The 57,078-nt window shown below is 71.4% G+C and carries 48 protein-coding genes and 4 pseudogenes (1 of these 52 only partly in view); 25 read left to right on the top strand and 27 right to left on the bottom strand.

Going from position 1 to position 57,078, the window contains the following annotated elements:
- Positions 1-33, bottom strand: partial view of an AMP-binding protein gene (locus tag ADK57_RS33725; RefSeq protein WP_053753449.1) — the beginning only. It extends 1,638 nt beyond the left edge of the window; 33 of the gene's 1,671 nt are visible here — the first part of the coding sequence; it begins with the start codon at positions 31-33; its stop codon lies off the left edge, out of view.
- A gap of 115 nt (positions 34-148) precedes the next feature.
- Between ADK57_RS33725 and ADK57_RS33720 the strand changes: the two genes are divergently transcribed.
- From ADK57_RS33720 to ADK57_RS33705, 4 genes are all read left to right on the top strand, one after another.
- Complete coding sequence (locus tag ADK57_RS33720; protein ID WP_053753448.1) at positions 149-982, top strand: response regulator transcription factor; 834 nt, start codon at positions 149-151, stop codon at positions 980-982.
- Positions 983-1,122: 140 nt separating this feature from the next.
- Positions 1,123-3,933 (top strand): ATP-binding protein, encoded by a 2,811-nt coding sequence (locus tag ADK57_RS33715; protein WP_053753447.1) that lies wholly within the window; start codon positions 1,123-1,125, stop codon positions 3,931-3,933.
- A 245-nt stretch (positions 3,934-4,178) separates the two neighbouring features.
- The gene (locus ADK57_RS33710) at positions 4,179-4,967 is read left to right on the top strand and encodes a S1 family peptidase (RefSeq protein WP_053753446.1); all 789 of its coding nucleotides are present in this window, start codon (positions 4,179-4,181) and stop codon (positions 4,965-4,967) included.
- A 150-nt stretch (positions 4,968-5,117) separates the two neighbouring features.
- On the top strand, positions 5,118-5,765 hold the full coding sequence (locus ADK57_RS33705; RefSeq protein WP_053753445.1) for a LysE family translocator: 648 nt from the start codon (positions 5,118-5,120) through the stop codon (positions 5,763-5,765).
- A 28-nt stretch (positions 5,766-5,793) separates the two neighbouring features.
- On the opposite strand, the gene ADK57_RS33700 is transcribed toward ADK57_RS33705, so the two are convergent.
- Positions 5,794-6,903, bottom strand: coding sequence for a winged helix DNA-binding domain-containing protein (locus ADK57_RS33700; RefSeq protein ID WP_053753444.1), 1,110 nt, complete (start codon positions 6,901-6,903; stop codon positions 5,794-5,796).
- A 117-nt stretch (positions 6,904-7,020) separates the two neighbouring features.
- Between ADK57_RS33700 and ADK57_RS33695 the strand changes: the two genes are divergently transcribed.
- Positions 7,021-8,232: a magnesium and cobalt transport protein CorA gene (locus tag ADK57_RS33695; RefSeq protein WP_053753443.1), complete on the top strand. Its 1,212-nt coding sequence runs from the start codon at positions 7,021-7,023 to the stop codon at positions 8,230-8,232.
- Between the two features lie 163 nt (positions 8,233-8,395).
- On the opposite strand, the pseudogene ADK57_RS51600 reads toward ADK57_RS33695, so the two are convergent.
- Positions 8,396-8,644, bottom strand: a pseudogene (locus ADK57_RS51600) (aldehyde dehydrogenase family protein); the annotation flags it as partial.
- Positions 8,645-8,670: 26 nt separating this feature from the next.
- Complete coding sequence (locus ADK57_RS33685) at positions 8,671-9,306, bottom strand: TetR/AcrR family transcriptional regulator (protein WP_053753441.1); 636 nt, start codon at positions 9,304-9,306, stop codon at positions 8,671-8,673.
- A 135-nt stretch (positions 9,307-9,441) separates the two neighbouring features.
- On the opposite strand from ADK57_RS33685, the gene ADK57_RS33680 reads away from it, so the two are divergent.
- The 5 genes from ADK57_RS33680 (at position 9,442) to ADK57_RS33660 (ending at position 15,811) form a co-directional block, all read left to right on the top strand.
- Positions 9,442-10,560, top strand: coding sequence for a VOC family protein (locus ADK57_RS33680; protein WP_053753440.1), 1,119 nt, complete (start codon positions 9,442-9,444; stop codon positions 10,558-10,560).
- 30 nt (positions 10,561-10,590) lie between these two features.
- The gene (locus ADK57_RS33675; protein WP_053753439.1) at positions 10,591-11,529 is read left to right on the top strand and encodes a fumarylacetoacetate hydrolase family protein; all 939 of its coding nucleotides are present in this window, start codon (positions 10,591-10,593) and stop codon (positions 11,527-11,529) included.
- Positions 11,530-11,562: 33 nt separating this feature from the next.
- Positions 11,563-13,215, top strand: a complete 1,653-nt coding sequence (locus tag ADK57_RS33670) for a bifunctional 3-(3-hydroxy-phenyl)propionate/3-hydroxycinnamic acid hydroxylase (RefSeq protein WP_078973487.1) — start codon at positions 11,563-11,565, stop codon at positions 13,213-13,215.
- Positions 13,212-15,281: an acetoacetate--CoA ligase gene (locus ADK57_RS33665; protein WP_078973486.1), complete on the top strand. Its 2,070-nt coding sequence runs from the start codon at positions 13,212-13,214 to the stop codon at positions 15,279-15,281. Before ADK57_RS33670 ends, ADK57_RS33665 begins: the two co-directional genes overlap by 4 nt.
- A 116-nt stretch (positions 15,282-15,397) precedes the next feature.
- The gene (locus ADK57_RS33660) at positions 15,398-15,811 is read left to right on the top strand and encodes a VOC family protein (RefSeq protein WP_053753438.1); all 414 of its coding nucleotides are present in this window, start codon (positions 15,398-15,400) and stop codon (positions 15,809-15,811) included.
- 124 nt (positions 15,812-15,935) lie between these two features.
- Here ADK57_RS33660 and ADK57_RS33655 read toward each other — a convergent pair.
- The 3 pseudogenes from ADK57_RS33655 to ADK57_RS33650 all read right to left on the bottom strand — a co-directional run bounded on the left by ADK57_RS33655 (position 15,936) and on the right by ADK57_RS33650 (position 19,201).
- Positions 15,936-17,350: pseudogene (locus ADK57_RS33655) on the bottom strand (NAD-dependent succinate-semialdehyde dehydrogenase).
- A gap of 93 nt (positions 17,351-17,443) precedes the next feature.
- Positions 17,444-17,881: pseudogene (locus ADK57_RS48120) on the bottom strand (FAD-binding oxidoreductase); the annotation flags it as partial.
- Positions 17,882-18,000: 119 nt separating this feature from the next.
- Positions 18,001-19,201 (bottom strand): annotated as a pseudogene (locus ADK57_RS33650) (aspartate aminotransferase family protein).
- Between the two features lie 225 nt (positions 19,202-19,426).
- Here ADK57_RS33650 and ADK57_RS33645 point away from each other — a divergent pair.
- Positions 19,427-21,103, top strand: a complete 1,677-nt coding sequence (locus ADK57_RS33645) for a PucR family transcriptional regulator (RefSeq protein WP_053753437.1) — start codon at positions 19,427-19,429, stop codon at positions 21,101-21,103.
- 116 nt (positions 21,104-21,219) lie between these two features.
- Here the strand turns inward: ADK57_RS33645 and ADK57_RS33640 are convergent, their stop codons facing one another.
- From ADK57_RS33640 to ADK57_RS33610, 7 genes are all read right to left on the bottom strand, one after another.
- Positions 21,220-21,498, bottom strand: a complete 279-nt coding sequence (locus ADK57_RS33640) for a hypothetical protein (RefSeq protein WP_053753436.1) — start codon at positions 21,496-21,498, stop codon at positions 21,220-21,222.
- A gap of 29 nt (positions 21,499-21,527) precedes the next feature.
- Positions 21,528-22,445 (bottom strand): SDR family NAD(P)-dependent oxidoreductase, encoded by a 918-nt coding sequence (locus ADK57_RS33635; protein WP_053753435.1) that lies wholly within the window; start codon positions 22,443-22,445, stop codon positions 21,528-21,530.
- Positions 22,446-22,480: 35 nt separating this feature from the next.
- The gene (locus tag ADK57_RS33630; RefSeq protein ID WP_053753434.1) at positions 22,481-23,719 is read right to left on the bottom strand and encodes a cytochrome P450; all 1,239 of its coding nucleotides are present in this window, start codon (positions 23,717-23,719) and stop codon (positions 22,481-22,483) included.
- A 53-nt stretch (positions 23,720-23,772) separates the two neighbouring features.
- The gene (locus ADK57_RS33625) at positions 23,773-23,967 is read right to left on the bottom strand and encodes a ferredoxin (protein ID WP_053753433.1); all 195 of its coding nucleotides are present in this window, start codon (positions 23,965-23,967) and stop codon (positions 23,773-23,775) included.
- A 17-nt stretch (positions 23,968-23,984) separates the two neighbouring features.
- Positions 23,985-25,208, bottom strand: a complete 1,224-nt coding sequence (locus ADK57_RS33620; RefSeq protein ID WP_053753432.1) for an NAD(P)/FAD-dependent oxidoreductase — start codon at positions 25,206-25,208, stop codon at positions 23,985-23,987.
- 161 nt (positions 25,209-25,369) lie between these two features.
- On the bottom strand, positions 25,370-26,122 hold the full coding sequence (locus ADK57_RS33615; protein WP_053753431.1) for an SDR family NAD(P)-dependent oxidoreductase: 753 nt from the start codon (positions 26,120-26,122) through the stop codon (positions 25,370-25,372).
- A gap of 64 nt (positions 26,123-26,186) precedes the next feature.
- The gene (locus tag ADK57_RS33610; protein ID WP_053753430.1) at positions 26,187-26,579 is read right to left on the bottom strand and encodes a carboxymuconolactone decarboxylase family protein; all 393 of its coding nucleotides are present in this window, start codon (positions 26,577-26,579) and stop codon (positions 26,187-26,189) included.
- 218 nt (positions 26,580-26,797) lie between these two features.
- Between ADK57_RS33610 and ADK57_RS33605 the strand changes: the two genes are divergently transcribed.
- Entirely contained in the window at positions 26,798-28,450 is a 1,653-nt protein-coding gene (locus ADK57_RS33605; RefSeq protein ID WP_053753429.1) for a flavin-containing monooxygenase, read from the top strand.
- Positions 28,451-28,512: 62 nt separating this feature from the next.
- On the opposite strand, the gene ADK57_RS33600 is transcribed toward ADK57_RS33605, so the two are convergent.
- A complete protein-coding gene (locus ADK57_RS33600) occupies positions 28,513-28,920 on the bottom strand; it encodes a nuclear transport factor 2 family protein (RefSeq protein WP_053753428.1) in 408 nt (135 codons plus the stop codon).
- Positions 28,921-28,985: 65 nt separating this feature from the next.
- Entirely contained in the window at positions 28,986-29,384 is a 399-nt protein-coding gene (locus tag ADK57_RS33595; RefSeq protein WP_053753427.1) for a nuclear transport factor 2 family protein, read from the bottom strand.
- A gap of 190 nt (positions 29,385-29,574) precedes the next feature.
- Here ADK57_RS33595 and ADK57_RS33590 point away from each other — a divergent pair, with 190 nt between their 5' ends.
- Positions 29,575-30,633: a cyclase family protein gene (locus ADK57_RS33590; protein ID WP_053753426.1), complete on the top strand. Its 1,059-nt coding sequence runs from the start codon at positions 29,575-29,577 to the stop codon at positions 30,631-30,633.
- 73 nt (positions 30,634-30,706) lie between these two features.
- On the opposite strand, the gene ADK57_RS33585 is transcribed toward ADK57_RS33590, so the two are convergent.
- A complete protein-coding gene (locus tag ADK57_RS33585) occupies positions 30,707-32,704 on the bottom strand; it encodes an alpha-ketoacid dehydrogenase subunit alpha/beta (RefSeq protein ID WP_053753425.1) in 1,998 nt (665 codons plus the stop codon).
- 103 nt (positions 32,705-32,807) lie between these two features.
- Here ADK57_RS33585 and ADK57_RS33580 point away from each other — a divergent pair, with 103 nt between their 5' ends.
- Positions 32,808-33,515, top strand: coding sequence for a TetR/AcrR family transcriptional regulator (locus tag ADK57_RS33580; protein WP_053753424.1), 708 nt, complete (start codon positions 32,808-32,810; stop codon positions 33,513-33,515).
- Positions 33,516-33,555: 40 nt separating this feature from the next.
- Here ADK57_RS33580 and ADK57_RS33575 read toward each other — a convergent pair whose 3' ends face one another.
- From ADK57_RS33575 to ADK57_RS33565, 3 genes are all read right to left on the bottom strand, one after another.
- The gene (locus ADK57_RS33575; protein ID WP_053753423.1) at positions 33,556-34,710 is read right to left on the bottom strand and encodes an acyl-CoA dehydrogenase family protein; all 1,155 of its coding nucleotides are present in this window, start codon (positions 34,708-34,710) and stop codon (positions 33,556-33,558) included.
- Between the two features lies 1 nt (position 34,711).
- On the bottom strand, positions 34,712-35,770 hold the full coding sequence (locus ADK57_RS33570) for a 2,3-butanediol dehydrogenase (protein ID WP_053753502.1): 1,059 nt from the start codon (positions 35,768-35,770) through the stop codon (positions 34,712-34,714).
- Between the two features lie 72 nt (positions 35,771-35,842).
- A complete protein-coding gene (locus ADK57_RS33565; RefSeq protein ID WP_078973485.1) occupies positions 35,843-36,619 on the bottom strand; it encodes an enoyl-CoA hydratase/isomerase family protein in 777 nt (258 codons plus the stop codon).
- A gap of 169 nt (positions 36,620-36,788) precedes the next feature.
- On the opposite strand from ADK57_RS33565, the gene ADK57_RS33560 reads away from it, so the two are divergent.
- A complete protein-coding gene (locus ADK57_RS33560) occupies positions 36,789-38,321 on the top strand; it encodes an acyl-CoA synthetase (RefSeq protein WP_053753422.1) in 1,533 nt (510 codons plus the stop codon).
- 3 nt (positions 38,322-38,324) lie between these two features.
- A complete protein-coding gene (locus ADK57_RS33555; protein ID WP_053753421.1) occupies positions 38,325-39,083 on the top strand; it encodes an SDR family NAD(P)-dependent oxidoreductase in 759 nt (252 codons plus the stop codon).
- Positions 39,084-39,099: 16 nt separating this feature from the next.
- On the opposite strand, the gene ADK57_RS33550 is transcribed toward ADK57_RS33555, so the two are convergent.
- Positions 39,100-39,954, bottom strand: a complete 855-nt coding sequence (locus ADK57_RS33550; RefSeq protein WP_053753420.1) for a LysR family transcriptional regulator — start codon at positions 39,952-39,954, stop codon at positions 39,100-39,102.
- Positions 39,955-40,022: 68 nt separating this feature from the next.
- Here ADK57_RS33550 and ADK57_RS33545 point away from each other — a divergent pair, with 68 nt between their 5' ends.
- The 3 genes from ADK57_RS33545 to ADK57_RS33535 all read left to right on the top strand — a co-directional run bounded on the left by ADK57_RS33545 (position 40,023) and on the right by ADK57_RS33535 (position 44,006).
- Complete coding sequence (locus ADK57_RS33545) at positions 40,023-40,916, top strand: EamA family transporter (RefSeq protein WP_053753419.1); 894 nt, start codon at positions 40,023-40,025, stop codon at positions 40,914-40,916.
- A gap of 166 nt (positions 40,917-41,082) precedes the next feature.
- A complete protein-coding gene (locus ADK57_RS33540; RefSeq protein WP_420711937.1) occupies positions 41,083-42,513 on the top strand; it encodes a family 43 glycosylhydrolase in 1,431 nt (476 codons plus the stop codon).
- Between the two features lie 41 nt (positions 42,514-42,554).
- Positions 42,555-44,006: a family 43 glycosylhydrolase gene (locus tag ADK57_RS33535; protein ID WP_234390491.1), complete on the top strand. Its 1,452-nt coding sequence runs from the start codon at positions 42,555-42,557 to the stop codon at positions 44,004-44,006.
- Positions 44,007-44,031: 25 nt separating this feature from the next.
- On the opposite strand, the gene ADK57_RS33530 is transcribed toward ADK57_RS33535, so the two are convergent.
- Positions 44,032-44,628 carry a D-glycero-alpha-D-manno-heptose-1,7-bisphosphate 7-phosphatase gene (locus tag ADK57_RS33530; RefSeq protein WP_053753418.1) on the bottom strand — a complete coding sequence of 199 codons (597 nt, stop codon included), beginning with the start codon at positions 44,626-44,628 and terminating at the stop codon, positions 44,032-44,034.
- Between the two features lie 133 nt (positions 44,629-44,761).
- On the opposite strand from ADK57_RS33530, the gene ADK57_RS33525 reads away from it, so the two are divergent.
- From ADK57_RS33525 to ADK57_RS33515, 4 genes are read left to right on the top strand one after another with little or no spacing between them, the layout of a single operon-like run.
- On the top strand, positions 44,762-45,202 hold the full coding sequence (locus ADK57_RS33525) for a hypothetical protein (protein WP_053753417.1): 441 nt from the start codon (positions 44,762-44,764) through the stop codon (positions 45,200-45,202).
- Positions 45,199-45,459 carry a methyltransferase domain-containing protein gene (locus ADK57_RS51595; protein ID WP_063786053.1) on the top strand — a complete coding sequence of 87 codons (261 nt, stop codon included), beginning with the start codon at positions 45,199-45,201 and terminating at the stop codon, positions 45,457-45,459. Before ADK57_RS33525 ends, ADK57_RS51595 begins: the two co-directional genes overlap by 4 nt.
- A gap of 35 nt (positions 45,460-45,494) precedes the next feature.
- Positions 45,495-45,776 (top strand): hypothetical protein, encoded by a 282-nt coding sequence (locus tag ADK57_RS51590; RefSeq protein WP_063786052.1) that lies wholly within the window; start codon positions 45,495-45,497, stop codon positions 45,774-45,776.
- 48 nt (positions 45,777-45,824) lie between these two features.
- Positions 45,825-47,141 (top strand): lanthionine synthetase LanC family protein, encoded by a 1,317-nt coding sequence (locus ADK57_RS33515; RefSeq protein ID WP_053753416.1) that lies wholly within the window; start codon positions 45,825-45,827, stop codon positions 47,139-47,141.
- Here ADK57_RS33515 and ADK57_RS33510 read toward each other — a convergent pair.
- The 5 genes from ADK57_RS33510 to ADK57_RS33490 all read right to left on the bottom strand — a co-directional run bounded on the left by ADK57_RS33510 (position 47,093) and on the right by ADK57_RS33490 (position 53,841).
- The gene (locus ADK57_RS33510; RefSeq protein WP_053753415.1) at positions 47,093-48,244 is read right to left on the bottom strand and encodes an XdhC family protein; all 1,152 of its coding nucleotides are present in this window, start codon (positions 48,242-48,244) and stop codon (positions 47,093-47,095) included. The two genes, ADK57_RS33515 and ADK57_RS33510, sit on opposite strands and share 49 nt — an antisense overlap.
- Positions 48,245-48,294: 50 nt before the next feature.
- Complete coding sequence (locus tag ADK57_RS33505; RefSeq protein ID WP_053753414.1) at positions 48,295-49,752, bottom strand: NCS2 family permease; 1,458 nt, start codon at positions 49,750-49,752, stop codon at positions 48,295-48,297.
- 218 nt (positions 49,753-49,970) lie between these two features.
- Complete coding sequence (locus tag ADK57_RS33500; protein WP_053753413.1) at positions 49,971-52,367, bottom strand: xanthine dehydrogenase family protein molybdopterin-binding subunit; 2,397 nt, start codon at positions 52,365-52,367, stop codon at positions 49,971-49,973.
- A gap of 2 nt (positions 52,368-52,369) precedes the next feature.
- Entirely contained in the window at positions 52,370-52,954 is a 585-nt protein-coding gene (locus tag ADK57_RS33495) for a (2Fe-2S)-binding protein (RefSeq protein WP_053753412.1), read from the bottom strand.
- Positions 52,954-53,841: an FAD binding domain-containing protein gene (locus ADK57_RS33490; RefSeq protein WP_053753411.1), complete on the bottom strand. Its 888-nt coding sequence runs from the start codon at positions 53,839-53,841 to the stop codon at positions 52,954-52,956. Before ADK57_RS33490 ends, ADK57_RS33495 begins: the two co-directional genes overlap by 1 nt.
- Before the next feature lie 375 nt (positions 53,842-54,216).
- On the opposite strand from ADK57_RS33490, the gene ADK57_RS33485 reads away from it, so the two are divergent.
- Positions 54,217-55,896, top strand: coding sequence for a PucR family transcriptional regulator (locus ADK57_RS33485; RefSeq protein ID WP_053753410.1), 1,680 nt, complete (start codon positions 54,217-54,219; stop codon positions 55,894-55,896).
- Positions 55,897-56,023: 127 nt separating this feature from the next.
- Positions 56,024-56,803, top strand: a complete 780-nt coding sequence (locus tag ADK57_RS33480; RefSeq protein WP_053753498.1) for a hypothetical protein — start codon at positions 56,024-56,026, stop codon at positions 56,801-56,803.
- Positions 56,804-57,078: the final 275 nt, after the last annotated feature.

The following is a 57,078-nucleotide window of genomic DNA, read 5'->3' as shown; positions in this document are numbered from 1 at the left end:
CGCACTGCGGAAGAGCTCCGTCGCCGTCGTCATCTGTCCTCCTCGATACCGGCACCATTGCCGGGCCGCTCTCTGCCATCGTGTAATCCGTGATGCAGGTCTCACTACCCCCGAACGGGGGTGTGTGCCGCAGCGAAGGGACAAGTTCGTGGCAGATGGGTCGGCGTCGGTGGAGATCCGGCGCGCACTGATACGGCTGCGGCGCACGACCGGGCTCCCGGTCGCCTTCGGCGGCCTGGTGGAGTCGGGCAGACGGCAGATGCGCATCAGTGAACTGAACGGCACCGCCACGCCCGCCCTGAGCGCCCTCGCGGTGACCTCCGGCAACGGCCTCGGCGGCAAGGCGGTCGCCCTCGCCCGCCCGTGCGCCGTCACGGACTACTCCTCGTCGCGGCAGATCAGCCACGAGTACGACACGGCGGTCGCCGCGGAGGGCCTGCGCTCGGTGGTGGCCGTGCCGGTCGTCGTACGGCGCCGGGTGCGCGGTGTCCTGTACGGCGCCCTGCGCGACGCCCGGCCGTTGGGTGACATCACGCTGACGGCGGCGGTCGCGGCCGCGCGGGACGTGGAACAGGCACTGGTGCTGCGGGAGGAGGCGCGGGACCTGATGGCGGCGGTGCGGGCGGAGCCGGGCCGGGCCCCGGCGGACGGCTCGGCGTGGGAGCAGGTGCGGGAGGCGCACGCGGCGTTGCGGGCGCTCGCGCCGAGGATCGCCGACGAGGCGCTGCGGGCCGAACTGCTGGCCGCGTGCGGGCTGCTGACCTCGGGTGTCCCACGGTCGGACGGGGTGAGTCTCGCGCCGCGCGAGGTGGATGTGCTGGCGTGCGTGGCCGCGGGCGCAACGAACGCGGTGGCCGCCGAGCGGCTCGGGGTGACCGCCGAGACGGTCAAGGGGTACCTCCGTTCGGCCATGCGGAAGCTCGGGTCCCGGACCCGTGGAGAGGCGGTCGTGGCGGCGCGTCGGGCGGGGCTGCTGCCCTGATTCCGTCGGCGCCCGATTCATACGCCGACCCTATGAATTTCTCTATGCCGGCCGCTGTTATGTCCCTCACCATGTCGCCCGTCCGAATTTCAAAGTCCGATGCCTAATATTGGCCAGGACACGACACACGGAGGGGAGCGGTGACCGTGCGACGGGACTTCGAGGAGCCTGCCAGATGCCGCCCCGACCTGGTGATCGGCAGGGAGGAGCTGCTCGCGGGAGCGCGTGAGCAGTTGGCCGGCGGCGGCAGCGTGCTGCTCCACGGCCCGGCCGGAATAGGAAAGTCGACCGTGCTGCGGGCATTGGCCGCGGATAACGCCGGGGCGCCCCGGACCGTGTTGCGCTGCTCGGCGACGGAGTCGGAATCCCATCTCCCGTTCCTGGCACTCGCCGACCTGCTCGGTCTGGTCGTGGACGAGGTCTCCGACCGGCTGCCCGCGGCCCAGCGCACCGCCCTGGAGTCGGCGCTCACCGGACGCGGCGAGTCCACCCTCCAGCGCGACGGGCTGGCGCTGCGCCTGGCCGTCCTGTCGGTGCTGCGCGCGCTGGCCGCCGAGCGCCCGGTCCTGGTCGTCGCGGACGACCTGCAGTGGCTGGACCCGGCGAGCGCGGAGCTCCTCGGCTTCGCCGCCCGCCGCCTCGGCGACACCCCCGTCCAACTGCTGTGCGCGGCGCGGACCGAGGGACAGGAGTACGACCGCCATCTACGCGCGTTGCCGCCCGACAGTCTCGCCGTCCGCCTCAACCCGCTCTCGCGCACCCAGGTCTCCGCGCTCCTGGACCACCGCGGCTACACCGGTCTGCCCCGCTCCACGGTCCGGGACATCCACCGCACCAGCGCCGGCAACCCGCTCTTCGCCCTGGAACTGGGCCGCGCGCTGGCCGAGGACCCCACCCCGCCCCGGCCCGGCGAGCCGCTGCACGTGCCCACCTCGCTGCGGGCCCTGGTGCTGAACCGCCTGGACATGCTCTCGGACGAGGCCCGCCGCACCCTGCTCGTGGCCAGCGCCGGCGCGCGCCCCACACTGGCCCTGCTGCACGCGGCCGGCCGGGACAACGCCGAGTCCGAGACCGCCCAGGCGGCCGCCCTCGGACTGCTCGCGACGGAGCCCGAGGGTCCCGCCGTACGGTTCGCGCATCCGCTGATCTCGGCCGCGCTGTACGCGGAGGCGCCCGCACAGGAGCGGCGGACCGCGCACGCCGCGCTGTCCACGGCGGCCTCCGACCCCATCGAGCGGGCCCGGCACCTGGCGCTCGCGACCTCCGGCACCGATCCGGAGGTGGCGGCCACGCTGGCCGAGGCGGCGGCCCAGGCCCGGGACCGCGGGGCGCCCTCGATGGCCGCCTCCCTCGGACTGCTCGCGGCCCGGCACACCCCGGCCGACAGCGTGCCGGGCCCGGACGAGCGGCGGTTGCAGGCCGCCGAGGACGCGATCACCGCCGGCGAGGTGGACCTCGCGCGGGACATCGCCCGCGAGGCGCTGACCCGGGCCACCGTGCCCGCGGACCGGGTCCGGGCCTGGATGGTGGTGATCGAGTCGGCCGGGCAGGCACTCGGCGACGTCGACGCCGCCTTCCCGCAGGCGCTGGCCGACGCGGGCGACGACCCGCGGCTGCTCGCCCTGGTCCACTACCAGCTGGCCTGGCGGGGCCTCGTCGTACAGGGCGACTTCGCGCAGGGCCGGGAGGAGGCCGCGCACGCGGCACAGCTGGCCGCCCGGGCCGGCGACCGGCGCACCGAACTCCTCGCGCTCGCCTTCCAGGCCCAGACCGAGACCCTGATGGGCCACCCGGACGCCCCCGCGACCATCAAACGGGCGTTGAAGGAACCCCAGGACCCGCAGGTGGCCTGCCACCACAACGGCCCGGGCCTGGCCCGGTTCCGCTGGCTGCTGATGAGCGACCAGCTGACCGAGGCCCGCACCACCGTCACCGCGCTGCTGCGCGAGGTGCGGCGGCGCGGCATGGTCGAGAGCGAGGTGCACTTCCTGCGCCTGCTCGCCGAGACCGAACTGCGCTCCGGGCACTGCGGCCGGGCCCTCGACCTGGCCCGCGAGAGCCTGCGGATGGCCCGGGACACCGGCATCGGCAGGGTGGCCTCCGCCCTGCTCACCTCGTTCGCGGAGGCCTCGGGCGGCGACGTGGACCGCGCCCTGGCGCTGGCTCGGGAAGCGCTGGAGCACGCCGAGGAGGACGGCGACCAGATGTACGTCTCCCGCGCACTGGCAGCCCTCGGCCACGCCCAGCTGGTGGCCGGGGACGCCCCGGGCACCGTCCGTTCGCTGCGCCGGGTACGGGAGCTGGAGCAGGGGCTCGGCATCACCGACCCGGCGCGCGGTCGCTGGCACGGCGACCTCGCCGAGGCCCTCGTGCGCACCGGCGAGCTGGCCGAGGCGCAGGACGTCATCGACGTGACGCGCGAACAGGCGCTGCGGCTGGGCCGCGAGAGTGTGCTCGCCGTGGTCGACCGGGCGCAGGCGCTGGTGCGGGCCAGGCGCGGCGAACACGAGGCCGCCCTGGGCCAGTTGACGTCGGTGCAGGACCGGCTCGGCAAGCTGGGCTACGGCCTGGAGGAGGCCCGCGCCGCCTTCGCGCTGGCCTCGCTGCGCACCCGCCGACCGGGACCGACGTCGTACGACGAGGCGGCGCGGCTGTTCCGGCGCTGCCGCGCGCTGCCCTGGCTGCGCCAGGCGGAGGCGGCCGCCATGACCACGCCGCCCGAGCCGGTCGCCGCCCCCGCCCCGACGCTGGACGCGCTGGACGGGCTCGCCTCGATGGAACGTCAGGTCGCCGCGCTCGTCATGGAGGGCGCGACCAACCGGGAGATAGCCGCCCGGCTGTTCATCAGCGTCAAGACGGTCGAGGCGACCCTGACCCGGGTCTACCGCAAGCTGGGGATCCGATCGCGGGTCGACATCGTCAGACTCGCGGCGGGCCGTCGTACGAAGTGAGAACCGCGCGGATTCGAGTGAGCGCCGCGCAGGTCCGACGGACGAGTGGGTTTACCGAGGGCCGACCGAGGGTTTTCCCTGCCCAACTCCCCTAGGGGGTTCCCTCATTGGGAAGGGGTCCTTCCGGGTTCTAGCGTAAGGGGCGTGCCGCTCGCCCGGGCACACGGGGGTCGGTCCCGCGACCCCCGTGCACCACCCCCCACACCCGCGCGACCCCCCACCGGCAACACCCAATGAGGAGACTCATGTTCGGGCTCAACCGCGCCAAGAAGACCGCTGCCGCCCTCGCGGCCACCGCCGCCGCCGCGACCGCTCTGCTCGGCGCCCCCGCCGCCGTCGCCGCCCCCCAGCCCATCGTCGGCGGTACGACGACCACGACGACCGCGTACCCGTTCATGATGCAGATCACGGACGCCTCGCAGAACCAGTTCTGCGGCGGCACCCTGGTCTCGGCCACCAAGGTCGTCACCGCGGCCCACTGTATGGTCGGCGAGACCACCAGCAGCGTCAGAGTCGTCGGCGGCCGCACCTACCTCAACGGCACCAACGGCACGGTCGCGCGGGTCAGCAAGATCTGGATCAACCCGGACTACACGGACGCCACCAACGGCGACGACGTGGCCGTCCTGACCCTGTCGACGTCGATGCCGTACACGACGGCGAAGTACGTCGCCTCCACGGACACCTCCGTGTACGCGGCCGGCACCACGGCCCGCATCGTCGGCTGGGGCACCACCTCCGCGGGCGGCAGCTCCTCCAACCAGCTGCGCACCGCGACCGTGCCGACCGTGTCCAACTCCAGCTGCAGCAGCTCCTACGGCTCCGACTACATCGCGAGCGACATGGTTTGCGCCGGATACACCTCCGGCGGCGTCGACACCTGCCAGGGCGACAGCGGCGGTCCCCTGCTCATCGGGGGCGTCCTGGCAGGGATCACTTCCTGGGGCGAGGGCTGTGCGGAGGCCGGTTACCCGGGTGTCTACACCCGGCTGACCACCTTCTCCAGCCTGGTGACCACACAGGTCAACTCGTAACCCGGAAAGACTCCTGAGCACCCCTCAGGTGAAATACCAGGGGGCGTTGCGGGCCTCCACGAGCGGCCCGCAGCGCCCCCTCTCCATGTCCGTCCCTGGCCCGGTGTACGGCCTTCCTGTTTGAATGGCCGCCGGAAGCGGGTGAGGGACATGGTGTCCACAGAGCGTCTGCCGGCCTTCGCGGCGATGTCGGTCCTGGTGGTGATGATCCCGGGGCCCAGTGTGCTGTTCGTGATCGGACGGGCGCTGGCACACGGTCGCCGGACCGCCGTGGCGACCGCGATCGGCAACGTCTTCGGCTCGTACCTGCTGGTCGTGGCGGTCGCCGTCGGGATCGGCTCGCTGGTCGAGCGGTCGGTGGCGGTGTACCTGACGGTGAAACTGGCGGGCGCGGCCTACCTCGTGTTCCTCGGGGTGCAGGCGTTCCGGCACCGGCGCGAGCTGAAGGCGGCGGCGATCGGCACCAGGTCGGCAGGACCGGCCCGCAGCGACCTGCGGACCGTCCTCGACGGCGCCCTGGTCGGCGTCACCAATCCGAAGGGCGTGGTCTTCTTCGCCGCCGTCCTCCCGCAGTTCGTGGACCACTCGGCCGGCCATGTGGTCCTGCAGATGCTGCTGCTCGGCCTGGTACCGATCACGATCGGCCTGGTCACGGACACCCTGTGGGGCCTGACGGCCTCGGCCGCCCGCACCTGGTTCGCCGGCTCGGACCGACGGCTGTCGCTGATCGGCGGGGCGGGCGGATTCACGATGATCGGGCTGGGGGTCACGGTGGCGGTGACGGGGCGGGCGGACTAGGACCAGGCCGGTCCTTCGCCGCTGCCCCTCACTGCCGTACGACGGTCCCGAACCGGATGTCGTACGACGACTCGGGGTGCATCAGCGTCAGCATCCGCTCCCCCTCCGTGCGCACCTCGTCCCGCTGGGCCTTGGTGAGCCTGCCGAACGGCTCGACGACGAGGGCGTCGGCCGCCAGCTTCCACAGCCCCGCCAGGAAGCCGTCGACGAGGAGCGTGCAGTGGGCCTGGTTGCCCTGCCAGGTTCGGCCCCAGTACTCGGGCGGCACGACCCGGGTGCGGTCGGCGTGGGAGAGCAGGAGGTTGTCGAACTCGGGCAGGAAGCGCGGCGGGGCGGGGGTGTCCGCGTCGGGGCGGGGCGCGTCCGGGAGGTCGAAGAGTTCGACGCCGTTCTCGTCGCGGAAGGTGACGAGGCTCGGGCGGAGCCGTTCGAAGGCGTCGCGCAGTCTGGTCAGGCCGGCCCAGGTCTGCATGTCCTTGACGGAGGCGGGGCCGAAGGCCGCGAGATAGCGCAGCACGGTGGCGTCGGGGGCGGGAGCGGGCTCGGCGGGCCGGCCCAGCCAGTGCTCGGCGGTGGTGAGGGCGACCTGGCCGCTTCTGCCCCACAGTCCGCGCGGGGTGACCTGGACCAGCGGGAGTTTGCAGCGGGCGGCGATCGCGAGGGCCTGGGGGTCGGCGTCCGGCCACTCGACGAGAAGGGCCTCGCGCAACTGCTTCATGGTCCGTGGCTCGGTCTCCACGAGCTCGCGGGCGAGGGCGGCCAGGCGGTCGAGGTCGACGCCCTGAAGTCCCTTGCGGAAGGCGGTGAGTTCGCGGTCCCTGGCGGGCTGTACCAGCGGCCGCAGGGTGAGGCAGTCGTCGGCGGTGTGGGTGTGGATGGTCGAGCGCATGCTGACGATTCGGACGACCTCGCGCTCGGCCATCAGCCCGGACAGCTCCCCGGGGGTGAATCCGTCGAGGCGGGCGGCGAGCGCGTAGTACGGCGGCTTGACGTTCTGCGCCTGGAGGCCGAGGAGGTGCGCGACGGCCGCCTCGGCGGACAACGACGCGGGGCGCAGGAGCAGCTGCCGGTCCAGGGTGGCGCGGTTGAGGGCGCGGTTGCCGAGCACGGGGGCCGTCGCGGTCGTCGTCTTCGTCATGCTTCGTACGCTAGCGGGGCTTGCGGACACCTTCTGTCCGCGAGGCCGATGCCCTATGCCCCGTATATCCTGCTCCGTGATCACGCAGACGTTGGCTCGACCCGAGAGGCAGCCGCGATGCCCGAGCGACGCGACCGTCCGGCCTCCAAGAACTCCAAGAACTCCAAGAACTCCAGGAATCCCAAGAACCCCGGAGACCCCGGAGACCCCAGGAAGTCCGCCTGGCGACGCGCCCCGACCCCGCCGCCCGCCCCGTCGGACAAACGGCCGGCGTCCCCCGCCGGTTCACCCGACCCGGAACCGGAACCGGCGAGCATCGTCCAGGCGGCCCTGTACCGGGACGGCGTGCGCGTCTCCTCCCCCGCCACCCTCGCCGACACCTTCCGCGAACTGCGCGAACAGCCGTCCGGCATGGCGTGGATCGGTCTCGCCCGCCCCACCGAGAGTGAACTCCTCACCCTGGCCGCGGAGTTCGACCTGCATCCCCTCGCGGTCGAGGACGCGATGGAGGCCCATCAACGCCCGAAGCTGGAGCGCTACGGCGACACACTCTTCGTCGTCCTGCGCGCCGCCCGCTACCTCGACGCCCCCGAGGAGGTCGACTTCGGCGAACTGCACGTCTTCCTGGGCCGGGACTTCGTGATCACGGTCCGGCACGGCGCCGCCCCCGACCTGTCGGCCGTCCGCCACCGCATGGAGGAGTCCCCGGAGCTGCTGGGGCTGGGCCCCGAGGCCGTCCTCTACGCCATCCTCGACGCGGTCGTCGACGGTTATCTGCCCGTGGTCGCCGGTGTCCAGATCGACATCGACGAGATCGAGACCGAGGTCTTCCGCGGCGACCCCGAGGTCTCCCGCCGTATCTACGAACTCTCCCGTGAAATGGTCGAGTTCCAGCGCGCCACCCGCCCCCTCGTCGGCATGCTGCACAGCCTCATGGCCGGCTTCACCAAGTACGGCACCGACGAGGAACTCCAGCGCTATCTCCGCGACGTCGCCGACCACGTCACCCACACCAGCGAACGCGTGGACGGCTTCCGCCAGGCCCTCGCCGACATCCTCACCGTCAACGCCACCCTCGTGACCCAGCAGCAGAACGCGGAGATGCGGGCGTTGGCGGAAGCGGGGTTCGAGCAGAACGAGGAGATCAAGAAGATCTCGTCGTGGGCCGCCATTCTCTTCGCTCCCACACTCGTAGGAACCATTTACGGCATGAACTTCGAGCACATGCCCGAGCTTGGCTGGAACCTCGGATACCCCTTCGCGATCGGCTTGATGGGGGTTGTCTGCGTCAGCTTGTACGTGATTTTCAAGCGGCGGGACTGGCTCTAGCCTCGATCCTTCGTGACGGCTCGTCGGTTCATCTGGCGGGCCGTTCGGCATCGAGCATGTCGTCGGCCCGGCGTACGACCTCGTCCTCGTCCTCGTCCTCGTCCTCGTCCTCGTCCTCGTCCTCGTCATCGTCATCGTCATCGTCATCGTCATCGTCATCGTCATCGTCATCGTCATCGAAGGCGAGGATCGCCGCCACCGGCCCGAAGGCCTCCGTCGCCATCAGCCGGCCGCCCTGGTCCGCCCCGGCCGGCACCGTCGGCGGGCAGAAGCGGCCCGGGCCGTCCGGCGTGGCATCGCCGACCGGCACCCGGGCACCCCGTTCCACGGCGTCGGCCACCGACTCCTCCACCTTGGCCCGGCCCGCTTCGCCGATCAGCGGATCCACGTCCACGCCGTCCCGTCTTCCCGGGCTTCGGCGCGGTGGGCCGCCCCTCTTCAGTCAAGGTCGGGCAGCGCGCGACGGGCGACTTCGCGGGCGTCGTCCGCAGGGACGCCCAGCATGCGCAACAGCATCTCGGCGAGGTTGGACGCGGCCTCGTCCCCGTCGAGTTCCGGCCGGGCGAAGCGCAGCTCCACCAGTGCCAGCAGGGAGCCACCCAGGGCGCTCAGCGCGACGGTCGGTTCGGCGACGGTGAAACGGCCGGAGGCGACGCCGACCTCCAGGTCGCGCAGAGCACGCGGGGCCAGACCCGAGTCGGCGTGGATGTGACCGAGTCCGCGGTGGCGCAGCACCTGCATCAGCTCGGGCCGGGAGTCGGCCAGGCGCGCGCTGAGCCGGAAGCCCGCCGCGACGAGTTCTGCGGGGTCGTCGATGCCCTCCAGGTGCTCGTCGAAGGCCTGACCGAGCTCTTCGAGCGCGTCCCTCACCGCCGCGTCGAACAGCTCCGCCTTGGAGTCGAAGTGGTTGTAGAAGGAGCCGAAGCCGACATCCGCGCGCTCGGCGATCGCCTGGATGCTGGCGCTGGTGTCCCCGGTCTCGGCGAGGATCTGCCGGGCGGCGCGGACGAGCGCCTGACGGGTCTCGGCGCGACGCCGTTCGAATCGGTTGCGGGGCGGGGCTGACGTCGGCATACGCGCGAGTCTAACAACGGGAACCCAGTGCCACAGTTCTGATGAGTTCATCATCTCACTGGGCTCCAGATATTGACGATCGAAAACTCAAAGCTGATGATTTCCTCATCGTGGCAACGTTGCTTGGAGGACGTCATGTCCAAGACGGCTCATCAGGGCCTGCACAGCGAGCGGGGCGCCCTGCGGGGCGAGCACCCCGGGCGCGCTCGCAATCCGGTGATCAAGGTCGCCGACCTGGCGTGGCTGGAGTTCGAGAAGCCCGACCTGGACCGGGCCGAGGTCTTCGCACGTGACTTCGGGTTCGGCATCGCCGCCCGGACCGAGCGGGAGCTGTGGCTGCGGGGCTCCTTCGCCGGCTCGCCGTGCATGGTGATCCGGCGGGGGCGCACCTCACGGTTCATCGGCCCGGCGTTCCGTGCCGCCGTGCGGGCCGACCTGGACCGGCTCGCACGGGCGACGGGGACGGACGTACGGGACGCGGACGTCCCGGGCGGCGGCAGGGTCGTGAACCTGCTCGACCCGTCCGGCTTCCCCGTGCGCGTGGTGCACTGCGGCGAGAAACTGCCGGCGCTGCCCGAGCAGCAGCCGCTGCTGCTCAACTTCGGCACGGACCGCCGTCGTACGAATGTCACGCAGCGCCCGCCGCGGGAACCGTCCCGGATCCAGCGGCTGGGCCATGTCGTCCTGGAGACACGGGTGTTCGCCCGCGCCCTGGACTGGTACCTGGACACCCTCGGCATGATCGTGTCCGACTTCCTGTTCCTGGACGGCCGGCGCGAGCGCGGTCCGACCATGGCGTTCATCCGCTGCGACCAGGGCAGCCTGGCGGTCGACCACCACACCCTGGCCATGCACCTGGGCCCCGGCAACGGCTACGTGCACTCCGCCTACCAGGTGACCGACCTCGACTCGCTCGCCGCCGGCGGCGAGTACCTGAACGAGCGTGGCTACCAGCGCAGCTGGGGCATCGGCCGGCACATCCAGGGCAGCCAGCTCTTCGACTACTGGCGCGACCCCGACCGCTTCATGCTGGAGCACTTCGCCGACGGCGACCTCTTCTCCTGCGACCTCGAACCCGGCTGGGCGCCCATGTCGACCAGCGGCCTCGCCCAGTGGGGTCCCCCGGCCACCCGCGACTTCCTCGGCGCCGGCCCCTCCCCGCAACGGATCCGCGATGTCGTCCAAGCCCTGCGCGGCGACAACGAGATGGACCCATCGCGCCTGCTCGGCCTGCTGAAGGCCGCGCACTCCTGACGCCCCCAACCCTCTGATGAAGGCACTGACATGAGCACCAACATCCTGCGTACAGCCGACGGCTGGTGGGTGGTGCGCGAGGCGCGCGCCGTCCGCATCGACACCAAGGCCGTCACCACCGCCGAGCTCCTGGCCGACGGCGACGCCGTCCGGGAAGCCGCCACGAGCGGCGAGAGCGGCACCCCTGTCGCCGACCTGGTGGCACTCTCCCCGGTCACCACTCCCTGTCGTGTGGTGGCCCAGATGGTCAACTACCGCAGCCACGCCCGCGATTCGGGCTTCACCGGCGACATCCCACCCGCCTTCTTCCGCAAGGCGTCCGGCTCGGTCAGCGGCCCGCACGCCGCCGTCGTCCGGCCTTCCCATGTGCGGTTCCTGGACTACGAGATCGAGCTCGGCCTGGTCATGGGCGCGCCCCTGCCGGTCGGCACCGTCGTCGAGGAGCGGGACCTGCCGTCGTACGTCGCCGGGCTCGTGATCACCAACGACGTCAGCGCCCGGGACGTGCAGCTGACGAAGACGCAGTTCTACGAGAGCAAGTCGTACCCCACCTTCACGCCCACCGGGCCCTACCTGGCTCTGCTGGAGCCGGAGGACTTCGCTCATCTCCTCGACCTGCGGCTGAAGTTGTCGGTCAACGGCGACCTGCGTCAGGACCGCACCCTCGCCGACATGATCGTCCGCCCGGCGCAGGCGCTCACGCTGCTCGCCCGCTTCCAGACCCTCGACCCCGGCGACCTGCTGCTGACCGGCACCCCCGGCGGCACCGCTCTCAAGGCCCCGCCCAAGGCAGTCGAGAAGATCGGCTCGCTGCTGCCGCCCGCCGCGAAGTGGAAGGCGTTCTTCAAGAGCCAGGCCCGCAACCCGCACTACCTGCACGAGGGCGACCTCGTGACCGCCACCATCGCCACACCGGACGGGCGCATCCACCTCGGCGAGCAGCGCACCCCCGTGACCGACGCGACATGACCGACGGGAACCGAGACCGGAAGTGAGCCGCACATGACCGTCGACCAGACCGTCGACCAGACCGCCGCGCCACGGGAGACCGTGCCCGGGCCGGGACACGTACCCGTGGTGATAGTCGGAGCCGGGCCCGTGGGCGTGACCGCCGCCCTCCTGCTCGCCCGGCGTGGTGTGAGGACCGTCGTCCTCGAACGCCACCACGACGCCTACCCCCTTCCGCGCGCCGTCGCCACCGACGACGAGGTCCGCCGCATCCTCCAGGCGGCGGGAGTCCAGGAGGAGTTCGCCGCGATCGCCCGCCCGGCACGGGGGCTGCGGCTGCTGGACGCCCGGCACCGCGTGATGGCGGAGTTCCCGCGTGCCGCGCAGGGGGCGCACGGCTTCCCGCAGACCAGCATGTTCGACCAACCCGAGCTGGAGCGGGTGCTGCGCGACGCTCTGGCCCGCACCGCGGAGTGCGAGCTGCGCGGCGGCGTCGAAGTCGTCGGCGTCGTCGGCGTCGAGCAGGACGGTGACGGCCCGGTCCGGGTGACCTACCGCGACGACGAGGGCGAACACCTGCTGCGGGCGGAGGCCGTCCTCGGCTGCGACGGCGCGGGCAGCCTCACCCGCGACGCCATCGGCGCCGCATGGGAGGACCTGCGTTTCGAGGAACGCTGGACGGTCATCGACGTGCGCACCAGCCTCCCGGTCCGCTGCTGGGAAGGCGTCGAACAGATCTGTGATCCTCAGCGGCCGGCGACGTTCATGCGCGTCGGCGAGGATCGCTACCGCTGGGAGTTTCGCCTCCGGGACGACTCGGAACTGACTGACGAGCGACTGAGGGAGCTGGTCGCGCCCTGGGTGGATCTCGCGCACGGCGCCGACTTCGAGGTCGTGCGCCAGGCGCAGTACACGTTCCGGGCCCGCGTCGCCGACCGCTGGAGCCGGGGTCGCGTCTTCCTGCTCGGCGACGCGGCCCATCTCACCCCGCCGTTCATCGGGCAGGGGCTGTGCGCGGGGTTGCGCGATGCCTACAACCTGACCTGGAAGCTGGCGCGTGTCCTCCAACAGGGTGCGGACGAGCGCCTGTTGGAGACGTATCAGAGCGAACGCAAGCCCCACGCCCGCCATGTGATCCGGCTCGCGGTCGCCATGGGCTGGGCCATGACCGGCGGTCAGGACGGCGCCGCCGCCATCCGCCGCGGCGCCCTGAGCGCGGCCGTCCGCATCCCCGGCCTGCCCAGGGCGGCCGTCCGCGACCTCAGCCCGGCGCTGACCGCGGGGCCGCTCGTACGACGCCGTCTCCGCCCGGGCGGACGCGGTCTCGTGGGCGGCTTCTGTCCGCAGCCGTGGGTGAGCGCCGACGGGCGGCGCGCCCGCCTCGACGAACTGCTCGGCGACTCCTTCGCCGTACTGACCGTCGTACCGCTCTCGCCCTCCCTGAAGGCGGTCGCCGACGGTCTCGGTGCCCGGATCCTCTCCGTGTCCGGCCTCGGCGACGACGGCCGTCTCGCCGAGTGGCTGCGCCAGGGGCGGGCGGACGCCGTGCTGCTGCGCCCGGACCGCGTCGTGATGGACGTCGTGCCGTCCGGTGGTCCCGACTTCACGGGTACGGCCGGCTGGGCATCCCTGCTGCACACCACACGAAGCCCCGTCCCTTCCCGACGGACCGTTGAGAAAAGCCTGTTGAGGAGCACCTCGCGATGAACACGCCGTACCCGGCCCCGTTCTTCACGCCCGATCCGCAGGCGGCGGCCGCCAGCCGCATCGTGGACTTCGCCCGCTGGGCGTCCCTGCACCGTGGTGTGGAGGCCGGCGCCGACTACGCCGCCCTGCATCACTGGTCGGTCTCCGACCTGGAGGGCTTCTGGGGCGCGGTGTGGGAGTACTTCGACGTCGACGCGGAGACGCGGTACGAGCAGGTGCTGGCCGAGGAGAGGATGCCCGGCGCCCGCTGGTTCCCCGGCGCCACCCTCAACTACACCCACCACGCCCTGCGCAACCTCGCGGACGACGACGTGGCGATCGTCGCCCTCGACGAGACCGGTTCCGGCTACGAGGTGACCGGGAAGCGGCTGCGCGCCCAGGTGGCTTCCGTCGCCGCCACCCTGCGCGACCTGGGGGTGGGCCAGGGCGACCGGGTCGTCGGCTACCTGCCCAACATCCCGCACGCGATCGTCGCCTTCCTCGCCGCCGCGAGTCTGGGCGCCGTGTGGTCGGTGTGCGGGCCGGACTACGCCCCCAAGGCGGCCGCCGACCGGTTCGCCCAGCTCGAACCCACCGTCCTGATCGCCGCCGACGGCTACCTCTTCAACGGCACCACCCACGACCGTCGCGACGCCGCCCTCGAACTGGCCCGCGCGCTGCCGACGTTGAAGGCGACGCTGCTGGTGGACCACGTGGGCCTGCCGGGGCCGTCGAGAACGTACCCATCGCCGGTCGTCCCGTGGGAGGACGCCTCCACCCGCTCGGAAGAACTCGCCTGTGCCGCCGTGCCGTTCGACCATCCGCTGTGGGTCATCTTCTCCTCCGGCACCACCGGCCTGCCCAAGGGCATCGTGCACGGCCACGGCGGCGTACTGCTGGAACATCTGAAGACCCTGTGCCTGCACTCCGACCTCGGCCCCGGCGACCGCCTCCTCTGGTACACCACCACCCACTGGATGATGTGGAACCTGATCGCCTCGACGCTGCTGACCGGCGCCACCACGTGCACCTACGACGGCAGCCCGGCCCCGCTCGCCCACCCCGACATCCTGTGGGAACTGGCCGCCCGCCACCGCGTCACGCTCTTCGGCACCAGTCCCCAGTACCTCCTGGGCATGGCCAAGTTCGGCATCGCCCCCTCGGTGCACGACCTGTCCTCGATCCGCGTCGTCGGCTGCACCGGCTCCGCCCTGCCCGCCTCCGCCTACCCCTGGGTCCGCGACCACGTCGGCGACGGCGTCCTGCTCGCCTCCATCAGCGGCGGCACCGACATCGTCTCCGGCTTCGCCGGCAGCGCGCCCACGACCCCCGTCTGGGCGGGCGAACTGTCGGCTCCCCATCTGGGCGTCGCCCTGGCCGCGTACGACACCGAGGGCTTCCCGGTCGTCGACCAGGTCGGCGAGCTCGTCGTCACCCGCCCGATGCCGTCCATGCCGCTGTACTTCTGGAACGACCCCGACGGCAGCCGTTACCGGGACGCCTACTTCTCGTCCTGTCCCGGGGTGTGGCGGCACGGCGACCGGGTCACCGTGACCGGGCACGGCTCGGTGATCGTCCACGGCCGCTCCGACTCCACCCTCAACCGCAACGGGGTACGCCTCGGCAGCGCCGACATCCATGACGTCGTCGAGCGCCTGCCGGAGATCACCGAGGCGCTGGTCATCGGCGCGGAGGAACCCGACGGCGGCTACTGGATGCCTCTCTTCGTGGTCCCGGCGGCCGGGGTGACCTTGGACGACGGCCTGCGCGAGAAGATCAAGGAGGCGATCCGCACCGGCGCCTCACCCCGCCATGTTCCCGACGAGATCCTCGAAGTGCCGGCCATCCCCCACACCCGCACCGGCAAGAAGCTCGAAGTCCCGGTGAAGCGCCTCCTCCAGGGCGCGCCCGCCGAGCAGGTCGTCAATCCCGCCGCGATGGACGCCCCGGAACTCATCGACTACTACGCCCGTCTGGGAGCCGACCGCCGCGGTCGCGGGAACCCGAAGGCCACCCCGGCAGGGCGTCCGGCCAAGGGGCCGACCGCGGGCGGGCCGGACCCTTGCGGGGAGCCGGAAGGGAGCTGATGCCTCGTCCGCCGTGGCCGGTGGCCGGAGGGTGCGAGACCGCACGGGAGGCCGTTGTCAGTGGTCCGCGCTAGTCTGCGCGCATCGGACCATTCAGCCCGTTTTCGGAGGTTTTCATGGCCTCGCGCCTCAACCCGTACCTCAGCTTCGGCGGCGACGCCCGGCAGGCGATGGAGTTCTACAAGGAGGTCTTCGGCGGCACCCTGAAGGCCAACACCTACGGGGAGTTCGGCCGGCAGGACACCCCGGAGTCCGACAAGATCATGCACGGCATGCTGGAGACCCCGAGCGGCTTCACCCTGATGGGCGCCGACACCCCACCGGGCATGGAAAACACCCCGGGCAACAACTTCTCGGTAAGCCTCAGCGGCGACGACGACACGGAACTGCGCGGCTACTGGGAGAAGCTGTCCGCCGGCGGTTCCGTGTCCGTCCCACTGGAGAAGCAGATGTGGGGCGACGTGTTCGGCATGTGCACCGACCGATTCGGCATCCCCTGGATGGTCAACATCATCCAGCCGAAGAGCTGACCGAGCCCGCCGGGTTCAGGCGTCGAGGACCGCAGTGGCGGCCGATGCGGTCTTGGTGAAGCGGGGCAGGGCGGTGGCGCCGACGGTGGCCCCCGCGCCCCTGTCGGGGCGCCCTCACCTCACCTCACCTCACCGGGATTGCCAGGTACTGGTACTCCAGGAACTCCTCGATGCCGAGCCGGCCGCCCTCCCGGCCCAGCCCGGACTGCTTGACGCCGCCGAACGGCGCGGCCGGGTTGGACACGAGCCCGGTGTTGAGGCCGACCATGCCCACCTCCAGGCGTTCGCCGACCCGAAGGGCGCGGTCCAGGCCCTCGGTGAAGATGTAGCCGACCAGGCCCCAGGGGGTGTCGTTGGCGCGGCCCACGACCTCGTCCTCGTCGTCGAAGGTGAGGATCGCGGCCACGGGTCCGAAGATCTCCGTGTCCATCAGGCGGCTGTCAGGCGCGACGTCGGCGAGCACGGTCGGCGGGTAGAAGCGGCCCGGTCCTTCGGGAGTACGGCCGCCGACGAGCAGCCGGGCGCCGCGCTCCACGGCGTCGCCGACCAGTTCCGCCACCTTGGCGCGGCCCGCGTCGTCGATCAGCGGCCCGACGTCCACCCCGTCGCGCGTCCCGGGACCGACGACCAGCGCGCCCATCCGCTCCGCGAGCCGCCGCCCGAACTCCTCCGCCACCGAGCGGTGCACGAAGAAGCGGTTGGCGGCCGTGCACGCCTCGCCCATGTTGCGCATCTTGGCGGCCATCGCACCGTCGACGGCCACGTCCAGGTCGGCGTCGTCGAAGACGATGAACGGCGCGTTGCCGCCCAGCTCCATCGAGGTCCGTACGACCGTGTCGGCGCACTGGGCGAGCAGCAGCCGTCCGACCTGCGTGGAGCCGGTGAAGGACAGTTTGCGGATGCGGCCGCCGCGCAGCAGCGGCTCGACCACTTCCCCTGCGCGGGAGGTGGTGACGACGTTGAGCACGCCGTCCGGCAGCCCCGCCTCAGTGAGGATCCCGGCCAGGGCGAGGCTGGACAGCGGGGTCTGCGGGGCGGGCTTGAGCACCATCGTGCAGCGCGGGTGCCCATGGCCAGCGGGAAGTTCCAGGGGGTGATCAGCAGACAGGGGCCGACCGGGCGGCGGGAGAGCAGCATGCGGTTGCGGCCGTCGGGCAGCGTGCCGTAGCCGCCGTCGATGCGGACCGCCTCTTCCGAGAACCAGCGGAAGAACTCGGCGGCGTACGCCACCTCGCCCCGGGCCTCGGCGAGCGGCTTGCCCATCTCGGTGGTCATCAGCAGGGCGAGCTCGTCGGTGCGGGAGAGGATGATCTCGTAGGCGCGGCGCAGGATCTCACTGCGCGCGCGGGGTGCCGTACGGGCCCACTCCTGCTGTGCCGCGACGGCCGCGTCCTCGGCCAGCCGGGCGTCCTTCGTGCCCGCGTCGGCGACGTGGGCGATGACCTCGCCGGTCGCCGGGTTGTCGACGGGCAGGGTGGCGCCGTCCGTGGCGTCCGCCCAGGTGCCGCCGATGAACAGCTGCTTGGGTACGTCGTCGATGATGCTCACGGTGTCTCTCCTGGCTGATCGGCAGCGGGGTCCAGCAGTTCTGCGAGGTGGACGGCGCGGATGCCCCGGCCGCCGGCGAGATGGAACGTGGCCGCTGGTCCGCCCGTGCCGTACGGAACGGTTGCCGCACGCGTCGTTGCCGATCATTCCGCCGAGGGTGCAGCGACTGTGCGAGGAGGGGTCGGGGCCGAAGGTGAGCCCGTGCTCGCCGGCCGCGTCCCGCAGCGCGTCGAGGACCACTCCGGCCTCGACGCGCGCGGTGCGCGCCTGCGGGTCGATGGCGAGGATCCGGTTCATGTGCCGGGAGAGGTCCAGGACGACGCCCGGTCCCACGGCGTTGCCCGCCATGCTGGTGCCGCCGCCGCGCGCGGTGACCGGGACGCCCGCCGCGCGGCAGGCCCGCAGCACCGCGGACACGTCGGCGGCGGTCCGGGGGAAGGCCACGGCCCGTGGCGGCACGCGGTAGTTGGAGGCGTCGTAGGCGTACGGTCCGGTGCGCCCCGGACCCGAATCCACCCGCAGGCCGGGGGCGCTCTCGGCGATCGAGGCCACCAGACGCTCCACGGCAGCGGTGGGGTCCGTTGCCGGGGCCGGGGCACCGGCGGCGTCCCTCGGCACCGCCGGGGCACCGGTGGCGTCCGTCATCGCGCCGACGCTCCCGAGGTGCCGGTCGCCACCGCGGCCGCCCACGCCTGGAGGCCCTCGTCCACCGCCACCTCGTCGACGACGAGTGCCGGGATCATCCGCACCACCTGGTTCCAGGCCACGCGGGCGGCGGTCTCCGGGTCGGGGCCGCCGTCCTCGGTGACGAACTCGGTGGCCAGCATCAGCCCGAGTCCGCGCACGTCCCCGATGGCCGGCGTCCGGTCGGCCACCGCCTCCAGGCCGTGCCGCAGCCGCTTGCCCATCGCCTCGGCGTTCTCGACGAGCTTCTCGTCGCGTACGACGTCGAGCGTGGCGCAGGCGGCGGCGCACGCCACCGCGTTGGCGCCGTACGTCCCGCCCTGCGAGCCCGGCCACGCCTTGCTCATCAGCTCCTCGGAGGCGGCGATTCCGGAGATCGGGAAACCGCTGGCCAGCCCCTTGGCGGTGATCAGGATGTCGGGCGTGACGCCGAAGTGGTCGTGCCCCCAGAACCGGCCGGTGCGGCCCACGCCGGTCTGTACCTCGTCGAGGATCAGCAGGAAGCCGTGCCGGTCGGCCCGCTCCCGCAGCCCCTCCAGGAAGGCGCGGGTCGCGGGCACGTAGCCGCCCTCGCCGAGCACCGGCTCGACGATGACGGCGGCCGTGTCGGCGGGCGAGGAGATGGTCTGGAGGGTGTAGTCGAGCTCCTGGAGGGCGAAGCGGGTCGCGGTCTCCTCGTCCCAGCCGTAGCGGAAGGCCGTCGGGAAGGGGGTGACCACCACCCCGCTCATCAACGGCGAGAAGCCGGACCGGAAGCGGGTGCCCGAGGTGGTCATGGAGGCGGCGGCCACGGTCCGGCCGTGGAAGCCGCCGTGGCAGACCAGGACGTTCGGCCGGCCGGTGGCCTGACGGGCCAGCCGCAGCGCCGACTCGACGGCCTCACTGCCCGAGTTGGAGAAGAACAGGCTGTCCAGCCCGGTCGGCAGTACCTCGCCGAGCTTGTCGACCAGACGCCGCAGCGGCTGGTGCATGACCGTCGTGTACTGGCCGTGGACGAGCGTGGCCACCTGCTCCTGGGCGGCTGCCACGACCTTGGGGTGGCAGTGCCCGGTGCTGGTGACACCGATCCCGGCGGTCCTCGCCGTAGAGGTGGACGCCCTCGCCCCGGACCGCCACCACGGGCGTGGCCTGGCGAAGGTGCGGCGACAGTGCGGTCATGTTCGTCTCCCGGCCGTACGTTGTGGTCTGTTCCGGCCTCCCAGCATCTCGGCCGCCCCGGAGGGCGACAACGAGTGATGTGTCCGGCGCGGACGCGGTGTTCGGACGTTGTGTCAACCACCCCGGTCGGGGGCGCCGCCCCCGGCAGGACACCTACGGCCCTCGGGCCGCTCTTGCGCAGGTCAGCCCCGCTTGTCACAGTGTCCGGGCACACAGGGAGGCACCATGAGCGACGACGGGACGGCCCGGCCGCCCGGCACGGACCCGCCCACGAACGGCCGACCCCTCACCGTCTCCGACGTCCTGGCGCTCCCCGTCCTTGCCGCGGGACAGCCGCAGGTCGTCACCGGGGCGCTCCTCCTCGACCGGCCGGTCCGCTGGGTCCACATCACCGAACTGACCGACCCCGCCTCCTTCCTCAAGGGCGGCGAACTCGTCCTGACCACCGGCATGCCCCTGCCCGAGGACGCGGCGGGCGTACGCCGGTACGTCGACGAACTCGCCGACGTCGGCGCCACGGCCCTGGTCATCGAACTCGTACGGCGCTACCACCGCCCGCCCGAGCCGCTCGTCCACGCCTGCCGTGCCCGCGGCCTGCCACTCGTCACGCTGGCCAGGGACGTCAACTTCCTTGAGGTCACCCAGGTGGTCCACGCCCTCATCCTCGGCAACCAGGCGGACGCGATGCGCCGGGCCCAGCGCATCCACGAGGCGTTCACCGCCCTGACGCTGCGCGGTGCCGGCCCCGAGGACGTCGTACGCGCCGCGGCGGAGATGAGCGGACACACCGTCGTCCTGGAGAACCTCGTACACCAGGCGCTGATCTGCGAGCCCTCCGGAAGCACGGTCGAAGACGCGCTCACGGACTGGGAGCAGCGCTCCCGGGCGACCGCGCGCGGCGACCACGTGGGCGGGCGTGAGCCCGAGGGCCGGCTCGTCGCGCCCGTGGAGTACCAGGGCGAACGCTGGGGCCACGTGGTCATGCTCCCCGCGCCGGGCATCGGGCCGGCTTTCGGGCCGGAACACCGCACCGTTCTGGAGAGAACGGCGATGGCCCTGACCGTTGCCCGCCTCATCCACCCCACGTCCTGGGAACACACGGCACACCGCAACGCCCTGCGCGACCTGGTCGAACAGCGCCACCGCTCCCCCGGGGACGCCCGCGCCCGCTGCGCCGCGCTCGGCCTGCCCTGCGAGGACGGCCGCGGCTTCCTGGCGATCCTCGTCGACCTGGGCGCGGGACACCCGGCCTCCGGACCGGAGACCCGGGTGTCCCAGGAGCTCCGGACCGCGGGAGTCCCGGCACTCGTCGGCGAGCTGGCCCCCGGCCGCCTCGGCGTCCTGCTGGCCCTGGGCCCCTCGCAGAAGTGGCGTCCCGTCGCCGCACGGCTGAGCCGGACCGTGCTGGATCTGGCCCCGCAGGCGGTCGTGAGCGTCGGCTCCGAGGTCCCGGACCTCTCCGACGCGGCCCGCTCCTTCCACCAGGCGGGCCGCGTCGCCGAGGCCACCGTGCCGGGCCAGCCACTCCCCGCGGACCGCGCCTTCCACGAGCTGTCCGACATCGGGCTGCGCCGCCTGCTGTACGCACTGCGCGAGGACACCCGGATCCAGGACTACGCCGAACGGCAGCTCGGCCCCCTGATCGACCACGACACCCGGCACGGCACCGATCTGCTGACGACCCTGCGCCACTACCTGGACGCGGCAGGCAACAAGACGACCGCCGCACGCCGCGGCGGCCTCTCCCGGGAGACCGTCTACCAACGTCTGCGCACCATCGAGCGCCTCCTCGACCGCGACCTCGAATCCGGCGAACAGCGCACCGAACTGCATGTGGCGCTCACCGCGCTCGACGTTCTCCGGCTCGGATCTCGTCGCGGGGCCGGATCCACGGGCGCGTAAGCGGCAACTTGCGGCGGACTTCCTCGCCAGGTGCCCGATGCGGTCCGGCGCATGGGCGTCCGGCGAGTGGGACGGGCCGGGGTCGCCTTCGACCCGGCGACCGTCCGTTCGACAGGTCACGCGAAGGCGCCTCCTGAGAGGGCGAAGGCCGCCCGGACCACACCCGCCGGGCCCCGGCCGGACAGCGGCCACGGACGGCTCTGGTCGCTGCCCCCGTTCGGCTCGTCGCCCGGCATCCCGGCGGACCGGGCAAGATCGCGGGCGTACGGCCGGGTACCGAAGGGCATGTGCCGGCCGTCCGCGACCGCGCCCGGCCGCCACCGTTCGCCCGGCTCCGGGACCACGACGAGTTCGTCGCCGGACGCCTCCGGGGTCCGGTCGCCGAGCGGGGGCACGGCTTGCCGGTTGCGCTCCTGTGAGGCTCCTAGAACTGGTGCTTGAGGAAGGAACCGGACCACGCCATCAGGTCGGACGGCACGTAGTAGCCCTTCTCGTCGTTGATCGCGTCCCAGTTCCGGGCCACGTCCTCGACGGTGGCCGGGCCGTCCTCGTGGACGTAGCCCTCGGTGGAAGCGAGGAAGAGGCGCGCGAAGCGGCCGGCTCCGGCCGTGTAGATCTCCCCGCTGACCGGGCAGCTCTCGTGGGCGAGGTACGCGACCATCGGCGCCACCGCGTCCGAGGGCATGTACGGCATGCCCGGCGCCGACGGTGCGTCCTCGTCCTCGGCGCTGCCGCCGCCCATCCGCGTCATGGCCGCCGGCGCGATCAGGTTGACCTTGATGCCGTGCGGCTCGCCGGCCAGCTTGGCACTGCGGGCGAGGCCGACGGTGCCCGCCTTCGCGGCCGCGTACGACAGGTTGTTGTCGAGACCGAACATGCCGCTGGAGGTGGTCAGGACGACCCTGCCGTAGCTCTGCTCGACGAAGTGCGGCCAGGCGGCCCGCATCGTGTTGAAGGAACCGATGAGGTGGACGGCGAGGTGGCGTTCGAGGTTCTCGGCGTCGACCTCGGGCAGCCCGGCCCACCGGATGATGCCCGCGTTGTTGACGACGACGTCTATGCGGCCGAAGTTCTCGAGCGCGGAGCCGATGATCGCCTCCCCGCCCTCCTGGGTGGACACGTCGTGGGTGTCGGCCACGGCGGTGCCGCCGGCGGCGCGGATCTCCTCGACGACCTTCTGCGCGGGCCCGGTGTCGGCGCCCTCGCCCTCCATCGATCCGCCCAGGTCGTTGACGACGACCTTCGCCCCGCGCTCCGCCAGGAGCCGGGCGTGTGCCCGGCCGATGCCACGGCCGGCGCCGGTGACGACCGCAACGCGTCCGTCGAAGCTGAACTCACTCATGTGTGACTCCTGTTGAAGTGCGGGGCGGGTGCGATTTACCAGGTGACCGGCAGCTCACGGATGCCGGCGGCGAGCGAGTCGCTCGGGCGGAACACGAGCTCGTCGCGGTCGACCGCCAGGCGCAGGGTCGGAACGCGCCGGTAGAGCGTGCCGTAGACGACCTGGAGCTCGATGCGGGCGAGCTGCTGGCCGAGGCACTGGTGGATGCCCCAGCCGAACGCGTGGTGGTGGCGTGCGTCCCGGGTGAGGTCGAGCTTCTCCGGGTCGGGGAACGCCTGCGCGTCCCAGTTGCCGGCGGGCAGCGGGACGACGATGCCGTCCCCGGCCTTGATGTCCACGCCCTCGAACTCGAAGTCCTCACTGGCGATCCGTCGCTGACCGAACTGCGCGACGCTCAGGTAGCGCAGGATCTCCTCGACGGCGCCCGCGACGGCCTTCGTGTCGTCGATCTCACGCAGCCGTGCCAGCTCCTCGGGGTTCTCCAGCAGCAGGGCGGTACCCAGCGTGATCATGGTCGCGCTGGTCTCGTGACCGGCGATCAGCAGGATCATGGCCAGCATGGTGGCCTCGGGCAGGGTGAGCTCCTCCGCCTTGACCCGCGCGGCGAAGTCCGAGAGCACGTCGTCGGCCGGCTCCTCGACCTTGGACCGGATCAGCTTGGCCAGGTAACCGCCCAGCGCCGCCATCGCCCGCTGGTCGTCCTCGGCGGTCTTGTCGCTCCTGGTGGCGAGGGAGGCGTGCTCCTGGAAGAAGTCGTGGTCCGAGTACGGCACACCGAGCAGCGCGCAGATCATCAGCGAGGGCAGCGGCAGCGCCAGCGCGGTCACGAGGTCCACCGGCTTGGGGCCCGCCAGCATCTTGTCGATGAGGTCGTCGGTGAACTTCTGGATCTCCGGCCGCAGCGCCTCCATCCGAGGGCGCGTGAAGGGGCGCGTCATCATGCGGCGGATCCGGGTGTGGTCGGCGCCGTCCGCGTTGAAGATCGTGAGCGGGTGGTGGTGGGCGTTCTCCGCCATGGCCTGGTTCGGGTACGGGAACCCGGCCTGCTTGTCGTTCGAGCTCACCCGGGGGTCGGACAGGATGGCCCGCTGCGCGGCGTGGCCGGTGACGAGCCACGGGGTGCTGCCGTCCCAGATCCGGCCCCGGGACACGGGAGCCTTCTCGTTCAGGGCGCGCAGCCCGGGCGGCGGGGCGAAGGGGCATTTGGCGTCCCGGTCGTCCTGATAGCCGTAGACCGCCTCGTCGGGGGCAAGTCGGGTGTCTGCCTCGGCCATGGTCTCTCCTCCAGTGGTGTGGGGGGAACGGGGGAAGTTCGGGGCGGGAGCCGCTACTCCTCGATACGGATGGCCAGCGCGGGGCAGACGGCCGCCGCGTTGCGGACGTCGTCGGCCAGCTCCGGCGGCGGGTTCTCGTTAAGGACGATGACGATGCCGTCCTCCTCGCGCTGGTCGAACACGTCCATGGCGGCGGACACGCACTGTCCGGCGGCGACGCACTTCTCCTCGTCGACGACGACCTTCATGGGACTCTCCTGAACTTTCAGTGGGTGGGAGCTGGGGCCTGGAGGGCGTCGACGACCTCCTGGCGGCGCAGACGGGTCTGCTTGGGCATGTTCCAGCCGAGGACACCGGTGACCCGGCCCTCGCTGCGGTAGCGGGCGACGAAGCGACGGGCCGTCAAGTCCCCCTCGACGACGTCCACTTCGGCGTCGGCGGGAAGGAACCCGTGCACCATGAGCTTCGCGTCGAACTGGTCGGTCCAGAAGTACGGCACCGGCGCGTACGGCCGGTCCTCGCCGAGGATCGCCCCGGCCACGGCCATGGCCTGCTCGGTGGCGTTCGTCCGGTTCTCCAGGCGGATCGGGCGGCCGAGCGCTTCATGGTGCCAGCGGGCCACGTCGCCGACGGCGTAGATGCCCTCGGCGGCCCGGCAGCGGGAGTCGCAGACCACGCCGTTGTCGAGGGTGAGCCCGCTGTCCGCGAGCCAGTCCGTCGCCGGGATGGCGCCGATCGCGACGACCACCACATCGGCCGGCAGCACCTCGCCGGTGCCCAGTTCCACACCGGCGACCCGCCCTCCCCCACGCTCGGCTTCGCTCGCGCGGGAGGTGCCCCCATCACCGGTGAGCCCCACGACACCGGTGCCCAGCCGCAGCCGTACCCCCTGCCGGGTGTGCAGGTCCGCCAGCAGTCCCGACACCAGCGGGCCCACCTGCAACGCCATCGGCGCCGCCAGCGGACCGGTCAGGGTCACGTCCAGACCCAGGGTCCGCGCGGTGGCCGCGATCTCGGAGCCGAGGACGCCTTCGCCGACGACCACCAGCCGCGCGGAGGCGAGCAGGTCCTTGCGCAGGGCCAGCGCGTGGTCGAGCGAGCGCAGCACATGGACGCCGGTCGGGCCGTCCTGGCCCGGCAGCGTCCGGGCCCGCACGCCGGTGGCGATCACGATGGCGTCGGCCTCGATCTCACGCCCGGATCCGCTGCGCACCGTCCGGGTCGCCGGGTCCAGCGCGACCGCCGGATCGCCGAGCACGAACTCGGCGTCCAGCGCCGTGAGCGCCTCCCCCGCCCGCAGCGCGGCCCGCTCCGGCTCCCAGGCGCCGGAGAGGACCTGCTTGGACAGGGGCGGCCGGTCGTAGGGCGCGTGCGGCTCGTCGCCGAGCACCGTGATCGCGCCGGTGTACCCCTTGCGGCGCAGCGCCTCCGCCGTGGTCAGTCCGGAGGCGGACGCGCCGACCACGAGGACACGGGCCGGGGCCGTCATCGGGCCACCTCGCGGGTGCTGTACTGCGGGGTGTGGTCCTTGGTGCTCATGCGCGGCTCCGTCGCGGGATCACTTGCCAGGTCTTGACTGAAAAATAGACCTAACGGTCGGTACAATCAACTTGCCGGGTTCGGAAGAGGTGTATGGGGCTCACGCCAGGCTCACGCCAGGTAGCGCCCGCCGTTCACGCTGAAGGTCTGGCCGGTGACGTACGCGGCCTCCTCCGAGGCGAGGTAGGCCACGGCATGGGCGACGTCCGCCGGCTGCCCGGCCCGCTTCATCGGCATCATCGCCGCGGCCTTCTCGACGTCGACCGGCCCCTCGCGCACCAGCGGGGTGTCGATGAACCCCGGCGGCACGTGGTTGACGGTGATCCCCTTGTCCGCGTACTCGACCGCCAGCGCCCGGGTCAGGCTGATGACCCCGCCCTTGGAGGACGCGTAGTGGGCCATGGCGGGCGCGCCGGTCTGTGCGGACGAGGAGGAGATGTTGACGATCCGGCCCCAGCCGGCCGCGAGCATGTCGGGCACCAACTGCCGGGTCACCAGGAACGGACCCTTGAGGTTGATCCCCATCATGCGGTCCCAGGACGCCTCACTGATGCTCAGGAAGGGCTCGTAGGCAGTGATCCCGGCGTTGTTGACGAGGACCGAGACGGGTCCCAGCTCGTCGCGGGTGCGGGCGGCAGCCGCGGCCACGGCGGTGGCCTCGGCCGCGTCGCCGCCCACGGCGATCGCCTTGCCGCCCGCCTCCTGGATCTCGGCGACGGTCTTCTCCGCGCCTTCGAGATTGAGGTCCCAGACCGAGACCGCGGCACCCCGGGCCGCGAGCACGGTCGCGACCGCCTGCCCGATCCCGCGGGCGCCGCCGGTGACGACGGCGACCTTTCCTTCCAGTGACAAGTACCCGGACATGGGCGCTCCTTTGCGCTTCGTGCGTGATGTCAGGACCGGCACCCGGCGGGACCGGCGGGCGGGACTACTCGCCCAGTGCCTCGCGGGCGGCGGTGCGTGCCGCCGTCGCGCGGGGGAAGCCGGCGTAGCCGGCGGCGTGGTAGATGACCTCGGCGATCTCGTCCTTGGTCAGTCCGTTGGTGAGCGCGATCCGGACATGGGTCTTCAGCTCGGTCTCGGCGCCCAGCGCGATCAGGATGCCGAGCGTGACCAGACTGCGGTCGCGACTGCCGAGTCCCTCGCGGGCCCACAGGGCGCCCCACACGCTGGTGAGGCCGATCTCGACCATGTCCTCACCGAGGCGACCGTCCCGCAGGTCGATGTCGCCCTCGGGAAACACGCCGGGCAGCGCGTCTCGCATGGCCTTCATGCCCGCGCTGCGCAGATCGGTGGGCTCGGTGACGTCTTTGGCGCTCATGGCTGATCTCCCGGTGTACGACTCGCGTCCATCGCTTGAGCGAAAGTTAGACCAGGCGGTCGGTACAATCAATGGAAACAGCACAACAACGCATTGGCAACCTCCCCATTGCCCGGGCCCACACCCTCATCTACGCTCGGGCCTGAATATTCGATCGACCGGTCGAAATATGAATCGGGCTCACTCGGAGCACCCGCCCCTGTCACGTTGGAGGGCACATGAGCGAATCGACGAAGGCACCGGAGACGAGCCCGGCGGACCAGGTTGACGTCCTGGTCGTCGGGGCCGGCGTCACCGGTATCTACCAGCTGCACCGCGCCCGTGAGGCCGGGTTCTCGGCACGGCTGCTCGAGGCGGGCACCGGCGTGGGCGGTACCTGGTACTGGAACCGCTACCCCGAGGCACGCTTCGACTCCGAGAGCTACACCTACGGCTACCTGTTCTCGAAGGAGCTGTGGGAGGAGTGGGAGTGGTCCGAGCGGTTCGCGGGCCAGCCGGAGATCGAGCGCTACTTCAACTACGTGGTCGACCGCTTCGACCTGCGACGCGACATCACTCTGGGCGTCAAGGTGACCTCGGCCGTCTACGACGAGCCGACCGCGACCTGGGCCGTGCGGGGCAGTGACGGCACCGAGGTCCGGGCCCGCTTCGTCGTCGCGGCGACCGGCAACCTCTCGGTGCCGTTCATCCCCGCCATCCCGGGACGGGACGACTTCCGCGGCGAGCAGCACCACACCTCCCGCTGGCCGAAGACCCCCATCGACTTCACCGGCAAGCGGGTGGCCCAGATCGGCACCGGATCCAGTGGTGTGCAGATCATCTCCGCGATCGCGGACGACGTGGCCCAGCTGACGGTCTACCAGAAGGACGCCGACTGGCTCACCCCCCTCAACAACGGGCCGATCACGCCCGAGGAGCAGGCGGAGCTCAAGGCGAACTTCGAGTCCATCCGCGAGACGCTGAACACCTCGCCGAGCGGGTTCCTGCACCAGATCACCATGCGTTCCGGCCTCGAGGACAGCCCGGAGCAGCGCCAGGCGTTCTTCGAGGAGCGGTGGAACGGTCCCGGCTTCACCAAGCTGACCGAGCACTACTACGACATGCTGACGAACGAGACCGTGAACGCCGAGTGGTGCGAGTTCATGGCCAACAAGATCCGCAGCATCGTCAAGGACCCGGAGACGGCGGCGAAGCTGATCCCCAAGGGGCACGGCTACGGCGGGCGGCGGCCCCCCTTCGGGACCGGCTACTACGAGACGTACAACAAGCCGAACGTCTCCCTCGTCGACATCAACGAGACACCGATCACCCGCATCACCGAGGACGGGATCGAAACCTCCGCGGGTGTCGAGGAGTTCGACATCATCATCTGGGCGACCGGCTACGACTTCGGCACGGGCGCGCTCAACCGGCTGGGCGTGGTCGGCCGTCAAGGCCTCCCGCTGAAGGAGTACTGGGCGGACGGCCCGCGCACCTACCTCGGGGTCGCGTCGGCCGGCTTCCCGAACTTCTTCTTCCCCGGTGGGCCGCACGGCGCGACGGGCAACAACCCGCGGTACGCCGGCGACCAGGTGGAACTCGTCACCGACGCGATCGTCCACGCGCGCGACAACGGTTACGACGCCATCGAGGTGTCCGGGGCCGCCGAGGAGGAGTGGACGGACAGCATGAACAACAGCAAGATGTCCTCCTTCCTGGAGAGCAGCTACTTCTACGGGGGCAACATCCCCGGCAAGCCGGTCAAGCAGCTGCTGAACCCGACGGGCCGGTGGGCGCTCCAGGAGGCGATCACCGCCGTCAAGCAGGAGGAGTACTCGACGTTCGTCTTCTCCAAGGCCACGGAAGCCAAGGCCGCGGAAGCCTCTTGGTGAACGCGCGGATGCCCGCGCCCTCCCCGCCGTGAGCGGCGGGGAGGGCGCGGGCATCGGGGTTCCTACGGCAGGAAGGTCGTGACCCTCCGCTGGAAGCGCCACTCGCCGTCCTGCCGGCGCAGGGTGTCGTCGTAGCGCCCGACGAGCTGTACCGCCCAGCCCGCCTCGCCGCGCTGGAAGAACGCCAGGTTGCTGACCGCGGTCGCCTCCTTCTCCGACCAGGAGGTGACTACGGTGTTGCCCGTCAGGTGCAGCTGCGGCGACGTCGGAGCGAAGCCCGCGAAGCCCTCTCGTATCGCGTCCTGGCCTTCGAAGGTGGCGATGCCGGCGATCTCGGCGACACCGTCGGACCAGAACAGCTCGGCGATGTCATCGGTCCGGCCGGCGTCAAGTGCCTGGGCGTAGGCCGCGATGGCGCTCTGTACGGCCGCGGTGACCGAGGCCTCGAGGTCGGTGGAAGACGTGGTCATCTCTCTCCAAGGTTGAACGGGTGACGGGTAAGGCTGAGGGGGGTGCTCGCGCGAAGATGGAGCCGCTATGCCTGGTATGTCGTCTTCCTGCGCCGCAGCAGCCACGTGCCGTCACGCCGGCACAGCTCGTCGTCGTAGCGCCCGACGACCAGGGGCGCCCAGCCCGCCTCACCGCGCTGGAAGAAGACCACGTCGCTCACCGCCGTCGCCTCGCCCTCGGCCGACGAGGTGACGACGGTGTTGGTCACCATGTGCAGCTGCGGCTGCGTCGGAGCCCACCCCTTGAAGGCCTCGCGGAGCGCGTCGTGCCCCTCGACGGGATCCATGCCCGGCAGCTCCAGAACTCCGTCGGGCGTGTACAGCGCGACGACGTCGTCGGTCCGGCCGGCGTCCTGCGCCTGGGTGTGCGCGCCGAGCACGGCACGTACGCCCGCCGCGACCCACGCCTGTGTGGATTCGCTCAATTTTCGCTCCCAAGTCGAATGGGTCCGTGCCGCGGCCGCAGCACCCTCCCATGCCTTTCGACCACTCAGTCTATTGCCGTGGCCAAGATAAAGGGAGGCCCCGGGAGCCCGATTTGTTGACCGACCGGTACAATCTCAATAGCATGCGGGATGACTGTCGACGGGGACTGTCGCCGAAGGAGGCGTTATCGTGACGAAGCGTTGGAAGCAGCGTCCGCCGGGCTCGACGTGGGGCGACTGGGGTGAGGACGACGAGCTGGGTCGTATCAACCTGATCACCCGCGAGAAGGTCCTCCAGGGGGTGCGTGAGGTCGAGCACGGGATCACCTTCAGCCTGAGTCTGCCGCTCGACTATCCCGGTGGTACGGCGCTGAACCAGCGGCGGTACCCGCCGATCCTCAGGCCGACCGAGGACCTGGAGCACAAGCAGGACGTCTTCTACAACGTCGTGGCGAGCGAGCAGATCGCGCCCATCTTCACGGACGTGTGGTCCGACGACGTGGTGACCCTCTGGCTGCAGTACTCGACGCAGTGGGACTCCCTCTCCCACCAGGGCGAGCAGTTCGACGCCGACGGCGACGGGGTCGCCGAGCCGGTCTACTACAACGGGTACAGGCCCGGCGTCGACATCATCGGTCCCCAGGAGGACGCCAAGGGAGACGGCAGCGGCAGCCTCAGCTTCGCCCGCCACCTCGGCATGGAGCACATGGCGGAGCACGGGGTTCAGGGCCGGGGCGTCCTCGTCGACCTGGCCCATCACCTGGGCACCAAGTGGCAGCCGGTCAACCTGAAGACGCTCCAGGAGATCATGGCCGCGGACAACGTCGTCGTCGAACCCGGTGACGTCCTCCTCCTGCACACCGGCATGGCCACCCAGGTCCTCGCCTGGAACAAGGACCCGGACCCGGAGGCGATCCACACCACCGGCTCGTACCTCGACGCCCACGACCCGGCGTTGCTGGAGTGGATCGCCGAATCGCAGATCTCGGCACTGGTGGCGGACAACTACGCCGTCGAGGGGGTGGGGCCGGGCATGCCGCCGCCCACGGACATGACTCCGCACACGCTGCTCCCGATCCACAACCTGTGCCTCTTCAAGCTGGGCGTCCCGCTCGGCGAGCTGTGGTACCTGGACAAGCTCGCCACCTGGCTGCGCGAGCACAACCGCAGCCGGTTCCTGCTCACGGCTCCCCCGCTGAACCTTCCGGGGACGCAGGGCAGCCCGCTGACACCGATCGCGACCGTCTGACGGCTCCAAGCGTCCGACGGCTCCATGGGAAGGGCCCCCGGGATCAGATCCCGGGGGCCCTTCCCATGGGCGCTCACACCGCCGCGATCCGCCGCAGCGTCTCGGCGATCGTGTCCTTCGACGGCAGCCACACCCGCTCCAGCGAGGGAGCGTAGGGCGCGGGCACGGGAGGCGGGGCCACCCGCGTGACCGGCGCGTCCAGGTGCCAGAACCCCTCGTCGACCGCCAGGGCGGACAGTTCGGCGCCGACGCCGAAGTCCCGTACCGCCTCGTGCGCGATGACCAACCGGTTCGTCTTGGCAAGGGAGTCGAGGACGGTCTCGCGGTCGAGCGGGGCGATGGTCCGCAGGTCGATCACCTCGACGCTCACGCCCTCCGCGGCGAGCGTCTGTGCGGCGGCGAGGCAGTCCTGGACCATCCGCGACCAGGAGACCACGGTGATGTCGGTGCCCTCGCGGACGACCTTGGCCTTGCCCAGCGGGACCAGGTGGTCGGCCGGCGGACGCGGGCCCTTGAGGCCGTACTGGAGCCGGTTCTCCACGAAGACCACCGGGTTCGGGTCCTGGATGGCGGCGCGCAGCAGGCCGTAGGTGTCGGCCGGGTTGGACGGCATCACCACGGTCAGCCCGGGGATGTGGGCGAGCAGCGCCTCCAGGCTCTGCGAGTGCTGGCTGCCCGAGGAACGCCCTGCGCCGAACTGGGTGCGGACGACCAGCGGCATGGAGGCCCGGCCGCCGGTCATGAAGCGCAGCTTGGCGGCCTGGTTGAGCAGCATGTCCAGGCAGACCCCGATGAAGTCCATGTACATGATCTCCACGACGGGCTTCATCCCGGCCATGGCCGCCCCCACCGCCGTACCGACGATGGCGCTCTCGCTGATCGGCGTGTCCCGGACCCGGCCGGGGAACGCCTGCGCGAGGCCCCGGGTGAGGCCGAAGACGTTGCCGCCCGCGCCGACGTCGATTCCCGCGACGAACACCGAAGGATCGGCTTCGAGTTCGTGCTCCAGCGCCAGGCGTACGGCGTCCATGGACCGGAAGATCTCACCGTCGGCGGGGGCGGGCTCGGGTATGGCCGGACGCGGGGCCGAGACATAGTCGTACAGGGTCTCGGGGGCGGGCTCGGGCAGGCTCCTGGCCCACTCGACGGCCGCCTCGATCTCCTTGTCGATCTCCTCGTCGACCCCGTCGGCCAGCGCCGCGGGCACCCCCGCCGCCGCCAGGTGCCGGCGCGCCACCAGCAGCGGGTCGCGCTCCTTGGCCGCGGCGACCTCCTCGGCGGGGCGGTAGCGCTCGGGGTCGCCCTCGTAGTGGCCGTGCCAGCGGTAGGTCTCGGCCTCGACCAGGACGGGCCCGCCGCCCCGCCGGAGCCGCTCCACCACGTCGGTCATGGTCCGGGCCACTTCCAGTACGTCGTTGCCGTCGACGTGCTCGTAGCCGATGCCGTACCCGGCGGCGCGGGCGGAGAGCGGGGCGCGGTGCTGTTCGGCGGCGGGCGAGAACTCGGAGTAGTGGTTGTTCTCGCAGAGGAAGACGACCGGCAGATCCCACACGGCGGCCAGGTTGACGGCCTCGTGGAACATGCCCTGGGCGACCGCCCCGTCGCCGAAGAACGCCACCACCACGTCACCGGCGGCGCGCAGCTTGGCCGCGGTCGCCACCCCGGCGGCGATCGGCAGCCCGGCGCCGACGATGCCGTTGGCGCCGTAGATGCCAAGGCCCGGGTCGGCGATGTGCATGGAGCCGCCGCGGCCGTGACAGGTGCCCGCGTCCTTGCCCATCAGCTCGGCCATCATCGACGCGCTGTCCAGACCCTTGGCGAGGACATGGCCGTGGCCGCGGTGGGTGGAGGTGATGCCGTCGCGGGCGCCGAGCGGCCAGCAGGCGCCGACGGCACTGGCCTCCTGGCCGATCGACAGGTGCAGGAAGCCGGGGATCTCCGTAGCCTTGTACAGCTCGGACGCCCGCTCCTCGAACCGCCGGATGCGGCGCATACGGCGATACATCTCCACGAGCTGCTCCGCGTCCACGAAGCCGGCGCCTGTGCCGGTGTACTGCGGTGCCTGAGTCATGAGCGTCCTCGCTATGCTCGCGCAGGCGGCGTACCGTCTGCGTCCGTCTTTTTAATGTACCGTTTGGTCTAGCAAACTAGGGTGACGTCAGCGGGGAGAAGCCATGCCACGCCCACCGGGCCACGGACCGGACTTCGAGGTCAGGCGCCAGAAGATCATCGACACGGCCGCCGAACTGTTCGCCCGCCAGGGCTACGCGGCGACCTCCGTCAACGACCTGGGCCGCGCGGTCGGGCTCGCCAAGGGAGCGCTGTACTACTACATCGGCTCCAAGGAAAACCTTCTGATCGAGATCCAGTCCCGGGTGATGGCTCCGCTGCTCGCCCGGGCCCGGGAGATCGCGGGCCTCGACGAGGAGCCGCTGCTGCGGCTGCGCCTGCTGTCGGAGTCGCTGCTGACGATCATCTACCGCAGGCTCGACCACATCTGGGTCTACGAGCACGACTACCGCAGCCTCACCGGCGACTACCTGCACACTCTGCTGCGCCAGCGCTCCGACTTCGAGCAGCTGGTCACGGGCCTGCTCACGGAGGCCGTCGAGGAGGGCACCTTCCGCGCGGTCCACCCGCGTCTGGCCACCCTGCAGTTCCTCAATCTGCACAACCACACCTACCAGTGGGTCAAGCCGGAGGGCCGCTGGAGCGCCGCGGACCTGTCGCGGGAGTACTGCTCGACCCTGTTCCACGGGTTCGCGGCCCCCGGCACGACCCTGCCGGACGTCGAGGCGCAGGCCGCACGGTTCAAGCACGACCGGCCGGACCTGCCGCTCGATCCCGAGGCGGTGTGGGAGCCGGCTTCGCTGGCAAGCTGACGAAGGAGGGCCCGCGGTGCGCCGCGGGCCCTCCCGCTCGTCACGCCTCCCGTACCAGCGCCCGGGCGATGACATTGCGCTGGATCTCGTTCGTGCCCTCGCCGATCTCCAGGATCTTGGCGTCGGCGTAGAAGCGGGAGATCTCCGACTCCCGCACATAGCCGTAGCCGCCGTGGATCTGGACCGCCTGGGAGGCGGCGCGGTTGGCGACCTCGGAGGCGTACAGCTTGGCCATGGCCGCCGCCGTGCTGTGCGGACGGCCCTGGTCGGCCAGCCAGGCGGCGCGGTAGACCAGGCACCGGGCGGCCTCGAACTCCGTACCGATGTCGGCGATCTTGTGCGCGATCGCCTGGAAGTCGGACAGCGGGCGGCCGAACTGGTGCCGTTCCGAGGCGTGCTTGACGGCGAGGGCGAGCGCCGCCTTGGCCAGTGAGAGCCCCAGCGCGGCGACGCTGATCCGCCCCTTGTCGAGGACGGACAGGAACTGGCGCAGCCCGCCGCCCTCCTCGCCGATCAGGTGGTCGTCCGGGATCCAGCAGTCGTCGAAGATCAGCTCCCGGGTGTCCATGGCGTGCCAGCCCAGCTTCTTCAGCTTGTGGCCGACGGTGTAGCCGGGGGTGCCGGTCGGGACGTAGAAGGTCGCGAACCGCTTGCGCCCGTCGTCGTCCTTGCCGGTGACGGCGAGCAGCGTCACGCCCTGGCTGATGTCGGTGCCGGCGTTGGTGATGAACATCTTGGTGCCGTTGAGGACCCAGCCGCCGTCGGCCCGGCGGGCGGTGGTGGCGATGCCGGCGGCGTCGGACCCGGCCTCCGGCTCGGTCAGGCCGAAGGCGCCGATGGCCTCGCCCCGGGCCAGCGGGGCGAGCCAGCGCTGCTTCTGCTCCTCGGTGCCGTACGCCAGCAGGGGCAGGGTGGCGATGGTGGAGTGGGCGTTCCAGGAGGAGGCGACCGACTGGTCGGCGGCGCCGAGTTCCTCCATGACGGCCACGTAGGTGACGGTGTCGGAGCCCGCGCCCCCGTACTCCTCGGGCACGAGCATGCCCATCAGGCCGAGTTCGCCCAGCTTGGTGAAGACCTCGGTCGGGAAGTGCTCGTTCTCGGACCATTCCGCCGCGTTCGGGGTGATCTCCTTGGCGGCGAACTCGCGGACCATGTCCTGGAGCGCCCGGGTTTCCTCCGGCAGGTCGAAATCCATGTCACAGTCCCTTCGGGGTGAGGAGCACCTTGAGGTGCCGGGCCCGGTCGGCGGCCAGGTCGGCGAAGACGCCGGCTCCGTCCGAGAGCGAGAAACGTCCGGTGATCAGGGCGGAGGCGTCCAGGCGCCCGGTGCTCATCAGATCGATCACACGGGGGATGTCGAAGTTGTAGCCGAGGGTGCCGAGCACGGAACGCTCGTAGAAGACGAGCTGTCCCATGTCGAACTCGACGCTGCCGTGCCCGACACCGGCGAGCACGACCCGTCCGCCGCGGCGGACGGTGGCGACGGCCTGCGCCGCGAGCGCGGCCACGCCGGTCGCGTCGATGACGACGTCCGGGCCGATCCGGCCGGTCCGCAGGAACACCTCACGGCGCACGTCGGTCTCGCGCGGGTCGAAGGCCTCGGTGACGCCCAGATCGAGCAGCAGCTCCCGGCGCCCGGCGAGGGGCTCGCTCACGTACAGCCCGGCCGCACCGGCGATACGGGCCGCGAGGACCACGGCGACGCCGATCGGGCCGCCGCCCACGACGAGAACGTTGTCGCCCGGCCGCACACCGGCCCGGGTGACGGCGTGCAGGCCGACGGCCAGGGGTTCGGCCACGGCCGCCATCTCGTCGCTGACGTTGTCGGGCAGCCTGGTCAGCCCCGCGATCGGCACCGTGACGCGCTCGGCGAAGGCACCGGGCGAGGCGAGGCCGACCGAGCCGCTCTTGGGGCAGATGTGGTACTCGCCCCGCGCGCACCAGAAGCAGACGCCGCACCGCCAGACGGGGTCGGCGGTCACCCGGTCGCCGACCGCGACACCGGGCACCTCGGCACCCAGCGCGAGAACGGTGCCGCTCAGTTCGTGGCCGAGGGCGAGCGGTGGAGCGGCGCCGGTGAGCGGATGCGGGCCCTCGCGGATCATGTGCGGGCCTTCGAGGAACTCGTGCAGGTCGGTGCCGCACACCCCGCACCAGGCCACCTCGAGAACCGCCTCGTGCGGCCCCGGCTCGGCCGGCTCGGGCACCTCCTCCAGCCGCAGATCGCGGGCACCGTGCCAGCGCAGTGCCTTCATGCTCTCCACCCCTTTCCTGTCGTACGGCCCCTGCGCCGTGCCTCGTCCTCCCGTGCGGCCCCTGCGCAGCGCCTAGCCCTCGCCGAAGCGCGCCTTTCCCGGCCCCTCGTCGATGAAGGAGCGGATCCCGGTGGCCGCGTCCCGTGTGCCGAACACCCCGGTGAACAGGGCGCGCTCGAGGGCGAGTCCGGCGTCGGTGCCGATGTCGGCGCCGTGGTCCACCGCCTCCTTGATCGCCTCCAGGGCGGCCGCCGGGCCCTCGGCGAGCCGCCGGGCGTAGCGCAGCGCGGACTCGTGGACCGTCCCGGCGGGGACGACCTCGTCGACGAGCCCGAGCCGCAGTGCCTCCTCGGCGCCCACCCGGCGGCCGGTCATCAGCAGGTTCTTCGCGCGCGACGGCCCGATCAGCCGCACGAGCCGCTGGGTGCCGCCGGAGCCGGGCATGATGCCGAGCTGCACCTCGGGCTGACCGAGGACGGCGTCGTCGGCCGCGATCCGGTGGTCGGCGGCGAGGGCGAGCTCCATGCCGCCGCCCAGCGCGTATCCGGTGACCGCCGCGACGACCGGCATCGGCAGCCGGGCCACCTCCTCGAAGGTCCGCTGCAGGGCGCGGTTCCAGCCCCGCACCTCCTCGGGTCCCATGGCCGCCAGCGCCTTGATGTCCGCGCCGGCGGCGAAGAGCCGCTCCCCGCCGTAGAGCACCACGGCCCGTACGTCACGGGCATCGGCCAGGTCCCGCACGCAGGCGGCCAGCTCCGCACGCTGGGCGGAGTCGAAGGCGTTCATCGGCGGGTGGTCGATGCGGACCGTGACGACAGGCCCGTCGGTGTCGAGGCGGATGCGTGGCACAGGGCCCTCCTCGTCGTCGGAAGCGACATCGCGGTGCGCGGATGGTTGTCGGCCGGTGCGCTCCGTCGTAAAGTGCGGCTACGTTTTATAGACCAATGGGTACACTAAATCTTGAGAGCGGGCAACCGACCGGTCGGGACACTCCCGACCGCCGAGCCGGAGAGTCGCCGTGCACAATTTCGCGAGCATCCTCGATTACCACCTGGCCCAACGGCCCGACGCCGTGGCCGTCGCCCAGGAGGAAGAGCAGCTGACGGTCCGTCAACTGCACGAGCGGGTCAACCGGTTGGCGGCCGGCCTGGCCGAACTGGGCGTCCGGCGCGGGGACGTCGTCGGTCTGCTCCTCTACAACCGGCCGGAGTTCCTGGAACTGGTCTACGCGGCGAGCCGTATCGGCGCGATCTTTCTGCCGCTCAACTACCGCCTCTCCGAGGAGGAGTGGCAGTACATCCTGGGCCACGCGCAGGCCAAGGCGATCATCACCGAGCCGGAGTTCGTGCCCGCGCTGGAGCGGAGCGCCGGCTGCCTGACCGACCTGGAGCACCGCATCCTGGTCGGCGGCGACACCGCCCCGGCCCCCTGGGTCGGTTACGAGGAGTTGCTGGCCCGCCACAAGGACGCCCAGGTCGAGCCCGTGGACGTCGGACTCGACGATCTCCAGCGCCTGATGTACACCTCCGGCACCACCTCACGCCCCAAGGGCGTGCGCATCACCTACGGAAACCTCCAGGCCAAGAACCTCGCCCACATCGTCCACTTCGGCCTGACCGCGGCGGACACCACCCTGGTGTGCGGCCCGCTCTACCACGTCGGCGGCCTGGACATGCCGGCCCTGGCGACCCTGTACGCGGGCGGCGGCGTGGTCCTGCAACGCAAATTCGACCCGGTGGGCGCGCTGCACGCGATCCAGAAGCACCGGGTCACCAACGTGTGGCTGGCACCCGCCATGGTCAACGCCGTCCTGGAGGTCCCGGACCGCGACACCTACGACACCACCTCGGTCCGCTTCATCCTCGGCGGCGGCGAGAAGACTCCCGAACCGGTGCTGCGGCGGATCATGACGGCCTTCCCCAACGCCTGGTTCGCCGACGCCTACGGCCTGACCGAGACGGTCTCCGGCGACACCTTCCTCGACCGCGAGCACGCGCTGTCCAAGCTGGGCTCGGTCGGGCGCCCCGTCCCGCACACCCGGGTCCGGATCGTCGACGACACCGGCAAGGAGGTCCCGGCGGGCGAGCTCGGCGAGATCACCCTGCGCGGCCCGAAGGTCTTCGCGGGCTACTGGCGCGACGAGAAGGCCACGGCCGCCGCCCTGAAGGAAGGCTGGTTCCACACCGGGGACATCGGGCACCTCGACGAGGACGGCTTCCTCTTCATCGACGACCGGAAGAAGGACATGATCGTCTCGGGCGGCGAGAACATCGCCACCCCCGAGGTGGAGCGGGTGCTGTACGAGCACCCGTCCGTGCTCGAAGCCGCCGTGGTGGGCCTCCAGCACCCCCGCTGGGGCGAAGTCCCACGGGCGTTCGTGGTGTTCCGCCCGGGGACGAGCGCCGGACCGGAGGAGCTGCGGGACTTCTGCCGGGCCCGGCTGGCCAAGTTCAAGGTGCCGGTCCGCTTCGACGTCGTCGACGAACTGCCCCGCACCCCCTCGGGCAAGGTCCTCAAGCGGACCCTGCGCGACATCCCGGCGGAGGGCTGAGCCATGACCGACATGCGCCTGGACGACAAGACCGCCTGGGTGACCGGCGCCGGAAAGGGCCTCGGCCGCGCCATCGCGGTAGCCCTGTCCCAGGCCGGCGCGACCGTGGCGGTGACCGCACGGACGGCGTCCGACCTGGAACGGCTGGAGTCCGAACTGGCCGGGCACGGCGGCAAGGTGCTGGTGCTGCCCGGCTCGGTCGCCGACTCCGGCGCCGTACGGACCATGGTGGAACGCATCACCGACTGGACCGGCCGACTCGACGCGGTGGTCAACTGCGCGGGTGTCAGCCCCCACTTCACCCGCAGCGAGTACGTCACCGACGAGGACTGGCGGCACGTCCTCGACATCAACCTCGCGGGGACGTTCTACTGCTGCCGCGAGGCCGGCAAGGTGATGCTGGAGCAGGGCTCCGGTTCGATCGTCAACGTCTCGTCGGTGCACGCGAGCACCGGCTTCGAGCGGATCGCCGCGTACGCCGCGAGCAAGGGCGGCGTCGAGGCGCTCACCAAGTCCCTGGCGGTGGAATGGGCCGAACGCGGGGTGCGCGTCAACGCCCTCGCGCCCGGCTACTTCCACACCGACCTCAGCTCCGGGCTGCTGGCGAGCAAGTGGGGCGAGCGGATAGTACGGAGCACCCCGCTGGGCCGGGTGGGCAGCGCCGAGGAGCTCGGCGGCGCGGCGGTGTTCCTCGCCTCGGACGCCTCGCGGTTCGTCACCGGGACCACGCTCACCGTGGACGGCGGGTGGACGGCCTGGTGACGGCGGGGAGGGCCGCTCAGCCGGTGCGGTAGAGGGTGGTGAGCAATTCGATGACGGCCTGGCCGGCCGGGTGGGCGTCGCCGCGCCACCAGGCCAGGCGTACGGCGATGGGCTCGGCGTCACGGACCGGCCGGTAGGCGATGCCGGGGCGCGGGTACTGGTGGGCGGTGGACTCCGCGGTCACACCGACGCCCCGGCCCGTGGAGATCACGGTGAGCCAGTCGTCGATGTCGTGGGTCTCCTCGGTCTCGGGGCGGGCGTCCGGCGGCCACAGTTCGGCGGTCGTGGTGCCGGTCCGCCGGTCGATGAGCAGGGTGCGCCCGGCGAGGTCGGCGAGCCGGACGGAGCGGCGCCCGGCCAGGGGGTCGTCGGCGGCCAGCGCGCACAGCCGCCGCTCCAACCCCACGATGGCGGAGTCGAACCGCCGGTCGTCCAGCGGCTTGCGCACCACCGCGAGATCGCAGGCGCCCTCCGCGAGACCGGCGGTGCCGGAGTTGACGCGGACCAGGTGCAGGTCGGTCCCGGGGTGGGCCTGGGCCCAGCGGCGCTGGAAGGCGGGCGTGTGGCGGCCGAGCGCCGACCAGGCGTAGCCGATCCGCAGCCGGGTGTGCCCCGAGGCGGCCTCCCGGACCAGGTCGTCGACCTCGCCGAGCACGCGCCGGGCCTGCGCCACCGCTCTCAGGCCGGTCGCGGTGGGCGTCACCTCGCGGGAGGTACGGCGCAACAGCCTTACGCCCAGGGCCCGTTCGAGCGAGGCCAGCGTGCGGGACACGGCCGCCTGGGAGACGCCGAGCGCGATGGCCGCGTCGGTGAAGCTGCCCTCCTCGACGATCGCGACGAGACAGCGCAACTGGCGGAGTTCCAGATCCATGCGTCCAGCGTATAGATTGAGACAAGGACGCATTTTGCGTATGCGCCGTACGGTCGCACGATCGGCGCATGCGAGCCGCACCCGCCTCAGCGACCGTGAGCACCACCGCCCCCGTCCCGGAACCCGCCCGCGGGCGGCTCGCCGGCGTCGCCACGATGATCGGCAGCGGCCTGTCCAACCAGACCGGGGCCGCGATCGGTTCCCTCGCCTTCCCGGTGCTCGGGCCGGTCGGTGTCGTCGCGGTGCGCCAGTACGTCGCGGCGGCCGTCCTGCTGGCCGTCGGCCGGCCCCGCCTGCGGACCTTCACCTGGCGGCAGTGGTGGCCGGTGCTGCTGCTGGCCGTCGTGTTCGGGACGATGAACCTGTCCCTGTACAGCGCGATCGACCGCATCGGCCTGGGGCTCGCGGTGACCTTGGAGTTCCTCGGCCCGCTCACGGTCGCCCTGGCCGCGACGCGCCGCCGCGTGGATCTGTGCTGGGCGCTGATCGCCGCGGCGGGCGTGGTCACGCTGATGCGTCCGCGCCCCTCGGCGGACTACGCAGGGATGGGCCTGGGCCTGCTCGCGGCCGCCTGCTGGGCGTCGTACATCCTGCTCAACCGCACGGTCGGCCACCGCATCCCCGGCGCCCAGGGTTCCGCCGCGGCCGCGGGTGCGTCCGCCCTGTTGTTCCTGCCGGTCGGTGTCGTGCTCGTGCTGCGGCAGCCGCCGAGCGCGGAGGCCGTCGGGTACGCGGTCGTGGCCGGTGTGCTGTCCTCGGCCGTGCCGTACCTCGCGGATCTGTTCACCCTGCGCCATGTCCCGGCTCAGGCCTTCGGGTTGTTCATGAGCGTCAACCCGGTCCTGGCCGCCGTCGTGGGGTGGATCGGGCTCGGCCAGAACCTGGGGTGGGCGGAATGGGCGAGCATCGGCGGGATCGTCACCGCGAACACGCTGAGCGTCGCACGCGTAAAGCGCATGTGACGAAACCATTGACGGAAGCATGGCCCCCGCTTATCTTCTGACCGAATTTACGAACGCCGTTCGAAATTACGGACAGGGACGGTCCCGCATGCCGAAGATGTCAGAGCAGCCCCCCGCCAGACGCCACAGATCTCTGATCCTGTGCGTGCTCGCCGTACTGATCGCCATGGTGTCGGCGACGACCCCGGCCGCCGCCGCCGAGGGCCGCCCGTACACCAACCCGGTCAAGTCGACCAAGGGGGCCGACCCCTGGCTCGAGTACTACAACGGCAACTACTACCTGGTCACCACGTCCTTCACCGGCGTGCTGACCATGCGGAAGTCACCGACCCTGGCCGGACTCTCCACGGCCGCCAGCGTCCAGATCTGGAGTGACACCACCTCCACCCGCAACACCAACATCTGGGCGCCGGAGATCCACTTCTTGGACGGCCACTGGTACCTGTACTACTCCGCGGGACAGAGCGGTGTCTCCTGCTGCGACTCCCAGCGCACCCACGTCCTGGAGAGCGCGGGCACCGACCCGATGGGCCCGTACACCTACAAGAACCAGCTCAGCGGCTCCAATCTCACCCCCGGCGGCTGGCTCATCGACGCCACCGTCCTCGAGAACAACAACAACCTGTACCTGATCGGCAGCGGCTTCATCAACGGCAGCACGCAGAGCCTGGTCATCGCGCCGATGAGCAACCCGTACACGCTGGCCAGCAACACCTTCACCATCATCTCCAGCCCCACCGCGAGCTGGGAGACCTCGGGCGGCGCGGTCAACGAGGGACCCGAGCCGCTCTACCACGACGGCCGCACCTTCCTCACCTTCTCCGCCAGCCACTGCAAGACCGCGGACTACAAGCTCGGCCAGCTGGAACTGACCGGCACCGACCCGCTGAACCCCGCCTCCTGGACGAAGAAGTCCACGCCGGTCTTCCAGCGCAATGACGCGGCAGGTGTCTACGGCCCCGGCCACAACGGCTTCTTCAGCTCGCCGGACGGCACCGAGAACTGGATCGTCTACCACGCCAACGACACATCGACCGGCGGCTGCGGCAACGGCCGTACGACGCGGGCGCAGAAGTTCACCTGGAACGCGGACGGCACGCCGAACTTCGGCACCCCGGTGGCGCTCGGCACGACCCTGCCCGGCCCCTCGGGCGAGACCGCGACGACCCCGACCGCGTACACCCTGGTGAACCGCAACAGCGGCAAGTGCCTGGACGTCGAGGGCGGCAACACCGCGGACGGCACCAACATCTTCCAGTGGAGCTGCAACGGCGGCACCAACCAGAAGTGGCGCGTCGAGGACCTCGGCAACGACACCAACCGGCTGGTCAACGTCGCGACCGGCAAGGTCATGGACACCGCGAGCTGCGCCACGGCCGACGGCACGGACATCCAGCAGTGGTCCTGGCTGAACAACAACTGCCAGAAGTTCCGTCTGGTCTACACGGCCACCGGTGACTACGTGCGGATCGTGAACGAGAACAGCGGCAAGGTCGCCGACGTCGCGAACTGCGGCACCGCGAACGGGACCGACGTACGGCTGTGGACGTGGCTGAACAACAACTGCCAGCAGTGGCGACTCGTGCCCACGACCTGACCGTCCTCCCCACCCCGCACCCCGTGATCTGGAGAAACCCCTTGAGACGCAACGCCGTACGGCTGCTCATGGCCGTCCTCTTCGCCCTGGTGGGCTGCCTCGCCGGACCCGGCACCGTCGCCCACGCGGCCGTGCCCGCCTCCCCCGGCGTGACCTACACCAACCCGATCGCCGAGAAGCGCGCCGACCCGCACATCTTCAAGCACACCGACGGCTACTACTACTTCACCGCGACCGTCCCCGAGTACGACCGCATCGTGCTGCGCCGCGCGACCACCATCCAGGGCCTGTCGACGGCCCCCGAGACCACGATCTGGACCAAGCACGCCAGCGGTGTGATGGCGAACCACATCTGGGCACCGGAGATCCACTACATCAACGGCAAGTGGTACGTGTACTTCGCCGCCGGCTCCACCAGTGACCAGTGGGCGATCCGGATGTACGTCCTGGAGGGCACCGGAGCCAACCCGCTCACCGCGACCTGGGCCGAGAAGGGCCAGATCAAGACGACGTGGGAGAGCTTCTCCCTCGACGCCACCACCTTCGTCGTGGGTGGCGTCCGCTACCTCGCCTGGGCCCAGCGCAACCCGGCCGAGAACAACAACACCAGCCTGTTCATCGCCAAGATGGCCGACCCCTGGACGCTCACCGGCACGCCGGCGGAGATCTCCCAGCCGACGCTGTCCTGGGAGACGATCGGCTACAAGGTCAACGAGGGCCCGGCGGTGATCGAGCACGGCGGCAAGGTCTTCATGACCTACTCGGCCAGCGCGACCGACTCCAACTACTGCCTGGGCATGCTCACCGCCTCATCGACGGCCGACCTGACCAACCCGGCGTCCTGGACCAAGGGTTCGCAGCCGGTGTTCAAGACGAGTGACGCGACCTCGCAGTACGGTCCGGGCCACAACTCCTTCACCGTCTCCGAGGACGGCAAGTCCGACATCCTCGTCTACCACGACCGCAGCTACAAGGACATCACCGGCGACCCGCTGAACGACCCCAACCGCCGTACCCGCGTCCAGAAGGTGTACTGGAAGGCCGACGGCACCCCCGACTTCGGCATCCCGGTGGCCGACGGAGTCACCCCGCAGCGCTTCTCGTCGTACAACTTCGCGGACCGCTTCATCCGCCACTTCGACTACCGGGGCCGGATCGACGCCAACGTCAGCCCGCTCGCGGACTCGCAGTTCCGCGTGGTCACCGGCCTGACCGGCAGCGGCACCGTGTCGCTGGAGTCGACCAACTTCCCCGGCTACTACCTGCGGAGCAACGCGAGCTTCGAGGTCCGGCTGGAGAAGAACGACGGCACGGCCCAGTTCGCGTCCGACGCCACCTTCTACAAGCGGGCGGGTCTGTCCGACTCGGCCGGCATCTCCTACGAGTCGTACGGCTCCGCCGGCCGTTACGTCCGCCACTACAACTACCTGCTGTACGTGCAGACCCCGAGCACGGCCACGGACCGGGCGGACGCCACGTTCTACGCTCAGTGACGAGGCCCGGTGAGGGGCCGGGGTCTCACCCCGGCCCCTCACCGGTGTCGTACGCGGCCTCGATCGGCCGCTCGTCGACGAGGACCTGTCCCTGCGGCGGCCCGGTCAGCAGGGCGCGTACGGCGGTGAGGGCGTCCGGGGCCACCTGCTCCGCGCCTGCCGTCTCCTCCGGGCGGGTCCCGTCGGTCGGTACGAGGATGCCGTGGGCGCCCGCCCGGCGTGCGGCCTCGACGTGCGCGCCGGTGCGGCCGACGACGACACAGTCGTCGGGCGCGGTGCAGATCCGCCCGGCGGCCCACAGGAGCAGGCCCGGTTCGGGCGGGCGGCAGTGGCAGCCGTCCTCGGGGCCGTGCGGGCACACGCCCCACACGTCGAAGGGGCCGAAGAGCTCGTCGACGCGGTGGTTGACATGGCGGACGTCGGCGTCGGTCAGCATGCCGCGCGCGATGCCGGGCTGGTGCGTGAGAACCCCGGTTCGGACACCGTGCAGGCGCAACAGCCCCAGCGCCTCAATGGCGCCGGCAACGGGTCGGACGCGGTCGGGGTCGGCGTTGTCCGGGACGTCCTCGACGAGGATGCCGTCCCGGTCGAACAGCACGGCCTTCACCTTCGTGGTGGTCATGCGAGCCGGGTATCCGCTGGGCGCCGTCACATGCGCCGAACGGACGTTCGCGCACCCTCCGCCCACCCGTACGACGCGGCCGAGCCGTATACGAACGCCCAGCTGAGCGAGCGGCGTTCCCTACGATCGTCCGGTGGTCAACTTCCTGCTCGAACGCACCGCGCCGCTCCCTCTCGACGAGGCATGGCGCCGCCTCACGGACTGGCCGCGCCACGGCGACGCGGTCCCGCTGACCCGGATCATCGTGACCACGCCCGCGCCGACGCACGAGGGCACGGTCTTCGTGGCCCGCTCGGGCATCGGCCCGCTCTCCTTCGACGACCCCATGGAAGTCACCCTCTGGCGTCCCCCCACGGACGACCTGCCCGGCCTGTGCCGCCTCGACAAACGGGGCCGCTTCATCACCGGCTGGGCCGAACTCGAGGTCCTCCCCGGCCCCGGCGGCCGCACCCGCGTCCTGTGGCGCGAGGAACTGCGACTGCGCCTCCTCCCCCGCCTCTTCGACCCCCTCCTGCGTGCCGCGGCCCGGTACGTCTTCGGCCGAGCGGTGAACGGCCTCCTGAGGCGGCCGTGACGACGGCCGAACGGGCCCGCTGGGAAAACCACTTCGCCGCGGGCCGCGGCTTCCGCGGTACGGACGCCGAGGAACTGCGCCTGCCGGCCGAGGCCGTACACCTCCGCCCCGCCGCCCGCGCGCTCGACGTCGGCTGCGGACTGGGCACTCACGCGGCGGCACTCGCCGGCCTCGGCTACCGCACACTCGCCGTCGACCGGGCGGACGCGGCGGTGGCGGCGACGCGCGACCGGTACGCCGACCTGGAGCCCGCCTGAGCGCCGCCCGGCTGGACTTCGAGAACGCGGCGGAGGTGGACGCCCGGCTTCCGCGCGCCTCCTTCGACCTCGTGACCATGCGGCTGGTCCTCGCGTTCATGGCGGACAAGGCGACGGTCGCCGAACAGGTACGGGGACTGCCGGCACCGGGCGGGACCTGGCTGGTGACGACGCCGCTCACCGACCGGCTCCCCGAGGAGCGCCACGGCATCGGGCTCACGCCCGCCGAGGTCGCCGCGTTCACCGGCGCCTGGAGTCGAGGGAGCTGGTACGACCTGGAGCCGGGCGGGCTGCGCTGCTTCGTGCTGCGGGCCTGAGCACCGCCCCGCGCGGGGTGCCCCCGGGCACGTGCCAGAGTGAGGGCCATGACGACAACAGACGTGCGCGGCTCGGAAGTTGACCAGGTCGATGAGCTGGCGGTGGACGCCATGCGCTGGCTGCTCGCCACCGCGCGGGACACCGGTGGCGGCGGTCTCACCTGGCCCGCCAAGCCCTCCGACGACGCGCCCGAGCCCATGCTCTACAGCGGTACCGCAGGCGTCGTACCGGTGCTCCTGGAGGCGTGGCGGCACTTCGGGGACGACACGTACGCGGACACCGCCCTGCGGGCGGCCCGCGGTCTGGTGGCCGCCGTCGACGACTGCGAGGACAGTTCCCTGTACTTCGGCCTCACCGGCATGGCTCTCGTCCTGCGGACCGTTCACGAGGAGCTGGGGGACACGGCCGCCGGTGCCGCCGCCGACCGGGCATTGGGGATCGTGCGGTCGCGGTTCGACGGGACCCGATGGGGCGAGCTGTTCGAGCTGATGGGCGGGAACGCCGGGATGGGCCTCGGCGCGCTGGCAGCCGGTGACGAGGAGTTCGCCGTGCTCGCCCTCGAGCCCTATCTGCGGACCGCCGAGAAGGTCCCGGCAGGCGTGCACTGGGAGTTCCGTACCGGCCGGGAGGGGCGTATGCACCACATCTCGCACGGCACGCTCGGAATCGTGTACGCGCTGGCCACCGTCGGCGCCGCGACGGGACGGACGGACCTCGTCGAGCTGGCCGAGGCCGGTGCCGCGGGCGTCGTGGCCCGTGCCGAGGACGGGCCCGAGGGGTTCCTGGTCGCCCACTCCGACCCGGCACACCTTCCCGACCGGATCGAGCGCTACAGCTACGGCTGGTGTCACGGGCCCGCCGGTGACGCCCAGGTCTTCCGCCGGCTCCGGGACGTCCTCGCCGCCCCGGCCACCTGGTCGGCCCTGATCGAGCGCTGCTGGCACACCGTGATCCACTCCGGTCTGCCGCGTCGGCTGCGCCCCGGCTTCTGGGACAACAACGGGCGCTGCTGCGGCACGGCGGGCGTCCTGGCACTTGCCTGCGACCGCATGGCCGAGCAGGACGACGGCCACGACTTCGCCGCCGTCCTCGTCGCGGACCTCACCGCCCGCGCGATCCGGGACGCCGACGGCGCCCGCTGGTCCAACTTCGAGCACAAGGTCACCCCGGGCGACCTGGAACCCCGCACCGGGTGGGCGATGGGCAACGCGGGCATCGCACGGGAGCTGATGCGCTTCGCACGGCTGAACCGGGGCGGCGATCCGGACTACGCGTTCGCCTGGCCCGACCAGCCGGCGGTACGCCGGAACGCCGGTCAGGCCACCGACCCGATCCGCCCCGCCGGTGCCGACGTCACGTCGTGATGGATCGGCGTGTGCGCGCCGGTGAGGGAAACCCCGCTGCCGCCACGCCGGTCGGCGACGATCTCGGCGGCGATGGAAAGGGCCGTCTCCTCCGGCGTACGCGCCCCGAGGTCCAGCCCGATGGGCGACCTGAGCCGCGCCAACTCCAGCTCGCTCACGCCGACTTCGCGCAGCCGCTCGTTCCGGTCCAGGTGGGTGCGCCGGGAGCCCATCGCACCGACGTACGCCAACGGCAGCCGCAGCGCGAGCTTCAGCAGGGGTACGTCGAACTTGGCGTCGTGGGTGAGCACGCACAGGACCGTACGGGCGTCGACCTCCGTGCGCTCCAGGTACCTGTGCGGCCACTCCACGACGATCTCGTCGGCCTCGGGGAAGCGGGCGCGCGTGGCGAACACCGGCCGCGCGTCGCACACGGTCACGTGGTAGTCGAGGAACTTGCCGACCCGCACCAGCGCCGACGCGAAGTCGATCGCACCGAAGACGATCATCCGCGGCGGCGGGACCGACGACTCCACCAGCACCGTGAGCGGCGCCCCGCAGCGGGAGCCCTGCTCGCCGATCTCCAGGGTGCCGGTGCGTCCCGCGTCCAGGAACGCGCCGGCCTCCGCGGCGACCGTACGGTCCAGTTCGGGATGGGCGCCGAAGCCGCCGTCGTAGGAACCCTCGGGACGGACCAGCATCGCCCGGCCCACCAGCTCGGCGGGGCCGGACACGATCCGGGCCAGCGCCGCCGCCCGCCCGCCCGAGGCGACGTCGAGCGCGGCCGTCACCACCGGACGGACCCGGTCGCCCGCCCGTACCGGCATGACGAGGATGTCGATGACGCCGCCGCAGGTCAGGCCCACGGCGAAGGCGTCGTCGTCGCTGTAGCCGAAGCGCTCCAGGACCGACTCCCCGTCCTGCAGCGCCTGTTGGCACAGTTCGTAGACCGCGCCCTCCACACAGCCGCCGGAGACCGAGCCGATCGCCGTGCCGTCGGCGTCCACCGCGAGGGCGGCGCCGGGCCGGCGGGGCGCGCTGCCGCCGACGGCCACGACGGTGGCCACGGCGAAGTCACGGCCCTGCTCGACCCACCGGTTCAGTTCCTCGGCGATGTCCAGCATGTCTCGGTCTCCTTGACTGCGGTCGGGTGGAGGGCACTTGGCAAGGGCGGCTAGTGCACGCCCAGCCGGCTCTCGATCGGGTTGAGGGCGAAGTACACCAGGAAGATCACCGTCAGGCCCCACATGAAGGCGCCGATCTCCCGCGCCTTGCCCTGGGCGGTCTTGACGGCCACGTACGAGATGACACCGGCCGCGACACCGGCGGTGATGGAGTACGTGAACGGCATGATCACGACGGTCAGGAAGACCGGGATCGCGGTGGCGCGGTCGGCCCAGTCGACGTGCCGGGCGTTCGTCATCATCATGGCGCCGATCACGACGAGGGCCGCGGCGGCGACCTCGCCGGGCACGATGGCCGTCAGCGGGGTGAAGAACAGGCAGGCGGCGAAGAAGAGCCCGGTGACGACGGAGGAGAGGCCGGTACGGGCGCCCTCGCCGACGCCGGTCGCGGACTCGACGAACACCGTCTGGCCCGACGCGCCCGCCACGCCGCCGATCGCGCCGCCCGCGCCGTCGATGAACAGCGCCTTGGACAGGCCCGGCATCCGGCCCTGCTCGTCGGCGAGTCCGGCCTCGGTGCCGACGCCGATGATGGTGGCCATCGCGTCGAAGAACCCGGCCAGCACGAGCGTGAACACGATCATCCCGACGGTCATCGCGCCGACCTCGCCCCAGCCGCCGAACTCGACGTCACCGAGGATCGAGAAGTCCGGCATGGAGACCGCGCTGCCGTGCAGTTCGGGAGCGCCGCTCGCCCACTGTTCGGGGTCGATGACGTCGGTTGCGTTGAGGAGCACGGCCAGCACGGTGCCGCCGACGATGCCGAGCAGGATCGCGCCGGGGACGCCTCGGGCCTGGAGCATGAAGATGGCGAGGAGGGTGACGGCGAACAGCAGCACCGGCCAGCCGGCCAGTTCGCCGGTCGGGCCGAGGGAGAGGGGGGTCGCCTTGCCCTGGTGCACGAAACCGGCCTTGTAGAAGCCGATGAGAGCGATGAACAGGCCGATACCCATGGTGATCGCGTGCTTGAGCGCGAGCGGGATCGCGTTCATGATCATCTCGCGCAGTCCGGTGACGACGAGCAGCATGATGACCACGCCGTACATCACGCACATGCCCATCGCCTGCGGCCAGGTCATCTGGGGCACGACCTGGGAGGCGAGGACTCCGGAGACCGAGAGACCTGCGGCGAGGGCAAGCGGCACCTTGCCGAAGAATCCCATCAGGAGCGTGCTGAAGGCCGCCGCGAACGCGGTCGCGGTGATCAGCGCCTGCTGGCCGAGCGTGTTCCCCGCCGCGTCCTTGCCGGACAGGATCAGGGGGTTGAGCAGGAGGATGTACGCCATCGCCATGAAGGTGGTGACGCCGCCGCGCACCTCACGCGCGAGCGAGGATCCTCGCCGGGATATGTGGAAGTACCGGTCGAGCCAGGACCGTCCGGCCGGGACGCGGGTGCCTTCTCCCGCGTCTTCGGCGACGGTCTTCGGCTCCAGGGACTGCTGGGTCATGTGGGCCTGCTCCCAAGGTTCATAGGGACACCCGCGGGTCGCCTTCGGCGACTTGCGGGTTTTGGGGAGGTGCACGACCCGGGGGACGGCCCGAGGCGAACAACGGGGCTCTGGGGGACCAAGTCCCCCCAGAGGAACTCATGGGGACCGAGTCCCCCAGAGAAACTCATGGGGACCGAGTCCCCCAGAGGAACTCACCTGCTCGACCCCCGAGGGGGTCAGGTGCCCGTGAGGTGCTCCGGCCTCACCGGCGTCCTGTTCAGCTCCAGCCCGGTCGCGTTGCGGATCGCCGCGAGGACAGCGGGAGTTGACGACAGGGTGGGTGCCTCACCGACGCCGCGCAGCCCGTACGGGGCGTGGTCGTCGGCGAGTTCGAGCACGTCGACGGGGATGGTCGGCGTGTCGAGGATGGTGGGGATCAGGTAGTCCGTGAAAGAGGGGTTTCTGACCTTCGCCGTCTTCGGGTCGACGATGATCTCCTCCATGACCGCCACGCCGAGCCCCTGGGTCGTACCGCCCTGGATCTGGCCGAGGACGGACAGCGGGTTGAGCGCCTTGCCGACGTCCTGGGCGCAGGCCAGTTCGATGACCTTGACCAGGCCGAGCTCGGTGTCGACCTCGACGACCGCGCGGTGGGCGGCGAAGGTGTACTGGACGTGTCCGAAGCCCTGGCCGGTGCGCAGGTCGAAGGCCTCGGTCGGACGGTGCCGCCACTCGGCCTCGACCTCGACGGCCTCGCCTTCGAGGACGTCCACCAGATCGGCGAGCACCTCGCCGCCGTCGGTGACGACCTTGCCGCCCTCGAGCAGCAGCTCCGCCGTCGCCCAGGCCGGGTGGTACGAACCGAACTTGCGGCGGCCGATCTCCAGGACCTTCTCGCGGACGAGCTCGCAGGAGTTCTTGACGGCGCCACCGGTGACGTACGTCTGACGCGACGCGGACGTCGAACCGGCGCTGCCCACCTGTGTGTCGGCCGGCTTGATCGTCACCTGGGCGACGCCCAGCTCGGTGCGGGCGATCTGCGCGTGGACGGTGACACCGCCCTGGCCGACCTCGGCCATGGCCGTGTGCACGGTCGCGACGGGCTCGCCGGCGATGACCTCCATGCGCACCTTGGCGGTGGAGTAGTCGTCGAAGCCCTCGGAGAAGCCGACGTTCTTGATGCCGACGGCGTAGCCGACACCGCGGACGACGCCTTCGCCGTGCGTGGTGTTGGAGAGGCCGCCCGGCAGCTGGCGTACGTCGGCGGCCTCGCCGGCCGCGAGCCACTGCTGCTCCGGCGGCATCGGCATCGCCTTGACGCGGCGCAGGAGTTCGGCGACCGGGGCGGGCGAGTCGACGACCTGCCCGGTCGGCATGACGGTCCCCCGCTCCATCGCGTTGAGCTGTCGGAACGCGACCCGGTCCATGCCCACCTCGTCGGCGAGCTTGTCCATCTGGGCCTCGTAGGCGAAGCACGCCTGGACCGCGCCGAAGCCGCGCATGGCGCCGCAGGGCGGGTTGTTGGTGTAGAGGGCGAGGGCCTCGATGTCGACGTTGTCGACGACGTAGGGTCCGGCGCCGAGCGAGGCGGCGTTGCCGACGACCGCCGGGGATGCCGACGCGTAGGCGCCGCCGTCCAGGACGATCCTCGCCTTGAGGTGGGTGAGCTTGCCGTCCTTCGTCGCCCCGTGCTCGTAGTGGAGCTTCGCGGGGTGGCGGTGGACGTGCCCGAAGAAGGACTCGAAGCGGTTGTAGACGATCTTGACCGGTTTGCCCGTGCGCAGCGCCAGCAGACAGGCGTGGATCTGCATCGACAGGTCCTCGCGGCCGCCGAACGCGCCGCCGACACCGGAGAGCGTCATACGGACCTTGTCCTCGGGCAGGCCCAGGACCGGGGCGATCTGGCGAAGGTCGGAGTGCAGCCACTGGGTGGCGATGTACAGGTCGACGCCGCCGTCCTCGGCGGGGACGGCCAGACCGGACTCCGGGCCGAGGAAGGCCTGGTCCTGCATGCCGAAGGTGTACTCGCCCTTGACGATGAAGTCGGCCCTCTTGGCGGCCTCTTCGACGTCACCCCGGATGATCGGCTGGCGGTGCAGGATGTTCGGGTGCGGGACGTGCCCGATGTGGTGGTCGGTCCGGTCCTCGTGGATCAGGATCGCGTCCGGCGCGGTCGCGGAGGCCTCGTCGGTGACGACGGGGAGTTCCCTGTACTCGACCTTGATCTTGGCGGCGGCGCGGCGCGCCGTCTCCGGGTGGTCGGCGGCGACGATGGCGACCGGCTCACCGTGGTGGCGGACCCTGCCGTGGGCGAGGACCGGGGTGTCCTGGATCTCCAGGCCGTAGTTCTTCACGTCGGTCGGCAGGTCGTCGTACGTCATGACGGCGTAGACGCCGGGCACGGCGAGGGCTTCGCCCGTGTCGATCGAGACGATCTCGGCGTGCGCGACCGTGGAACGCAGGATCTGGCCCCAGAGCATGTCCTCGTGCCACATGTCGGACGAGTACGCGAACTCGCCGGTGACCTTGAGGGTGCCGTCCGGGCGGAGCGTGGACTCGCCGATGCCGCCCTTGGTCTTCGAGCCCTGGGTGACCTTGGTGGGAGTCCCGATGGGGGCGCTGTTGCTCGGCATGCTCAGACCGCCTCTCCCTGCCGGGCGGCCGCCAGGCGGACCGCGTCCATGATCTTCTCGTAGCCGGTGCAGCGGCACAGGTTGCCCGACAGCGCCTCGCGGATGTCCGCGTCGGTCGGGTTCGGGTTGCGCTCCAGCATCTCGTCGGCGGCCACCAGCAGCCCCGGCGTGCAGAAGCCGCACTGGACGGCGCCGGCGTCGATGAACGCCTGCTGGACCGGGGAGAGTTCGGCGCCCTCGCCGGTCTGCGAGTCCTGCCCCTCGGCGGCCCAGTGCTGAGCGTCCTGCAGGGACGTGCCGCAGGCGCCGGAGGCGCAACCCCCGCGCTCGGCGCGCTGCTTGGCGAAGTCCGCCAGACCCTCGACGGTGACGACCTCGCGGCCCTCCACCTGACCGGCGGCGACCAGGCAGGAACACACGAGCACGCCGTCCAGCCGGACGGTGCACGACCCGCACTCCCCCTGCTCGCAGGCGTTCTTGGAACCCGGCAGGCCGAGCCGCTCCCGCAGCACGTACAGCAGGCTCTCGCCCTCCCAGACGTCGTCGGCTTCCTGCGGACGGCCGTTGACCGTGAAATTGACACGCATTACGCGACTCCCTCCGTGCGGGCGGTGCCGCGGTACGACTCCCAGGTCCAGGTCAGAGTGCGGCGGGCCATGACGCCGACCGCGTGGCGGCGGTAGCTCGCCGTTCCCCGGACGTCGTCGATCGGGTTGCAGGCGCCGGCGCACAGGTCCGCGAACTGCTTGGCGACCGACGGGGTGATGATCTTTCCGTTGTCCCAGAAGCCGCCCTCTTCGAGTGCCGCGTTCAGGAACTCCTCCGCGACCTTGGCCCGCACCGGGGTGGGCGCGGCCGAGCCGATGCCCGTACGCACGGTCCGCGTCTCGGGGTGCAGCGCGATCCCGAAGGCGCACACGGCGATGACCATGGCGTTGCGGGTACCGACCTTGGAGTACTGCTGCGGCCCGTCGGCCTTCTTGATGTGGACGGCGCGAATGAGCTCGTCCGGCGCCAGCGCGTTGCGCTTCACACCGGTGTAGAACTCGTCGATCGGAATACGGCGCGAGCCGCGCACCGACTCGGCCTCGACCTCGGCGCCGGCCGCGAGGAGGGCCGGGTGGGCGTCACCGGCGGGCGAGGCGGTGCCGAGGTTGCCGCCGACGCCGCCGCGGTTGCGGATCTGCGGGGAGGCGACGGTGTGCGAGGCGAGAGCTAGACCCGGCAGCTCGCCGCGCAGGCTCTCCATGATCTTCGCGTAGGGGACCGAGGCCCCGAGCCGCACACTGTCCTCGCCGACCTCCCACTCCTCGAGGTCGCCGACACGGTTGAGGTCGAGCAGGTACTCGGGCCGGCGGTGGTCGAAGTTGATCTCGACCATCACGTCGGTGCCACCCGCAATCGGCACAGCGGTGGGGTGCTCCGCCTTCGCGGCGAGCGCCTCCTCCCAGCTGGCGGGGCGAAGGAAGTCCATGACCGGCTCTCTTCTTCGTCTCGTGGGTCGTACAGATTGAGCCAATCCGTGTGCGGCGGGCCCGGCTCGTTCATGTGCTGTTTACGCGGAGTGAGGCCAGTACACAGCGCCGTGCGCCGACCGGGTCAGTCACGGAAACCATGAAGGAGTTGGCTGGCCAGGGCGGGCATCTTGTAGATTCGTATGAACGGAGGTCATCAGTAACCTCCTCGTTTTCCTGGGGAAACGCATGGCACACCCCGTGTGACCTGGAACACGGCCGGAATGCGGCTCCGGAGACGGCGAGCATCGCTCGTCGACCGCCGGACGGACTCCTCCTCCACCATCCCTCAAGATTCATCGTAGATTTCGAGACAGAGAACGGCGGCGACGAGAATGCGGCTGCGCGCACTGCTGGACACCGACGCGCTGGGCCTGCGGCTGCTCGGTGGCGAGGACGAGCTGGACCGCACCGTGCGGGGTGTGATGACCACCGACCTCAGGGACCCCAGCCGCTACCTCTCCGGCGGCGAGCTGGTCCTGACCGGTCTGGCCTGGCGCCGGGACGCCGCCGACTCCGAACCCTTCGTACGGATCCTGGTGCAGTCCGGGGTGGCCGCACTGGCGGCCGGCGAGGCCGAGCTCGGGAACGTCCCGGACGACCTGGTGGTGGCCTGCGCACGCCACCGCCTCCCGCTCTTCGCGGTGCACGAGTCGGTGGCGTTCGCAACGATCACCGAGCACGTCGTACGGCAGGTGAGCGGCGAGCGGGCCGGTGACCTGGCGGCGGTGGTGGACCGGCACCGGCGGATGATGGCCTCGGGCGCGGCGGGCGGCGGCCCGGACGTGGTCCTGGACCTGCTCGGCTCGGACCTGGACCTGCGGGCGTGGGTGCTGTCGCCGGCCGGGCGGCTCATCGCGGGCTCGAAGGTCGCAGGGCCCGCCCTGCCCGCCGACGTGTGCGCGAAGCTCGCGGCCGAACACCTGGCAGCGGTCCGCACGGGCCGACGCGGACCTCACCGCGTCATGCTCGGCTCCACCACCTACTCGCTCTTCCCGGTCCGCAGCAGCGGCGGCCGCTCCCCGCAGCGCTCCCGGGACGTGCGCGAAACGGTGCTGTCGGATTGGCTGCTGGCCGTCGAGGCGGACGCGGGCGACTGGCCGGAGGAGCGGCTCGACCTGCTCCAGGGCGTCACCCAGCTGATCTCGGTCGAGCGCGACCGGCGGGACGCGGCGCGCACGGTCCGCCGACGGCTCGCCCAGGAGGTCCTGGAGCTGGTGCAGGGGGGTCCCCCCCCCGCCGAGATCGCCGCACGCCTGCGCGTGGCCGCCCCCGTCCTCCTCCCCGGCCTCGGAGCGGCCCCGCACTGGCAGCTCGTCGTCGCCCGCGTCGAGTGGCAGGACGGAGGGGAGCTGGAGGGCGGCCCGGTCGCCCAGTCCCTCCTGGAGGAGATCCTGGTCGACCCGCTGTCGACGGGGCCGGAGCCCTCCGACCGCATCGCCGTCGCCCACACGGGCGAGGAGGCCATCGCGCTCGTACCGCTGCCGGCGGTGTCGTCGGAGCACGACGGCTCGGAAGCCGGGATCCTCGCGGACCTGCTCCTGGAGTCCGTACGGGACCCGCTGTCGGCCGGCCTCGACGACGACGGGCGGCTCACGCTCGGCGTCAGCGCCTCCGTCCACTCGGCGGAGGGGCTGCGCGGCGCGCTGGAGGAGGCCCGCCACGCCCGCCGCGTGGCCGCCGCCCGCCCCGGCCGCGTCTGTGCGGCGGGCCACCAGGAGCTGGCCTCCCACGTCCTCCTGCTCCCCTTCGTCCCGGACGACGTCCGCCGGGCCTTCACCGCCCGCCTCCTCGACCCCCTCCGCGACTACGACCGCCGCCACCGCGCCGAGCTGATCCCCACCCTGGAGGCCTTCCTCGACTGCGACGGCTCCTGGACGCGCTGCGCGAACCGCCTCCACCTGCACGTCAACACGCTACGCTACCGGGTGGGGCGCATCGAGCAGTTGACGAGTCGTGACCTCTCCCGCCTCGAGGACAAGCTGGATTTCTTCCTGGCACTGAGGATGAGCTGAAACCTCGGACGACCAGGAGTCCCACGACTTTGTGAAATCCTTCACCCACCCCCTTGGCCCAGCCCGGCGATTCGTGCTGAGATGCGGCCACCACTCATAGCTCGATGGCGTGCTCGGGGAGGGCAACGTGGCGCATACCGCCATGTCTGGTAACGGAACGACCGCCGGTGACGATCCACTCCAGACCGCGGTATGGCGGTTGCGCTCCCGCGCCTGCTGGGCCGACGCCGCCGCCCTGCTCCAACCGGTCACCGCGCCGGCCGCACTCCAGCGGGCCTCCCTCCTGGTGGAACGGTGCCTGTACACCGAGCAGGGCTGGGAACAGGCCGAGGACGCGCTGCGTACGGCCGAGGCGCTGGCCCACGGCGACGACGAGCGGGGCGCAGCCGCTTGTGAACGCGGGCAACTTGCCTACGCGGCCACGTTGCACGGCGTACGGGACCGCGCCGACGAGGCACGGGCGGCGCTCGGACGGGCGGCGGCGCTCATCTCTCCGGGGACCCCGAGCAGGGCGTTGCTGGACTTCCGTCGGGGGCTGCTGGCGGAGAACCTGGCCGACTCCCCGCAGGCGGCGCGGGCGGCGTACCGGCGTGCGCACGCGGGGGCCACCGCGCATGCCGATCCGCTGCTGCTGTCGTTCACCTGGCGACACATTGCCGGACTCGCCCTACGGGACGGGGAGTTGGCGGAGGCGCGGCACGGGTTCAGTGAATCGCTGCGGATCCGGGAGGAGTTGGGCTATCTCGTCGGGACGGCACCCGCGTTGGCCTCCCTGGCGGACGCGGAGGTGGAACCGGAGGCCTCACGACTGCGGGAGGAGGCCCGGCGCTTGTTCCGGCTGCTCGGCGGCGTACCGACATGGCTGGCACACCAGTTGACACCGCTGCCTCCGGCGGCAACGGCATAGAACAGCACCCACCGCCAAAGCGAGCACCCCCTGGGGGCTCCACCCCCAGACCCCCGACCTATGCCCACCCACCACCCGACTCGGTCGCCCAAGAGGCGGACCTCACCCTGGGGGCTGCGCCCCAGCGGGTGGGTGGGGGGCTGGGGATGGCCTTTACCCACCACCCGACTCGGCCCGCCGAGAGATGACCCTCACCCCGAGACAGCACCCCCAACAGGCGGGCGGAAGCTACGGATGGCCTCCACCCACCACCCGACTCGGCCCGCCGAGAGATG

The organism is Streptomyces sp. MMG1533 (genome assembly GCF_001279775.1).
Classification (GTDB): domain Bacteria; phylum Actinomycetota; class Actinomycetes; order Streptomycetales; family Streptomycetaceae; genus Streptomyces.
The sequence above is the reverse complement of the archived record's forward strand: the minus strand, read 5'-3'. Positions and strand labels throughout refer to the sequence as shown.

What these genes read in the sequence shown, in the direction of transcription:
- ADK57_RS33515 (WP_053753416.1), top strand. Translation starts at nt 45,825, where the DNA reads ATGACGACAACAGACGTGCGCGGCTCGGAAGTTGACCAGGTCGATGAG.
- ADK57_RS33500 (WP_053753413.1), bottom strand. Translation starts at nt 52,367, where the DNA reads ATGCCGAGCAACAGCGCCCCCATCGGGACTCCCACCAAGGTCACCCAG.
- ADK57_RS33635 (WP_053753435.1), bottom strand. Translation starts at nt 22,445, where the DNA reads ATGAGTGAGTTCAGCTTCGACGGACGCGTTGCGGTCGTCACCGGCGCC.
- ADK57_RS33685 (WP_053753441.1), bottom strand. Translation starts at nt 9,306, where the DNA reads ATGCCGACGTCAGCCCCGCCCCGCAACCGATTCGAACGGCGTCGCGCC.
- ADK57_RS33695 (WP_053753443.1), top strand. Translation starts at nt 7,021, where the DNA reads ATGCCCGAGCGACGCGACCGTCCGGCCTCCAAGAACTCCAAGAACTCC.
- ADK57_RS33700 (WP_053753444.1), bottom strand. Translation starts at nt 6,903, where the DNA reads ATGACGAAGACGACGACCGCGACGGCCCCCGTGCTCGGCAACCGCGCC.
- ADK57_RS33555 (WP_053753421.1), top strand. Translation starts at nt 38,325, where the DNA reads ATGACCGACATGCGCCTGGACGACAAGACCGCCTGGGTGACCGGCGCC.
- ADK57_RS33545 (WP_053753419.1), top strand. Translation starts at nt 40,023, where the DNA reads ATGCGAGCCGCACCCGCCTCAGCGACCGTGAGCACCACCGCCCCCGTC.
- ADK57_RS33570 (WP_053753502.1), bottom strand. Translation starts at nt 35,770, where the DNA reads ATGAAGGCACTGCGCTGGCACGGTGCCCGCGATCTGCGGCTGGAGGAG.
- ADK57_RS33530 (WP_053753418.1), bottom strand. Translation starts at nt 44,628, where the DNA reads ATGACCACCACGAAGGTGAAGGCCGTGCTGTTCGACCGGGACGGCATC.
- ADK57_RS33495 (WP_053753412.1), bottom strand. Translation starts at nt 52,954, where the DNA reads ATGCGTGTCAATTTCACGGTCAACGGCCGTCCGCAGGAAGCCGACGAC.
- ADK57_RS33540 (WP_420711937.1), top strand. Translation starts at nt 41,083, where the DNA reads ATGGTGTCGGCGACGACCCCGGCCGCCGCCGCCGAGGGCCGCCCGTAC.
- ADK57_RS33660 (WP_053753438.1), top strand. Translation starts at nt 15,398, where the DNA reads ATGGCCTCGCGCCTCAACCCGTACCTCAGCTTCGGCGGCGACGCCCGG.
- ADK57_RS33575 (WP_053753423.1), bottom strand. Translation starts at nt 34,710, where the DNA reads ATGGATTTCGACCTGCCGGAGGAAACCCGGGCGCTCCAGGACATGGTC.
- ADK57_RS33600 (WP_053753428.1), bottom strand. Translation starts at nt 28,920, where the DNA reads ATGACCACGTCTTCCACCGACCTCGAGGCCTCGGTCACCGCGGCCGTA.
- ADK57_RS33485 (WP_053753410.1), top strand. Translation starts at nt 54,217, where the DNA reads ATGCGGCTGCGCGCACTGCTGGACACCGACGCGCTGGGCCTGCGGCTG.
- ADK57_RS33665 (WP_078973486.1), top strand. Translation starts at nt 13,212, where the DNA reads ATGAACACGCCGTACCCGGCCCCGTTCTTCACGCCCGATCCGCAGGCG.
- ADK57_RS33580 (WP_053753424.1), top strand. Translation starts at nt 32,808, where the DNA reads ATGCCACGCCCACCGGGCCACGGACCGGACTTCGAGGTCAGGCGCCAG.
- ADK57_RS33550 (WP_053753420.1), bottom strand. Translation starts at nt 39,954, where the DNA reads ATGGATCTGGAACTCCGCCAGTTGCGCTGTCTCGTCGCGATCGTCGAG.
- ADK57_RS33490 (WP_053753411.1), bottom strand. Translation starts at nt 53,841, where the DNA reads ATGGACTTCCTTCGCCCCGCCAGCTGGGAGGAGGCGCTCGCCGCGAAG.
- ADK57_RS33675 (WP_053753439.1), top strand. Translation starts at nt 10,591, where the DNA reads ATGAGCACCAACATCCTGCGTACAGCCGACGGCTGGTGGGTGGTGCGC.
- ADK57_RS33645 (WP_053753437.1), top strand. Translation starts at nt 19,427, where the DNA reads ATGAGCGACGACGGGACGGCCCGGCCGCCCGGCACGGACCCGCCCACG.
- ADK57_RS33625 (WP_053753433.1), bottom strand. Translation starts at nt 23,967, where the DNA reads ATGAAGGTCGTCGTCGACGAGGAGAAGTGCGTCGCCGCCGGACAGTGC.
- ADK57_RS33710 (WP_053753446.1), top strand. Translation starts at nt 4,179, where the DNA reads ATGTTCGGGCTCAACCGCGCCAAGAAGACCGCTGCCGCCCTCGCGGCC.
- ADK57_RS33505 (WP_053753414.1), bottom strand. Translation starts at nt 49,752, where the DNA reads ATGACCCAGCAGTCCCTGGAGCCGAAGACCGTCGCCGAAGACGCGGGA.
- ADK57_RS33620 (WP_053753432.1), bottom strand. Translation starts at nt 25,208, where the DNA reads ATGACGGCCCCGGCCCGTGTCCTCGTGGTCGGCGCGTCCGCCTCCGGA.
- ADK57_RS33670 (WP_078973487.1), top strand. Translation starts at nt 11,563, where the DNA reads ATGACCGTCGACCAGACCGTCGACCAGACCGCCGCGCCACGGGAGACC.
- ADK57_RS33615 (WP_053753431.1), bottom strand. Translation starts at nt 26,122, where the DNA reads ATGTCCGGGTACTTGTCACTGGAAGGAAAGGTCGCCGTCGTCACCGGC.
- ADK57_RS33610 (WP_053753430.1), bottom strand. Translation starts at nt 26,579, where the DNA reads ATGAGCGCCAAAGACGTCACCGAGCCCACCGATCTGCGCAGCGCGGGC.
- ADK57_RS33510 (WP_053753415.1), bottom strand. Translation starts at nt 48,244, where the DNA reads ATGCTGGACATCGCCGAGGAACTGAACCGGTGGGTCGAGCAGGGCCGT.
- ADK57_RS33680 (WP_053753440.1), top strand. Translation starts at nt 9,442, where the DNA reads ATGTCCAAGACGGCTCATCAGGGCCTGCACAGCGAGCGGGGCGCCCTG.
- ADK57_RS33630 (WP_053753434.1), bottom strand. Translation starts at nt 23,719, where the DNA reads ATGGCCGAGGCAGACACCCGACTTGCCCCCGACGAGGCGGTCTACGGC.
- ADK57_RS33705 (WP_053753445.1), top strand. Translation starts at nt 5,118, where the DNA reads ATGGTGTCCACAGAGCGTCTGCCGGCCTTCGCGGCGATGTCGGTCCTG.
- ADK57_RS33585 (WP_053753425.1), bottom strand. Translation starts at nt 32,704, where the DNA reads ATGACTCAGGCACCGCAGTACACCGGCACAGGCGCCGGCTTCGTGGAC.
- ADK57_RS33605 (WP_053753429.1), top strand. Translation starts at nt 26,798, where the DNA reads ATGAGCGAATCGACGAAGGCACCGGAGACGAGCCCGGCGGACCAGGTT.